Origin of the sequence: Stenotrophomonas sp. CFBP 13725 (assembly GCF_014841935.1) — a bacterium.
Lineage (GTDB): Bacteria > Pseudomonadota > Gammaproteobacteria > Xanthomonadales > Xanthomonadaceae > Stenotrophomonas.
This window is the reverse complement of record NZ_JACYUV010000001.1, coordinates 115,344-172,769: the sequence shown is the minus strand read 5'-3', so window position 1 is coordinate 172,769 and position 57,426 is coordinate 115,344. Positions and strand designations below refer to the sequence as shown.

At 67.1% G+C, this 57,426-nt stretch carries 53 protein-coding genes and 1 pseudogene (2 of these 54 running past the window's edge); 50 read left to right on the top strand and 4 right to left on the bottom strand.

What is annotated here, in order from left to right; genetic code table 11:
• The 49 genes and pseudogenes from fliD to IFT65_RS00475 all read left to right on the top strand — a co-directional run.
• Positions 1 to 52, top strand: partial view of a flagellar filament capping protein FliD gene (gene fliD, locus IFT65_RS00715; RefSeq protein ID WP_192079341.1) — the 3' portion only. Its footprint begins 1,295 nt before the window's first position; the window shows 52 of its 1,347 coding nt (coding positions 1,296-1,347); its start codon lies off the left edge, out of view; its stop codon occupies positions 50 to 52.
• A gap of 112 nt (positions 53 to 164) precedes the next feature.
• On the top strand, positions 165 to 584 hold the full coding sequence (gene fliS / locus IFT65_RS00710; RefSeq protein ID WP_188324105.1) for a flagellar export chaperone FliS: 420 nt from the start codon (positions 165 to 167) through the stop codon (positions 582 to 584).
• Positions 581 to 880: a hypothetical protein gene (locus IFT65_RS00705; RefSeq protein ID WP_188324106.1), complete on the top strand. Its 300-nt coding sequence runs from the start codon at positions 581 to 583 to the stop codon at positions 878 to 880. Before fliS ends, IFT65_RS00705 begins: the two co-directional genes overlap by 4 nt.
• The gene (locus IFT65_RS00700) at positions 877 to 1,455 is read left to right on the top strand and encodes a PilZ domain-containing protein (protein WP_188324107.1); all 579 of its coding nucleotides are present in this window, start codon (positions 877 to 879) and stop codon (positions 1,453 to 1,455) included. Before IFT65_RS00705 ends, IFT65_RS00700 begins: the two co-directional genes overlap by 4 nt.
• A 388-nt stretch (positions 1,456 to 1,843) precedes the next feature.
• On the top strand, positions 1,844 to 2,479 hold the full coding sequence (locus IFT65_RS00695; RefSeq protein WP_192079339.1) for a response regulator transcription factor: 636 nt from the start codon (positions 1,844 to 1,846) through the stop codon (positions 2,477 to 2,479).
• A gap of 250 nt (positions 2,480 to 2,729) precedes the next feature.
• A complete protein-coding gene (gene rpoN, locus IFT65_RS00690) occupies positions 2,730 to 4,139 on the top strand; it encodes an RNA polymerase factor sigma-54 (RefSeq protein WP_192079337.1) in 1,410 nt (469 codons plus the stop codon).
• 12 nt (positions 4,140 to 4,151) lie between these two features.
• Positions 4,152 to 4,526 (top strand): response regulator transcription factor, encoded by a 375-nt coding sequence (locus IFT65_RS00685; protein ID WP_188324109.1) that lies wholly within the window; start codon positions 4,152 to 4,154, stop codon positions 4,524 to 4,526.
• Position 4,527: 1 nt separating this feature from the next.
• On the top strand, positions 4,528 to 6,009 hold the full coding sequence (locus IFT65_RS00680) for a sigma-54 dependent transcriptional regulator (protein ID WP_192079335.1): 1,482 nt from the start codon (positions 4,528 to 4,530) through the stop codon (positions 6,007 to 6,009).
• A 324-nt stretch (positions 6,010 to 6,333) separates the two neighbouring features.
• The gene (locus tag IFT65_RS00675) at positions 6,334 to 6,771 is read left to right on the top strand and encodes a hypothetical protein (RefSeq protein WP_192079333.1); all 438 of its coding nucleotides are present in this window, start codon (positions 6,334 to 6,336) and stop codon (positions 6,769 to 6,771) included.
• 184 nt (positions 6,772 to 6,955) lie between these two features.
• A complete protein-coding gene (gene fliE / locus IFT65_RS00670; protein WP_188324112.1) occupies positions 6,956 to 7,318 on the top strand; it encodes a flagellar hook-basal body complex protein FliE in 363 nt (120 codons plus the stop codon).
• 12 nt (positions 7,319 to 7,330) lie between these two features.
• Positions 7,331 to 8,971, top strand: a complete 1,641-nt coding sequence (gene fliF, locus IFT65_RS00665; RefSeq protein WP_188324113.1) for a flagellar basal-body MS-ring/collar protein FliF — start codon at positions 7,331 to 7,333, stop codon at positions 8,969 to 8,971.
• A 7-nt stretch (positions 8,972 to 8,978) separates the two neighbouring features.
• Entirely contained in the window at positions 8,979 to 9,965 is a 987-nt protein-coding gene (fliG, locus tag IFT65_RS00660) for a flagellar motor switch protein FliG (RefSeq protein WP_188327283.1), read from the top strand.
• A complete protein-coding gene (locus IFT65_RS00655) occupies positions 9,962 to 10,591 on the top strand; it encodes a FliH/SctL family protein (RefSeq protein WP_192079331.1) in 630 nt (209 codons plus the stop codon). The genes fliG and IFT65_RS00655 overlap by 4 nt, the downstream gene beginning before the upstream one ends.
• Positions 10,588 to 11,973: a FliI/YscN family ATPase gene (locus tag IFT65_RS00650; protein WP_192079329.1), complete on the top strand. Its 1,386-nt coding sequence runs from the start codon at positions 10,588 to 10,590 to the stop codon at positions 11,971 to 11,973. The genes IFT65_RS00655 and IFT65_RS00650 overlap by 4 nt, the downstream gene beginning before the upstream one ends.
• Positions 11,970 to 12,428: a flagellar export protein FliJ gene (gene fliJ, locus IFT65_RS00645; RefSeq protein ID WP_188324115.1), complete on the top strand. Its 459-nt coding sequence runs from the start codon at positions 11,970 to 11,972 to the stop codon at positions 12,426 to 12,428. Before IFT65_RS00650 ends, fliJ begins: the two co-directional genes overlap by 4 nt.
• Positions 12,428 to 13,546, top strand: coding sequence for a flagellar hook-length control protein FliK (locus IFT65_RS00640; RefSeq protein WP_192079327.1), 1,119 nt, complete (start codon positions 12,428 to 12,430; stop codon positions 13,544 to 13,546). Before fliJ ends, IFT65_RS00640 begins: the two co-directional genes overlap by 1 nt.
• Positions 13,547 to 14,155: 609 nt before the next feature.
• Positions 14,156 to 14,677 carry a flagellar basal body-associated FliL family protein gene (locus tag IFT65_RS00635; protein WP_223202847.1) on the top strand — a complete coding sequence of 174 codons (522 nt, stop codon included), beginning with the start codon at positions 14,156 to 14,158 and terminating at the stop codon, positions 14,675 to 14,677.
• Positions 14,678 to 14,686: 9 nt separating this feature from the next.
• Positions 14,687 to 15,694 carry a flagellar motor switch protein FliM gene (fliM, locus tag IFT65_RS00630; RefSeq protein ID WP_188324117.1) on the top strand — a complete coding sequence of 336 codons (1,008 nt, stop codon included), beginning with the start codon at positions 14,687 to 14,689 and terminating at the stop codon, positions 15,692 to 15,694.
• Entirely contained in the window at positions 15,691 to 16,026 is a 336-nt protein-coding gene (gene fliN, locus IFT65_RS00625; RefSeq protein WP_188324118.1) for a flagellar motor switch protein FliN, read from the top strand. Before fliM ends, fliN begins: the two co-directional genes overlap by 4 nt.
• 2 nt (positions 16,027 to 16,028) lie before the next feature.
• On the top strand, positions 16,029 to 16,439 hold the full coding sequence (gene fliO, locus IFT65_RS00620) for a flagellar biosynthetic protein FliO (protein ID WP_192080064.1): 411 nt from the start codon (positions 16,029 to 16,031) through the stop codon (positions 16,437 to 16,439).
• Positions 16,440 to 16,518: 79 nt separating this feature from the next.
• Entirely contained in the window at positions 16,519 to 17,241 is a 723-nt protein-coding gene (gene fliP, locus IFT65_RS00615) for a flagellar type III secretion system pore protein FliP (protein WP_188327286.1), read from the top strand.
• 31 nt (positions 17,242 to 17,272) lie between these two features.
• Positions 17,273 to 17,542, top strand: a complete 270-nt coding sequence (locus tag IFT65_RS00610) for a flagellar biosynthetic protein FliQ (RefSeq protein ID WP_188324119.1) — start codon at positions 17,273 to 17,275, stop codon at positions 17,540 to 17,542.
• A 107-nt stretch (positions 17,543 to 17,649) separates the two neighbouring features.
• On the top strand, positions 17,650 to 18,441 hold the full coding sequence (fliR, locus tag IFT65_RS00605) for a flagellar biosynthetic protein FliR (protein ID WP_188324120.1): 792 nt from the start codon (positions 17,650 to 17,652) through the stop codon (positions 18,439 to 18,441).
• A 135-nt stretch (positions 18,442 to 18,576) separates the two neighbouring features.
• A complete protein-coding gene (locus tag IFT65_RS00600; RefSeq protein WP_192079323.1) occupies positions 18,577 to 20,682 on the top strand; it encodes an EAL domain-containing protein in 2,106 nt (701 codons plus the stop codon).
• Between the two features lie 133 nt (positions 20,683 to 20,815).
• A complete protein-coding gene (flhB, locus tag IFT65_RS00595; protein WP_188324122.1) occupies positions 20,816 to 21,961 on the top strand; it encodes a flagellar biosynthesis protein FlhB in 1,146 nt (381 codons plus the stop codon).
• Positions 21,958 to 24,060, top strand: coding sequence for a flagellar biosynthesis protein FlhA (gene flhA / locus IFT65_RS00590; protein ID WP_192079320.1), 2,103 nt, complete (start codon positions 21,958 to 21,960; stop codon positions 24,058 to 24,060). The genes flhB and flhA overlap by 4 nt, the downstream gene beginning before the upstream one ends.
• A gap of 150 nt (positions 24,061 to 24,210) precedes the next feature.
• Positions 24,211 to 26,079 carry a flagellar biosynthesis protein FlhF gene (flhF, locus tag IFT65_RS00585; protein WP_192079319.1) on the top strand — a complete coding sequence of 623 codons (1,869 nt, stop codon included), beginning with the start codon at positions 24,211 to 24,213 and terminating at the stop codon, positions 26,077 to 26,079.
• Positions 26,066 to 26,953, top strand: a complete 888-nt coding sequence (locus IFT65_RS00580; RefSeq protein ID WP_192079317.1) for a MinD/ParA family protein — start codon at positions 26,066 to 26,068, stop codon at positions 26,951 to 26,953. The genes flhF and IFT65_RS00580 overlap by 14 nt, the downstream gene beginning before the upstream one ends.
• Entirely contained in the window at positions 26,950 to 27,693 is a 744-nt protein-coding gene (locus IFT65_RS00575) for an RNA polymerase sigma factor FliA (RefSeq protein ID WP_188324125.1), read from the top strand. Before IFT65_RS00580 ends, IFT65_RS00575 begins: the two co-directional genes overlap by 4 nt.
• Before the next feature lie 21 nt (positions 27,694 to 27,714).
• Complete coding sequence (gene cheY, locus IFT65_RS00570) at positions 27,715 to 28,107, top strand: chemotaxis response regulator CheY (RefSeq protein ID WP_188324126.1); 393 nt, start codon at positions 27,715 to 27,717, stop codon at positions 28,105 to 28,107.
• Positions 28,107 to 28,739, top strand: coding sequence for a protein phosphatase CheZ (locus tag IFT65_RS00565; protein ID WP_192079315.1), 633 nt, complete (start codon positions 28,107 to 28,109; stop codon positions 28,737 to 28,739). Before cheY ends, IFT65_RS00565 begins: the two co-directional genes overlap by 1 nt.
• Before the next feature lie 2 nt (positions 28,740 to 28,741).
• On the top strand, positions 28,742 to 30,586 hold the full coding sequence (locus tag IFT65_RS00560; RefSeq protein ID WP_192079313.1) for a chemotaxis protein CheA: 1,845 nt from the start codon (positions 28,742 to 28,744) through the stop codon (positions 30,584 to 30,586).
• A 72-nt stretch (positions 30,587 to 30,658) separates the two neighbouring features.
• Complete coding sequence (locus IFT65_RS00555; protein WP_188324129.1) at positions 30,659 to 31,399, top strand: flagellar motor protein; 741 nt, start codon at positions 30,659 to 30,661, stop codon at positions 31,397 to 31,399.
• Position 31,400: 1 nt separating this feature from the next.
• Positions 31,401 to 32,393 carry a flagellar motor protein MotD gene (gene motD / locus IFT65_RS00550; RefSeq protein ID WP_192079311.1) on the top strand — a complete coding sequence of 331 codons (993 nt, stop codon included), beginning with the start codon at positions 31,401 to 31,403 and terminating at the stop codon, positions 32,391 to 32,393.
• A 4-nt stretch (positions 32,394 to 32,397) separates the two neighbouring features.
• Positions 32,398 to 33,180, top strand: coding sequence for a ParA family protein (locus tag IFT65_RS00545; RefSeq protein WP_188324131.1), 783 nt, complete (start codon positions 32,398 to 32,400; stop codon positions 33,178 to 33,180).
• Positions 33,177 to 34,217, top strand: a complete 1,041-nt coding sequence (locus IFT65_RS00540; protein ID WP_192079309.1) for a chemotaxis protein CheW — start codon at positions 33,177 to 33,179, stop codon at positions 34,215 to 34,217. The genes IFT65_RS00545 and IFT65_RS00540 overlap by 4 nt, the downstream gene beginning before the upstream one ends.
• Before the next feature lie 254 nt (positions 34,218 to 34,471).
• Positions 34,472 to 34,780 carry an STAS domain-containing protein gene (locus IFT65_RS00535; protein WP_188324133.1) on the top strand — a complete coding sequence of 103 codons (309 nt, stop codon included), beginning with the start codon at positions 34,472 to 34,474 and terminating at the stop codon, positions 34,778 to 34,780.
• Positions 34,777 to 35,142, top strand: a complete 366-nt coding sequence (locus tag IFT65_RS00530; RefSeq protein WP_192079307.1) for a response regulator — start codon at positions 34,777 to 34,779, stop codon at positions 35,140 to 35,142. Before IFT65_RS00535 ends, IFT65_RS00530 begins: the two co-directional genes overlap by 4 nt.
• A 46-nt stretch (positions 35,143 to 35,188) precedes the next feature.
• On the top strand, positions 35,189 to 37,174 hold the full coding sequence (locus IFT65_RS00525) for a chemotaxis protein CheA (protein ID WP_192079305.1): 1,986 nt from the start codon (positions 35,189 to 35,191) through the stop codon (positions 37,172 to 37,174).
• 711 nt (positions 37,175 to 37,885) lie between these two features.
• Positions 37,886 to 39,973: pseudogene (locus IFT65_RS00520) on the top strand (methyl-accepting chemotaxis protein); the annotation flags it as partial.
• A 448-nt stretch (positions 39,974 to 40,421) separates the two neighbouring features.
• Complete coding sequence (locus IFT65_RS00515) at positions 40,422 to 42,614, top strand: methyl-accepting chemotaxis protein (RefSeq protein WP_192079301.1); 2,193 nt, start codon at positions 40,422 to 40,424, stop codon at positions 42,612 to 42,614.
• A gap of 203 nt (positions 42,615 to 42,817) precedes the next feature.
• Positions 42,818 to 43,597 carry a flagellar brake protein gene (locus tag IFT65_RS00510; RefSeq protein WP_192079299.1) on the top strand — a complete coding sequence of 260 codons (780 nt, stop codon included), beginning with the start codon at positions 42,818 to 42,820 and terminating at the stop codon, positions 43,595 to 43,597.
• 324 nt (positions 43,598 to 43,921) lie between these two features.
• Positions 43,922 to 44,413 carry a chemotaxis protein CheW gene (locus IFT65_RS00505; protein ID WP_188324139.1) on the top strand — a complete coding sequence of 164 codons (492 nt, stop codon included), beginning with the start codon at positions 43,922 to 43,924 and terminating at the stop codon, positions 44,411 to 44,413.
• A gap of 128 nt (positions 44,414 to 44,541) precedes the next feature.
• Positions 44,542 to 44,922 (top strand): hypothetical protein, encoded by a 381-nt coding sequence (locus tag IFT65_RS00500; RefSeq protein WP_188324140.1) that lies wholly within the window; start codon positions 44,542 to 44,544, stop codon positions 44,920 to 44,922.
• Positions 44,923 to 45,018: 96 nt separating this feature from the next.
• Positions 45,019 to 47,373, top strand: a complete 2,355-nt coding sequence (locus IFT65_RS00495) for a methyl-accepting chemotaxis protein (RefSeq protein ID WP_192079297.1) — start codon at positions 45,019 to 45,021, stop codon at positions 47,371 to 47,373.
• Positions 47,374 to 47,892: 519 nt separating this feature from the next.
• Entirely contained in the window at positions 47,893 to 50,175 is a 2,283-nt protein-coding gene (locus IFT65_RS00490) for a methyl-accepting chemotaxis protein (protein ID WP_192079295.1), read from the top strand.
• A gap of 59 nt (positions 50,176 to 50,234) precedes the next feature.
• Entirely contained in the window at positions 50,235 to 51,101 is an 867-nt protein-coding gene (locus IFT65_RS00485) for a CheR family methyltransferase (RefSeq protein ID WP_188327287.1), read from the top strand.
• Positions 51,098 to 51,697, top strand: a complete 600-nt coding sequence (gene cheD / locus IFT65_RS00480; protein ID WP_188324143.1) for a chemoreceptor glutamine deamidase CheD — start codon at positions 51,098 to 51,100, stop codon at positions 51,695 to 51,697. Before IFT65_RS00485 ends, cheD begins: the two co-directional genes overlap by 4 nt.
• A complete protein-coding gene (locus IFT65_RS00475; RefSeq protein WP_192079293.1) occupies positions 51,694 to 52,767 on the top strand; it encodes a chemotaxis response regulator protein-glutamate methylesterase in 1,074 nt (357 codons plus the stop codon). The genes cheD and IFT65_RS00475 overlap by 4 nt, the downstream gene beginning before the upstream one ends.
• A 172-nt stretch (positions 52,768 to 52,939) precedes the next feature.
• Here IFT65_RS00475 and IFT65_RS00470 read toward each other — a convergent pair whose 3' ends face one another.
• The 4 genes from IFT65_RS00470 to IFT65_RS00455 form a co-directional block, all read right to left on the bottom strand.
• Positions 52,940 to 53,215 (bottom strand): hypothetical protein, encoded by a 276-nt coding sequence (locus tag IFT65_RS00470; protein WP_188324146.1) that lies wholly within the window; start codon positions 53,213 to 53,215, stop codon positions 52,940 to 52,942.
• Positions 53,216 to 53,706: 491 nt separating this feature from the next.
• Positions 53,707 to 56,298 (bottom strand): bifunctional aconitate hydratase 2/2-methylisocitrate dehydratase, encoded by a 2,592-nt coding sequence (gene acnB, locus IFT65_RS00465; RefSeq protein WP_192079292.1) that lies wholly within the window; start codon positions 56,296 to 56,298, stop codon positions 53,707 to 53,709.
• A 61-nt stretch (positions 56,299 to 56,359) separates the two neighbouring features.
• Positions 56,360 to 56,758 (bottom strand): type II toxin-antitoxin system VapC family toxin, encoded by a 399-nt coding sequence (locus tag IFT65_RS00460; RefSeq protein ID WP_188327288.1) that lies wholly within the window; start codon positions 56,756 to 56,758, stop codon positions 56,360 to 56,362.
• A gap of 7 nt (positions 56,759 to 56,765) precedes the next feature.
• Positions 56,766 to 56,990, bottom strand: coding sequence for an AbrB/MazE/SpoVT family DNA-binding domain-containing protein (locus IFT65_RS00455; protein ID WP_057687522.1), 225 nt, complete (start codon positions 56,988 to 56,990; stop codon positions 56,766 to 56,768).
• 230 nt (positions 56,991 to 57,220) lie between these two features.
• Between IFT65_RS00455 and acnA the strand changes: the two genes are divergently transcribed.
• Positions 57,221 to 57,426, top strand: partial view of an aconitate hydratase AcnA gene (gene acnA / locus IFT65_RS00450; RefSeq protein ID WP_192079291.1) — the beginning only. Its footprint extends 2,548 nt past the window's final position; 206 of the gene's 2,754 nt are visible here — the first part of the coding sequence; its start codon is at positions 57,221 to 57,223; its stop codon lies off the right edge, out of view.

The window sequence follows — 57,426 nt, the reverse complement described above, 5'->3', positions numbered from 1 at the left end:
GATGCAGAGCGCCAGCAACTCGCTGTCCCAGCAGTTCGCCAGCAACAGCTGATCCGCATCCCTCAAGTTCACCGGCCCCACCGCCGATACCATTGAAACACCGGTGCTGTCCCCCGCTCACCTGTTGGGAGCGCAGGCACGATGGCACCCCAGGAGACTGATACATGTACGCCACAAACCGGCAGTTCGCCGAGCAGTACCGCAAGGTCGGCGTCAGCACGTCCGTTGTCGATGCCGACCCGCACAAGCTCGTGGCGCTGCTGCTGTCCGGTGCCTGCGAACGCATCCGCACCGCCGAGGCCGCGCTGCAGCGCAACGACCAGGCACGCAAGGGCAAAGCGATCGGCGAGGCCTGCTCGATCGTGGGTCACCTGGACGGCTCGCTGGACCATGAAGCCGGCGGCGAGATCGCCGGCAACCTGTCGGCCCTGTACGAGTTCGTGATCGTGCGGCTCACCGAAGCCAACCTCAACAACGATCCTGTCGCACTGCAGGACGCGCTGGGGCTGATGGTTGAAATCGATTCGGCATGGAGCGCCATTCCTGCCGACCAGCGCCAGATCCGCGGCGCTGGCGCGCCATGAACATCGCCTCGCTGCAGCCACTGCACGCCGCGCTGGACACGCTGGAAGCAGCGTTGCCGGTGGGTGACCATGCCTACAGCGAGCGGCTGATGAGCGAACATCTGCAAGCGGTCGCCGGTCTGTCGATGGCCGTGGAGCGGCCTACCGACGAGGCCATCCACGCCCTGCTGGCCCACCAGGCCAAGGTGATGGGCCGCATGGTGCAGCTTCGCGACGAAGCGGCAGCGCATATCAACCAGGGCAAGCGCTCCCTTCGCGCCGCCCATGCCTACCTGAAGGCAGAATCGCTGGCATGAACGATCCCGCCGCGCCCCTGATCCACCATCCGGCCGAAAGCGAGCTGTTCGACGAGACGCTCAGCTGCGACGTCGACCTGCCCGCCGACTTCCTGCGTGGCAGCGGCGTGGTGCGTGCATCGGTTGCCGAACAGCTGCTGCGCAGCGTGGCACTGGTGGAAGACAGTCGGGCCGAAGACAAGGACGACCGCGGCGAGACCAACCTGGCCCAGCAGCGCATCGAAGCGAAGCTGGACCTGGTGCTGGTTCTGGTGGGCCGTCTGGTGCGTCAGCAGGGTGATGCCCTGCCCCTGCGCCCCCTGCGCTGGTCACGGCGCGGCATTCGCCTGCAGCTGGGTCCGCGCAGCGGGGCGGCCATCGGCAGCCAAGGCGTGGTCCGCCTGCAGCCCAGCGACTGGCTCCCTGATCATGTTGATCTGCCGGTCCAAGTGGTGGCAGAGGCGGCCAACGGCGCCGGCGGGCATTACCTGTGGCTGCGTTTCAGCGAACTGGGCGAAGGCCTGGAGTTGGCGTTGGAACGCCACCTGTTCCGGATGCACCGGCGACAGATCGCCGACGCCCGCCGTCACCGCTGATCGCACGCGCCCGGCGCCATAACCGCATCACGCACGAACCGACCCGGTAGCGCCGAGCCACGCTCGGCGAGCGCAGCGGCACGGTCCGTCACCCCGCACGCGGCCAGCATTCCGCCGAGCGCGGCTCGGCGCCACAACCGCACCCCGCACGAGACCCACCCGGTAGCGCCGAGCCACGCTCGGCGAGCGCAGCGGCGCCTTTCGTCACCCGCACGCGGTCAGCATTCCGCCGAGCACGGCTCGGCGCTACAACGGCACCCCGCTCGCGGCCAGCATGACAACGGCTCCATACCGTTCCGCGACGGCCGTCGCTATCCCGACCTGTCGCTATTGGCTGCCCGGCCCCGGTCCGTTAAGGTGGGCGCTCTCCTGCCCTTAGTTGCTGCCCTTGCGCGTTCTGATCGTCGACGACCACACCCTAGTTCGTGCTGGCTTGGGCCGGCTGCTGCAGGGATTCGCTGACGTGCACGTGGTGGCCGAGGCCAGCAACGCAGAACAGGCCCTGCAGCAGGCCCTGCAGCAGGCCCCCGACGTCGTACTGATGGATCTATCCCTGCCCGGTCGCAGCGGGTTGGAAGCACTCAGCGATATTCTGCTGCGGGCGCCTGGCTCACGCGTGGTGATGATGACCATGCACGACGACGCTGCCCACGTGCGCGATGCCCTCGACCGCGGCGCGGTAGGCTTCGTGGTCAAGGATGCGGCGCCGGCCGAACTGGAGCTGGCATTGCGCGCCGCCCATGCCGGACAGGTCTTCCTCAGCCCGCAGATCTCCGCGAAGATGCTCGCCCCGCTGCTCGGAGGCCGGGAAAAGCCGGTCGGCGTCGCTGCCCTCTCGCCGCGCCAGCGCGAGATCCTGCGTCGTATCGGCGCCGGCCAGAGCAACAAGGAAATGGCGGCCGACCTCGGCATCAGCGTGAAGACCGTCGAGACCCATCGCGCCCGGATGATGGAATCGCTGGGCTGCCGCCGCGCGAACGATCTGGTGCTGATGGCGGCCCGCCATCAGACCGACCTGGGCTGATCGCCGGCGTCGCTTTCCCGTCACCCCGACAGGATGAGCGTGCCCGAAGGCCCGACGCTGCGGTCGCTCGCAACGCACATTCAGGCACTTAGCCTCGATACGCGACGGAATTCGGTTGCGATGTAGGGGTTTTCCTGACGCAGCGTCAGGAGATGCACGAAGGCCCTAAGGAACGCCCCGATTACACCCCGTCGTGCCTACAAGCAAGATGTGTTCCATAACGCGCCGGGGATGGCGACGGGGAATGCAGATGAAAGCCGCACTCAATGTCCAGCTGGGCCAGAACCTCCACCTGACGCCGCAATTGCTGCAGTCGATCCGCCTGTTGCAGCTCAACGGCCTGCAGTTGGAGCAGGAAATCCAGCGCGCCCTGGAAAACAACCCGTTGCTGGAAATCGAAGAAGCCAGCGAATCGGCAGCGGATGGCCCCGCCGGACCGGAGGCCTCGCTGGAGACGGCGGCCTTCGACGAACTGCCCGACAGCGGCATGTGGGACGTGCCCGGCGCGAGCTGGCAGGACGGCGACGATGACCGCATGTCGCGCATCGCTGCCGGCCATTCCAGCGATCCCCAGCTGCGCGTGCTGCAATCATTGGCGCTGGAACTGGACGAGCGCGACTTGGCCGTTGCCGCCTTCTGGCTGGAGCATTGCGACGACGCCGGCTATCTGGGCGCGCCGCTGGCGCAACTGCACCTGCTGGCCAGCGCCCATCTGGACATCCCGGCCACGGAAGTGGAAGCGGTCCGCCAGCGCCTGCTGCACGGTGACCCGGCCGGCATGGCCGCGCAGGACCTGGCCGAGTGCCTGTTGGCACAGCTGGATGCGCTGCCGGGCACGGTCGCGGCCCGCCATCTGGCACGCCGCATCCTGCGCGGGCCGCTGGATCTGCTCGCCGTCCACGACTACGCCGCATTGGCCAACGCATGCGATGCCGACGTAGCGGACATCTGCGAGGCGGTTCGGCTGATCCTTTCCCTGCAGCCGCGCCCGGGCGACAGCCTGCTGCCGGAAAGCAATGCCACCGTGGTGCCGGATGTCAGTGCCTGGCACGCTGACGGACAGTGGCGCGTCGCCCTGAACACCCGTGGCAGCCGCCGCGTGAGTATCAACCGTGATTATGAACAGGCCTTGGCAGACTGCCCCGACGCCAGCCCGGCGATGCGCGAAATGCTGGCTGAAGCGCGCTGGCTGACCCGCGGGCTGTCGATGCGCCATGACACCCTGCTGCGCACGGCGCGGGTGATCGTGGAGCGCCAGGCCGCCTTCCTGACCCGTGGCGACGAGGCCATGGCACCGCTGACGCTGAAGGAAGTGGCTGATGCGATCGGCATGCACGAATCGACGATTTCGCGCATTACCACCGGAAAATACCTGCAGACCCCGCGCGGCACCTTCGAGTTGAAGCACTTCTTCGCAGTGCGCCTGGAAGGAGCCAGCGTGTCCGGCGCGGCCGTGAAAGCCATGGTGCGCCGCCTGATCGAGTCCGAACCGGCCGGCCGGCCGCTGGCCGATGAGGCGATCGCCGGGCTGCTGGCGCGACAAGGGGTGAACATCGCACGCCGGACCGTTGCAAAATACCGGGAACAACTGGACATCGCTCCGGCCCGCGAACGCCGCCGGCAGACCGTCCGGCAACCGCTGATGGCCCGGACGGGCTGAGGACGAACTGGAATGGACAACAAGCTGACCGTGTTGCTGGTGGATGACCACGAGGGTTTCATCAATGCCGCCATGCGCCACTTCCGCAAGGTGGAATGGCTGGCCGTGGTCGGCAGCGCCGGTAACGGCCTGGAAGCCATAGAACGTTCGGAAAGCCTGCGCCCGAAGGTCGTGCTGATGGACCTGGCCATGCCCGAGATGGGCGGACTGCAGGCCACGCGGCTGATCAAATCGCAGGATGACGCGCCGTACATCGTCATCGCCAGCCACTTCGACGATGCCGAACACCGCGAGCATGCCCTGCGCGCCGGTGCCGACAATTTCGTCAGCAAGCTGTCCTATATCCAGGAAGTCATGCCGATTCTGGAAGGGCTGAAGGAAAACTGAGATGAGCGAGTCACGGATCCTGCTGCTGGACAATGATGCCGTCCGCGCCGAGCACACCGTCGCCCTGCTGGAGTTCATGGATTTCAATCCGCGCTGGGTCGCCGACGCGGCGGATTTTTCCACGGGCCGTTACCGCCAGAACGACTGGATGGCGGTGATCGTCGGCGAGTTGGACGACAGTGATTCCAGTGCCTCGCTGTACCAGTGGCTGGGCCAGAGCAGCCTGCCGCCGCCGGTGCTGCTTATCGACGGGGATGCGCCCGCCTTCGCGCGACGCCATGGCCTGCACGAGGCCAATGTGTGGCCGCTGGAAGCGCCGCTGCGCCATGCCCAGATGGAAGCACTGCTGCGCCGCGCGAGCCTGAAGCGACTGGATGCCGAACACCAGGCCGGCACCGTGCAGGAACAGGGCCCCACCGGCACCGGGCCGGCGGTCATCGCGCTGCGGCAGATGATCGAGCAGGTCGCTGCGTTCGATACGACTGTGCTGGTACTGGGTGAGTCCGGCACCGGCAAGGAAGTGGTGTCGCGTGCGATCCACCAGCGTTCGCCGCGACGCGACGGCCCGTTCGTCGCGATCAACTGCGGCGCGATTCCGCCGGACCTGCTGGAAAGCGAACTGTTCGGTCACGAAAAAGGGGCGTTCACGGGCGCACTGAGCACCCGCAAAGGCCGCTTCGAAATGGCCGAGGGCGGCACGCTGCTGCTGGACGAAATCGGCGATATGAGCCTGCCGATGCAGGTCAAGCTGCTGCGCGTGCTGCAGGAACGCAGCTTCGAGCGCGTGGGCGGCAACGAAACGATCCGCTGCAACGTGCGCGTGATCGCGGCGACCCACCGCGACCTGGAAAGCCGCATTGCCGATGGCAAGTTCCGCGAGGACCTGTTCTATCGGCTCAATGTGTTTCCCATCGACGTACCGGCCCTGCGCGAGCGCCTGGAGGATCTGCCGACGCTGGCAGAAACCATCGCCGGCCAGCTGGCGCGGACCGGGCGCGGCGAAGTGCGCTTCGCCCCCGAAGCCCTGCAGGCGCTGACCGCCTATGCATGGCCAGGCAATGTGCGTGAGCTGACCAACCTGGTGGAGCGCCTGGCCGTGCTGCATCCGGGCGGCACCGTGCGCGTGCAGGACCTGCCGGTGCGCTACCGCGCCGACATCCCGACCGTGGCCACGCCGCCAGCGCCCGTCGCGGCGAATGCGCCGGAAGGTGAAGAGCGCCTGGACCTGCGCAGCTTCTCCTTCCATGCGCCTGGCCAGCACGCCCACGCGGCGCCGGCCGCCCCGGCCGCGTTGCCCGATGATGGCCTGGACCTGCGCAACCACATGGCCAACATCGAACTGGCGCTGATCCATGAAGCACTGGAACGGACCCAGGGCGTCGTCGCCCACGCCGCCCAGTTGCTCGGCCTGCGCCGTACCACGCTGGTGGAAAAGCTGCGCAAGTACGGCATCGAACGCGATCAGCCGGAAATGACCGGCTGACCCGTCCGCCGAGCACGGCTCGGCGCTACAACCGCAGCACGCAGGAACCGACCCGGTAGCGCCGAGCCACGCTCGGCGAGCGCAGCGGCGACGCGACCTGACCCGTCCGCCGAGCACGGCTCGGCGCTACAACGGCATCGCGCAAGAACCGACCCGGTAGCGCCGAGCCACGCTCGGCGAGCGCAGCGGCGCCTTCCCTCACCCGCTCGCGGCGGGCATCCGCCGAGCACGGCTCGGCGCTACAACGCGCACTTTGCACATTTCCTGAGAGCCACGGCGACCCCTCCGCCACACGCTGGGTACTCCGCTTCCTGGAGCCGCTCCATGCGCATCCTGCCTTCTGTCCTCGCCTCCTGCCTGCTGGTCCACGCTGCGGTCGCCGCCCCGCCCCAGCCGCCCGGCTGCAGCATGCCCAGCAGCATCGACAGCCGCCGCCTGACCAACCTCACCGATCCGCTGTGGCGACCGGACAACCCGAATGCGGGCCGCATGGTGCGGGTCGACTTCAGCGGTGGCCATTACCTGCTCACCGTACTCGGCACGCGCCTGCGCTATCAGGGCACGTACCACTACCAGCGGATCGCCGCCAACATCGCCGCGATCGACATGCACGAAGCGTTTGAAGCGGGCGACAGCCATTACCAGTTGCTGCTGACCTGCCAGACCGACCTGCAGGGCCGCTTCGTGTTCACCCAGTTCGACGGTCCCCTCCCACCGAAGCGTCGCCAGAATGGCGGCACGTGGACGCTGCAACCGCATTGACGGAACGGAGGCGGAAACCCGACGCCGGATTTCCGACGTCTCCCGGGGACAGCGCCTTCAGCGCGCACAGAAAGGCGCTGTCCTCCCTGCCCGGCAGACGTTCGGCAAACATTAACGGTTCCGGCACGGCGCTTGCATCGGCACCAGGGCAACTCCCTGTTCCCGTTCCATGGAATCGCGCCACATGAGCCACTCCGTCACCTCGATCCTTTCGCAGATCCGCAGCTTCCAGACGCAGGCTACCCAGCCGCTGTCCAGTCCGCTGTCGGAGATGCCGCGTACCAATGCGATCCCGGGCGGAACCGCCATCGGCGGCCCTGCGCCGACCAGCTTCAGCGATACCCTGCGTGGCGCATTGTCATCGGTGAACGAAGCACAGGCGAAGTCGGGTGGGCTGGCGCGTGATTTCGAACTGGGCGTGCCCGGTGCCGACCTGGCCAAGGTCATGATCGCCTCGCAGCAATCGCAGATCGCCTTCCGTGCCACCGTGGAAGTCCGCAACCGTCTCGTCCAGGCTTACCAGGACGTGATGAACATGCCGCTGTAAGGACCGCATCCCATGGCACTCACCCTTTCCAAGGAAGCACTGAACGGCGAGAAGGCCGGCCAGTGGTTTGATCGCCTGCAGAGCCTGCAGATCGCACGCCGCCTCGGCCTGATGGCCATGATCGCCGTCGCCGTCGCCGCCGGCCTGGCGGTGTTCTTCTGGTCGCAGAAGCCCGGCATGGTGCCGCTGTACACCGGCCTGGACCAGAAGGCCACCGCCGAAGCCACCGACCTGCTGCGCGCGGCGCAGATTCCCTTCGAGCTGGATGCGGCCACCGGCGGCATCACCGTGCCGGAGAAGAACCTGCACGATGCGCGGCTGAAGCTGGCCAGCTCCGGCCTGACCGACAACGGACGCCTCGGTTTCGAGCTGATGGAGCGCGATCCCGGCTTCGGCGTCAGCCAGTTCGTGGAAAGCGCCCGCTACCAGCATTCGCTGGAAACCGAGTTGTCGCGCACCATCAACACGCTGCGTCCGGTGCGCGATTCGCGCGTGCACCTGGCCATCCCCAAGCCCAGCGCCTTCACCCGCCAGCGCGATGTCGCCAGCGCGTCGGTGGTGCTGGAACTGCGCGGTGGCCAGCAGCTGGAGCGCGGTCAGGTCGACGCGATCGTGCATATGGTCGCCGCCAGCATCCCTGACCTCACCCCGGAACGCGTGACCGTGGTCGACCAGAGCGGGCGCATGCTGAGCGTGTCCGATCCGAACAGCGAAGCGGCCTTGAATGCGGCACAGTTCGAGCAGGTGCGCCGCCAGGAAACCTCGTTCAACCAGCGCATCCGTGAGCTGCTGGAGCCGATGACCGGCCCGGGGCGGGTCAAGCCGGAAGTCAGCGTGGCGATGGACTTTTCCACCACCGAGGAAGCCCGCGAGCTCTACAACGGCGAGCCGGCCAAGGTGCGCAGCGAGCAGACCAGCGAAAATTCCACCGCCGCAACCGGTCCGCAGGGCGTGCCGGGGGCTGCCAGCAATGCACCGCCGGGACAGCCCGCGCCTGCGGCGGCGACCGCAGCGCCGACCGAAACCTCGCGCAACGCCACCCGCAACTACGAACTGGACCGCACCCTGCAGCACACCCGCCAACCCGCCGGACGCATCGAGCGCGTGTCGGTGGCGGTATTGCTGGACAACGTCCCGCGTCCCGGTGCCAACGGCAAAGTGACCGAGCAGGCACTGTCGGCCGCCGAACTCACCCGCATCGAGGGCCTGGTGAAGCAGGCGGTCGGCTTCAATGCCGAGCGCGGCGACACGGTGTCAGTGATGAACGCGCCCTTCGTGCGTGAAGTCATTCCGGTGGAAGGTCCCAAGTGGTGGGAGCTGCCGTGGGTGCAGGATGGCCTGCGCCTGCTGCTGGGTGCGGTGGTCGTGCTGGCCCTGTTGTTCGGCGTGCTGCGTCCGGCACTGCGCGCGATCAGCGGCAACGGCCCGCGCCCGGCGCAGCTCGGACAGGATCCGCTGACCGCCGACGTGCAGTTGGTGGACGATGACATGGACCTGCCCGCGCTGGAGCGTGACCGCAGCAGCCTGGGCAGCGTACCGCTGGCCCTGCCGGTGGATTCCTATGAAGAGCGCCTGCGCATGGCACGCGAAGCAGTGAAAACCGATTCCAAGCGCGTCGCGCAGGTCGTCAAGGGGTGGGTGGCGCATGAATGAGGTGCCGATCAGCGGCGTACAGCGCGCGGCCATCCTGCTGCTTTCCCTGGGTGAGCAGGAAGCCGCCGACGTGCTGCGCCACATGGAGCCCAAGGAGGTGCAGAAGATCGGCATCGCCATGGCAACCATGAGCAATGTCACCCGCGAGCAGGTAGAAGGCGTGATGGACAGCTTCAACAACGAGCTGACCTCCAAGACCTCCCTCGGTGTCGGCTCGGACGACTACATCCGCAACATGCTGGTGCAGGCACTGGGCAGCGAGAAAGCAAGCAGCCTGATCGACCGCATCCTGCTCGGACGCAACACGACGGGCCTGGATGCGCTGAAGTGGATGGATCCGCGCGCGGTCGCCGACCTGGTGCGCAACGAACACCCGCAGATCATCGCCATCGTCATGGCCCACCTGGAAACCGACCAGGCCGCCGATGCGCTGAAGCTGCTGCCGGAGCGCACCCGCGTGGACGTACTGCTGCGCATCGCCACGCTGGACGGTATCCCGCCCAACGCGCTCAACGAGCTCAACGAAATCATGGAACGCCAGTTCTCCGGCAACCAGAACCTGAAGTCGTCGAACATCGGCGGCGTGCAGGTGGCGGCCAACATCCTGAACTTCATGGACAGCGGACAGGACCAGGTGATCCTGGGCGAGATCGCACGCGTGGATGCCTCGCTCAGCGGGCGCATCCAGGAAATGATGTTCGTCTTCGACGATCTGGTCGACCTGGATGATCGCGAGATGCAGCTGGTGCTGCGCGAAGTGAGTGGCGAACGGCTGGGCCTGGCCCTGCGCGGTGCGGACATCAAGGTGCGCGACAAGATCACCCGCAACATGTCCCAGCGCGCGGCGGAGATCCTGCTGGAAGACATGGAAGCGCGCGGTCCGGTACGCCTGTCCGACGTGGAAGGGGCGCAGCGCGAGATCCTTGCCATCGTCAAGCGCATGGCCGATGAAGGCACGGTCGCCCTCGGTGGCAGCGCGGAGGCCATGCTGTGAACACGGCCATCCGCTGGAATGCACCGGACCTGCTGGCCGATGCGCAGCCGCTGCTCGACGAGCACCTGCTGCAGGGCGAGCCGGAGCACGAACCGGAGCCGCTGCTGCAGCCCCCTACCCTGGAAGAAATCCAGGCCATCCAGGACAGCGCCGAGAAAGAAGGTTTCAGCCATGGACATGCCGAAGGCTTTGCCCAAGGCCAGGCCGAGGTGCGCCGCGTCGTCGCACAGATGGAGGGCATCCTGGACAACTTCAGCCGCCCCTTGGTGCGCTTGGAAAACGAAGCCGTCGCCGCGCTCGGCGAGCTGGCCGTGCGCATTGCCGGCAGCCTGGTCGGACGCGCGTACGAAGTGGATCCGGAGCTGCTGGCGCAACTGGTCGCAGAAGGCGTTGACGCCGTCGGTGGCAGCAGCCGCGAGGTGGAAGTGCGCCTGCATCCGGATGACATCGCCGCCCTCGCCCCCCTGCTCACCCTGTCACCGCAGCAGCGTCTGGTGCCCGACCCCGCGCTGGGCCGTGGCGACCTGCGCGTCCACGCGGAGAGCGTGCGCATCGACGGCACGCTGGAGGCGCGCCTGCGCGGTGCGCTGGACAAAGTGATGCGACAAGTAGGAGCCGGCGCATGAGCACGATCGATCTGCCGCTGCCGCCGGAATGGACCGGTGCACGCAACCTGCGCCTCGGTTCCCGCTTGGACGCGTTGAAATTCGACACGCTGCACGGGCGCGGACTCATCCGCGAGGGCGTACTGCGTCGCGCCGTGGGCCTGACCCTGGAAGCGGTCGGCTGCGAAGCGCCGCTGGGCGCCAGCTGCAAGGTGGAAGTGGACGGCGGCTGGGTGGACTCGGAAGTGGTCGGGTTCGCCGGCGACCGCACCTACCTGATGCCCAGCGCCGAACTGCACGGCCTGCTGCCCAACGCGCGGGTGGTGCCTTCGCTGCGCCGTGGCGGCGGCGTGGACGTGGGCGAAGGCCTGCTGGGGCGTGTCATCGACAGTGATGGCGTGCCGCTGGACGGAAAGGGCCCCATCCGCGCGGAGGGCTCGGTGGGCATGGCCGGCGTGTCGATGAACCCACTCGCCCGTGAACCGATCACCCAGCCGCTGGATGTCGGCGTGCGCGCGATCAACGCATTGCTGCCGATCGGCCGCGGCCAGCGCGTGGGCCTGTTCGCCGGCTCCGGCGTGGGTAAATCAACGCTGCTGGGCATGATGACCCGCTTCACCTCGGCGGACGTGATCGTGGTCGGCCTGATCGGTGAACGTGGCCGCGAAGTCCGTGATTTCGTCGAATCCACCCTGGGCGAAGAGGGCCTGCGCCGCGCGGTGGTCGTGGCTGCACCCGCCGACCGTCCGCCGCTGGCACGCCTGCATGGCGCCTACCGTGCTACGGCCATCGCCGAGTGGTACCGCGACCAGGGCCTGAACGTCTTGCTGCTGATGGATTCCCTGACCCGCTTCGCCCAGGCCCAGCGTGAGATCGGCCTGTCCGTTGGCGAACCGCCGACCACCCGCGGCTATCCGCCCTCGGTATTCGCCAAGCTGCCGGCACTGGTGGAACGGGCCGGCAACGGGGCCAAGGGCCGCGGCTCCATCACCGCGTTCTACACCGTGCTGACCGAAGGCGATGATCCGCAGGATCCGATCGCTGATGCCGCACGCGCCATCCTCGACGGTCATATCCTGCTCTCGCGGCGGGTGGCCGACAGCGGCCTGTACCCGGCAATCGACGTGGAATCATCGGTCAGCCGCGTGGTCACGGAAATCGCCGATGAAGCCTGGCGCCTGCGCATCCGCAAGTTGAAGCGGCTGGTCTCGGCGTATTCGTCCAATCGCGACCTGATCGCGATCGGCGCCTACCAGCGCGGCAACGATGCGGCGACGGACGAAGCGCTGGAGCGCTGGCCCGAGATCGTCGAGTTCCTCGGCCAGGACGTCGCCAAGGCGGCCGACCTTCCCCACAGCCAGGCCGCCCTCAAGCGCCTGGTGGAACCGGAGCACGCGGCATGATGCAATCAAAGCGTATCGATCCGCTGCTCAAGCGCGCGCAGGAAAAAGAAGACACCGTGGCGCGCGAGCTGGCAGACCGCCAGCGCACCCTGGACACGCATCTTTCGCGACTGGACGAACTGCGGCGCTATGCCGATGAGTACGCCAATGCGCAGATGGCCGCGACCAGCCCGGCACAACTGTTGAATCGTCGCGCCTTCCTGGACCGGCTGGACAGTGCGGTCACCCAGCAGACCCAGAACGTGGACAGCAACCGCGAGAAGGTGGAAGCCGAACGCGCGCGCCTGCTGCTTGCCAGCCGTGACAAGAAGGTGCTCGAGCAGCTGGCGGCCAGTTACCGCGCGCAGGAACAGCAGGTCGCCGAAAAGCGCACCCAGCGCGAGATGGACGATCTCGGCGCCCGGCGGTCCCGCCTGCAGCAGGTCGCAGACCCCGATTCCGGGGTGCAGTCGTGATGGCGTCAACGTTGGGGGGCAGCACCGCTGGAACCGCAGTGGCCGCTGCCGGCACGTCGGCGCGCGGCAATGCGCCCCGCGGCAAGGATGGCGCCGACGGTTTCGACCGCATGCTGCAGCAGGCGGACAGCCCTTCGCGTCCACCACGTTCCCGGCAGAACGCGAACGCCGACACGCCGTCCGACACCACCGCGACCCGCAAGGACCGCCCCTCCGCAGCACAGGACGGCGGCACCCGTGAGCCCAGCCCGGATGAGGTGGCAGACACCGAAGCCGCCGTCAGCCCGGCGGCCCAACCTGACGGTGTCGAGCACCGTGATGACGTGCCTGAGTGGCCACCTGCCGGCCTGGCCGGCCTGCTGCTGTCGATGCCGCCGCCCGCCACGGATGCGTCCGCCGCACTCACCAGCCCGTCGACCTCCACTGCCGCGCTGACATCCCCGGCCATGGCAGCGCCGGCACTGCCGCTGGCCGCCGCAGCCCCCTCCGCAGGATTTGCCGTCGCCGTGGACGCGGAAGCTGGCGATACCGAACTGCCTGCCGACCTGATGGATGCCCTGATGGCCGCGGGCGGCACGGACGAGGCCGCGTCCAGCGACGACACCGCTACCGCACCCGGCCTGCTGTTCGGCCTGTCCTCACTGCAGGCGATGCGCACCGGCAGCGAACCCGCCGTGGCGCGCATGAGCGATCCGAACCCGACGCCGGTGCTGGGCCAGGACGGCTTCGACGACGCCGTCAGTGCCAAGGTGGGTTGGCTGGCCGAACAGAAGATCGGCCACGCCCATATCCGTATCAGTCCCGATGACATGGGGGCGATCGACGTGCGCCTGCAGATGGACGGCGACAAGGTCCACGCCAGTTTCAGCAGTCCGCATGTAGAAGTCCGCCACGCGCTCGAAAGCAGCCTGCCGCGGCTGCGCGAACTGCTGGGTGAGCAGGGTTTCCAGCTGGCCCACGCCGATGTCGGTCATCAGCCGCAGGGTGAGCCGGGCCAGGGTGATCAGCGGAGCAGCTTCACCGGCGAAGGACGCGATGCCGAGCGCGGCGCCGCAGAGGTCACGCTTTCCAGCGCCCAGTTGATCCGCCAGCGGGGCCTGCTCGACGTCCACGCGTGACGGATTACCGCCGCCAGTAATCCGTCGCGGCGAACGGCGAACGGCTGAGCCCCTCGTGGTGGGTCGGGTAGAGCTCTCTCCGTTGGGCCGGGCGGGAGGGGTTGGTGGGGGACGGGTACACGTCATCGCATTCGCGCTGCCGCTCCCACGATTTGCTGCGCAAACCATGGGCCCCCTTCACCAGCACCCACACCCCGCCGCTGTCGCGGCCGCCCCTGACTCAGGGGCTCCCTCCACCCGATGGGTCAACGAGGCCTGCGGTAGCGCCGAGCCGTGCTCGGCGGAATGTTCCCGCCAACGGCCCGCTGCGCTCGCCGACCATGGGTCGGCGCTACCGCTCTTCATTTTCTCTTTTACGTGGCGGGACGCGCGCGCGGACTGTCAGGGCCGGGCGGGAGGGATTGGTGGGGGCGTTGAGCGCCAAGGATGGCGCGAAACGAGGCCCGCATGGATGCAGTTTTTGCCGTCCCCCACCAACCCCTCCCGCCCGGCCCCCTCCCAGGACACCGCTTCCAGCGACCCACCACGAGACCCCCAGCCGCTCGCTACCAACCACCTCCCGGCACAGGCCTTGCATGTCACCGCAGGCAACCTCCAGGAGCTTCACACGTGGCCGCAGCTGCAGACAAAACCAAGAAATCCGCCGACAAGGACAAGGCCGCCCCGTCGCGTCGTCCCATGCTGGTCATCGCCCTGATCGCCGTCGTTGCCGCCGCGGCCGCGGGCGGTGGCGTGTGGTATTTCACCCAGTCCGCGCACGGCGATGCCGGTGCACCGGCAGCCAAGGCCAAGCCCAAGGCGCCGCCCGCACCCGCCCAGTACTTCGGCCTTGAGCCGCCCTTCGTGGTCAACCTCAACGGCCCGGTCGATGGCCCCCGCTACCTGCAGGTGGAAGTACAGCTGATGACCCGCGACGCCACCTCGCTGGACGCCATCCGCACCCATTCCCCGGCGCTCCGCGCCCGCCTGCTGATGCTGTTCTCGCAGGTCACCCCGGACCAGATCGCCGATCGGGCCGGCAAAGAGAAGCTGCAGGCCGACTCGTTGGCTGAGGTGCAGAAAGTGCTGATGGCGGAAACCGGCAAGAAGTGCGCCGATGACCTGCTGTTCACCAGTTTCGTCACCCAGTAAGGGCCGGCCATGAATGACCTGCTGTCCCAGGACGAGATCGATGCCCTGCTGCATGGCGTCGACAGCGGCGCGGTGGAAACCGATGTCGATGCCTCCGTGCCCGGCGAAGCGCGCTCGTACGATTTCGCCAGCCAGGACCGCATCATCCGCGGTCGCATGCCCACGCTGGAGATGGTCCATGAGCGCTTCGCCCGCCTGTGGCGCATCGGCCTGTTCAACCTGATCCGCCGTTCGGCCGAGCTGTCGGTGCGCGGCATCGAGCTGATCAAGTTCAACGACTACATGCATTCGCTATACGTGCCCACCAACCTCAACCTGATCCGCTTCAAGCCGCTGCGCGGCACCGGCCTGATCGTGTTCGAGCCGACCCTGGTGTTCGCCATCGTCGACAATTTCTTCGGCGGGGATGGGCGCTACCCCACCCGCATCGAGGGCCGCGAGTTCACCGCCACGGAAATGCGGGTCATCCACCTGCTGCTGAAGCAGACCTTCGCCGATCTGCGCGAGGCGTGGGCGCCGGTGATGGACGTGGAGTTCGAGTACCTCAATTCCGAGATCAACCCGCACTTCGCCAACATCGTCACCCCGCGCGAATACGTCGTGGTGTGCCGCCTGCATGTCGAACTCGACGGAGGCGGCGGCGACATCCACGTCACCCTGCCCTACTCGATGCTGGAACCCATCCGCGAACTGCTCGATGCCGGTATCCAGAGCGACCGCAACGACCGCGACGAGAGCTGGGGCAAGACCCTGCGCGAGCAGCTCAACGTGGCCGAGGTCAACCTGTCCAGCGTGCTCGCGACCAAGCGCATGAGCCTGCGCGAGCTGACCCGCTTGAAGGTCGGCGACATCCTGCCGATCGACCTGCCCAACGAGGTGCCGGTCTGCGTGGAAGGCATCCCGGTGTTCACCGGCCAGTTCGGCGTGGCCAATGGCATGAACGCTGTAAAGATCACCGCAACCCATCCGCCGGGCACCCGCCAGCGTGCGCCAGCTACCCAGGAAGACCCGCAATGAACGAAACCGAGCGCCAAGAAGCCATCGCTGCCCAGTTCGAGGCCCTGCAGGCCGAGGACACCGGCGGTGCCGATCTCAACCTGGACGTGATCCTGGACGTGCCGGTGACGCTGTCACTGGAAGTCGGGCGTGCGCGCCTGCCGATCCGCAACCTGCTGCAGCTCAACCAGGGCTCGGTGGTGGAACTGGAACGCGGTGCCGGCGAGTCACTGGACGTACTGGTCAACGGCACGCTGATCGCACATGGCGAAGTGGTCGTCATCAATGACCGCTTCGGCGTGCGCCTGACCGATGTGGTCAGCCCCAGCGAACGGATCCGGAGACTGCGTTGAGCCTGCACCTGCTCATCGCCACCGGTCAGGCGGCAGCAAAGGTCGCCGCGCCCGCGGTAGGCCAGCATGCGCCCTCCACGCCCGGTCTGTTCGGTGCCGTGCTGGCGCTGCTGCTGGTGCTGGCGCTGGTGGTCGGCCTGGGCTGGCTGCTCAAGCGCATGCCGGGCAGCAGCTTCCGCCAGGCCGAGGGCCTGAAGATGGTGGCCAGCATCGCCGTGGGCGCCAAGGAGCGCGTGGTGGTGCTGGAGATCAACGGTGAGCAGATGCTGCTGGGCGTGACCGCTGGCGGCATCAGCAAGCTGCACACGCTGAGCGAACCGCTCCCGCCGCCGACGCCGATGCGCGTGCCGGACTTGAAGAACCTCCCCAATTTCGCCCAGTTGCTGCAGCAGCGGCTGCGCAAGGACTCCTGAAATGCGTTCGATCTCTCTGCCGCGCGCAGGCCATCGGCCCGCAGCCACCCGCTGGCTCCCTTGGCTGGCGTTGCTGGTGATGTTGCTGCTGCCCGCGCTGGCCTTCGCCGTGCCGGGTGCGCCGGCCACGCCGCTGCCCGACGTGAATGTCGGCCGCATCGGTGGGCAACCGGTCAGCCTGCCGCTGCAGACCCTGCTGCTGATGACCGCGATCACCCTGATCCCGTCGATGCTGCTGGTGCTCACCGCGTTCACCCGCATCATCGTCGTGCTGGCCCTCCTGCGGCAGGCGCTGGGCACCGGCCAGACGCCGTCCAACCAGGTCATGCTCGGCCTTGCCCTGTTCCTGACCGCGATGATCATGTTGCCGACCTGGGACAAGGCCTGGAGTACCGGCATGGCCCCTTACCTGGACGGGCAGATTGATTTCCAGTCCGCCTGGACGCTGACCACGCAGCCACTGCGCGCCTTCATGCTGGCGCAGATCCGCGAAACCGACCTGATGACCTTTGCCGGCATCGCCGGCCATGGCACCTATGCCAGTCCAGACGCGGTGCCCTTCCCGGTGCTGGTGGCGTCCTTCGTCACCAGCGAGCTGAAGACCGCCTTCGAAATCGGCTTCCTGATCTTCATCCCCTTCGTGATCATCGATCTGGTCGTGGCCAGCGTACTGATGTCGATGGGCATGATGATGCTGTCGCCCATGCTGGTGTCGGCGCCTTTCAAGATCCTGTTGTTCGTGCTGGTCGATGGCTGGGTGCTGACCGTCGGCACACTGGCCGCCAGCTTCAATCCTTCCTGAGTCGCCCGGCCCCTCTTCCACTGGAATTCCGATGTCTCCCGAACTTGCCCTGACCGAACTGCGCGGCGGCCTGATCGCTACCCTATGGGTGGCCGGCCCCCTGTTGCTTACCGTGCTGGTGGTGGGCGTGGTGGTGGGCATCGTGCAGGCCGCCACCCAGCTCAACGAGCCGACCATCGCGTTCGTCGCCAAGGCGGCGGCGCTGACGGCCGTCCTGTTCGCGCTGGGCAGCCTGCTGCTGGGACATATGGTGGAGTTCACCATCCTGCTGTTCCAGCGCATTCCCCATCTGATCGGCTAGGTCGTGCGCTTCGTCCCACCCTGCATCGGTACCCGATGGGCGCACGCACCCTTCGTCGTCCGCCTGGACGGCTGCAACAGGGGCCGGATCCCGCTGGAGGGCGGCTGATGGATCCTGCGACCCAGATGGCGACCGACGGCCTGCAGGCCTTCGGCATGATCGGCGATACGCTGTGGACCCTGCTGCGGCTGGGCGCCATGATCATGGCAATGCCGCTGATCGGTACCCGCGCGGTGCCGTCCCGCATCAAACTGCTGCTGTCGGCGACGCTGTCGATTGCACTGGCGCCGATCCTTCCGCCCGTCCCCAGCTGGGTGGGATTCGATGCGGCTACCGTACTGACCATCTTCCGCGAACTGGTGATCGGGATAACGATCGGCTTCATGCTGCGGCTGGTATTCGAGGCCGGCGCGTTGGCTGGCGAGCTGATCGCCCAAGGCACCGGCCTGTCCTTCGCGCAGATGGCCGACCCGATGCGCGGGGGCAGCTCGGGCGTCATCGGGCAATGGTTCTACCTGATGTTCGGCCTGCTGTTCTTCACCGCCAACGGCCATCTGGCGTTGATCTCGCTGCTGGTGGACAGCTATCGCGCATTGCCGATCGGCACCACCCTGCCCGATCCGCAGGCACTGACCACCTTGGCCCCTACCTTCCTGCTGACCGTGCTGCGTGGCGGCGTCGGCCTGGCGTTGCCGCTGATCGTGGCGATGCTGGCGGTCAACCTGGCCTTCGGCGCACTCGCCCGTGCAGCCCCGGCGCTCAATCCGATCCAGCTCGGCCTGCCGGTATCGCTGCTGTTGGGGCTGGCCCTGCTGGCCGTGCTGGCGGGCGAGATGGGCCCACCCGTGCAGCGCCTGTTCGATGCCGCCTTTGATGCGGCCGGTGCCGTGGTCCGCTGATCGCAGCATGCAAGGCAGCTCACTGACAGCAGGCAGGGATACCACCGCGTATGTATCCACGCCATTTAGCGGTAGATTCATCGGGAAGATGCGCTGACCTGCACGAGCCAGCGCAAGTCGAACAGGAGATCGACGATGCTGCAGGGCCGCTACGAGATTTCGTTGGTCATGTTGTCCCTGCTGGTCGCTGCGCTGGCATCGTTTACCGCACTGGCCATGGCATCACGCGCTGCGCGCAGCGACGGCGCGTCGGCGATGTGGGCCTGGCGGCTCGGCGGCGGCTGCGCCATGGGCCTTGGCATCTGGTCGATGCACTTCATCGGCATGCTGGCCTTCGCGCTGCCCATTGCGGTGGCCTATGACCGCACCCTGACCTCCGCGTCGCTGGCGATCGCCATCGGATCATCCGTGTTCGCCCTCTGGCTGGTCACCCGGCCCACCCTGCCGCACGGACGGCTGGCCGGTGGCGCAGTGCTGATGGGCACCGGCATTGCCAGCATGCACTACGTCGGCATGCTGGCCATGCGGATGCAGCCGCCCATCCAGTGGCACTTCGGCTGGGTCGTCGCCTCGCTGCTGGTGGCTGTCGCGGCAAGCTGGAGCGCCCTGTTCATCGTGTTCCGTCTGCACCGCTCACAAGCGCGCCTGTCGGCACGCCTGGCCGCATCGGTCATGCTCGGCGCCGGCATTGGCGGCATGCACTACACCGGCATGGCCGCAGCGCGGTTTCCGCAGGACAGCGTCTGCGGCGCACTGGCTGGCGGCAGCCTGCCCAGCGACATCCTGGCGCTGCTGGTCGTGCTGGTTACCGGGCTGATACTGGGAGGGGCGTTGTTGTTGGCCTGGATGGAGCAACGCCTGCAGACCCACCTGCTGCGCGTACGCAACGCTTCACTCAGCCACAGCCTGGATGATGCACACGCCGAACTGACACGGGCTGCGTTGCACGACCCCCTCACCCGCCTGCCCAATCGCAGGCTGTTGCAGCAGCACATCGAGCAATCGCTCAGCGAGGTGGCCACATCGGGCAAGCGCTTCGCTGTGGTGTTCATCGATCTGGACGGGTTCAAGCACGTCAACGACGTCTACGGGCACCAGACCGGCGATGCGCTGCTGATTGCAGTCAGCGAGCGGCTTGGCCGCCTGCTGCGTCCGCGCGACCTGCTTGCACGCCTGGGCGGGGATGAGTTCGTGCTGGTGGCCGACCTGGACGCAGGGCAGGACATGACCCTGCTTGCGCAGCACATGCTGCAGGCGCTGAACGTCCACGATCTGGTCGCCGGCCACGAGTTGCGGGTTAGCGCGAGCATCGGCATCGCCCTGTGCCCCGACCACGCGATGTCCGAGCGACAGCTGATGGCCTGCGCCGACGCTGCGATGTACCAGGCCAAGCAGCGGGGTCGCAACCGCTATGTGGTCTACATCGAGGGGATGGATTCCGGTGCCGCTGCGCAAGCGGCGCTGCAGGCCGAGCTTCGCGCCGCCATCGACGGCCACCAGCTGCTGCTGCATTACCAACCGAAGCTGCGGGTAGAAGACGGGGACGTCTGCGGTGCCGAAGCCCTGGTCCGCTGGCAGCATCCGCAGCGCGGCCTGATCGCCCCCGACCAGTTCATCGGCCTGGCCGAACGCAGCGGCCTGATCGGCGCGCTGGGGCGCTGGGCGCTGGATGAAGCGTGCAGGCAGCTGCGCCAGTGGCATTGCCTTGGCCAGGACGACTGGACGATATCAGTGAACCTGTCGCCGCTGCAGTTCACCGCGCCCGGCCTGCTGCAGGATGTGGCCAGTGCGTTGGCACGTCATCAGCTGCCCGCGCGCCAGCTCATCCTTGAAATCACCGAGAGCACGGTGATGCGCGATACGACGACCAGCACCGACCTGTTGCAGGGGCTGTCGGCGCTGGGAGTGGGCATCTCCATCGACGACTTCGGCACCGGCTATTCCAGCCTGTTCTACCTCAAGCGCTTGCCCGCCACGGAACTGAAGATCGACCACGCCTTCGTGCGCGACCTGGCCAACAGCCGCGAGGACGTGGTCATCGTGTCGTCCATCATCGCGCTGGGCCGCGCCCTGCACATGGACGTGGTGGCCGAAGGCGTGGAAACCATCGCCCAGCGGCGCTGCCTGGAGCAGCTGGGATGCACCTCCCTGCAGGGCTATCTGCTGGGGCGTCCGGTCGAGGCCGCACGTTTCCTGCAGTTGCACGGTGAGCGAAGGCCGCAGGTCGATCCGACCCCGTAGCGCCGAGCCACGCTCGGCGGATACCCGCATCGTCCGGGCCCGCTGCGCTCGCCGACCCCGGGTCGGCGCTACCGGTGATCGGCAACGGCACGGATCTTGCAGCCTGCCGGGCACCCCCCTGGATCTGCGCGCGATGTCCGAGAACGAAGACGGCGGCGAAAAAACCGAACAGCCAACTGAAAAACGACTGCGCGAGGCCCGCGAACAGGGCAATACGCCGCGCTCGCGCGAGTTGGCCACCGCTGCGGTATTCGGCGGGGGCGTGCTGGCGGTGATGGCCACCGGCGGGCAGCTGGCCAGCGGCGGCATCGACTGGATGAAACAGGCGCTGACCCCCGACCTCTCGCTGCGCCAGCACCCGATGGAGCTGTTCGGGCATGTCGGCGATCTGTTCCTGCGCCTGCTGCTGGTCACCGCACCGCTGTTGATCGTCTGCCTGCTGGCCAGCTTCCTGGCCCCGGTGGTGATGGGTGGCCTGCGCTGGTCCGGCAAGGCGATGATGCCCGACTTCACCCGCATGAATCCCGCCTCCGGCCTCAAACGCCTGTATGGCCCCGAAGCGGTCGCCGAGTTCGTCAAATCCCTGCTGCGCGTGCTGTTCGTCGGCACCGCCGCCACCATCGTGATGATGGGGGGCATGGACCTGCTGCGTGGCCTGCTGCACCAGCCGTTGGAGACCGCCATCGTGCGCGGCCTCGGCTTCACCCTGAAGCTGCTGCTGGCCACGGCGGTGGCGATGCTGCTGCTGGCTTTCATCGATGCGCCATATCAGCGCTGGAACTGGCTGCGCAAGCTGAAGATGACCCGTGAAGAACTGCGCCGCGAGATGAAGGAAAGCGAAGGCAGCCCGGAAGTGAAGGGGCGCATCCGCCAGCTGCAGCACGAAATGTCCAACCGCCGGATGATGGAAGCGGTACCCACCGCCGACGTGGTGCTGGTCAATCCGACCCATTACGCCGTAGCGCTGAAGTACGAAGGCGGCAAGATGGGCGCGCCCAAGGTGGTCGCGCTGGGGGTGGATGAAACCGCCCAGCACATCCGCAAGATCGCCGAGGGCAACAAGGTGGCCATCGTCTCGGCGCCGCCTTTGGCACGGGCCTTGTATCGGGAAGGGGAACTCGGAAAGGAAATCCCCGTGAGACTGTATTCGGCCGTTGCCCAGGTGCTCTCCTACGTCTACCAGCTGCGCAGCTGGCGCACCGGCCCCATGCCCAGCCAGCCGTACGTGGACGTGGCCGAATACGCGCCGGGCACCGCGCCTGACGGGGCGCCGCGATGAGCGCCCAGCCCGGCACCTTCAATACCCGCAGCATCCTGGCCATGATCCGCCAGGGGCTCGGCGCGCCGCTGATCGTCATGGCCCTGCTGGCCATGGTGGTCGTACCGCTGGCCGCCCCCGTGCTGGATGCGCTGTTCACCTTCAACATCGCCATCTCGATGATGGTGCTGCTGGCGGTGGTGTATGTGAAGCGTCCGCTGGACTTCACCATCTTCCCGATCGTGCTGCTGGTCACCACGATGCTGCGGCTGGCACTGAACGTCGCCTCCACCCGCGTGATCCTGCTCAACGGCCAGAACGGCCACGAGGCCGCCGGCAAGGTGATCGCCGCCTTCGGCGAGTTCGTCATCGGCGGCAACTACGCCGTCGGCATCGTGGTCTTCGCGATCCTGACCATCATCAATTTCGTGGTGATCACCAAAGGTGCAGGCCGCGTTTCCGAAGTGACCGCGCGCTTCATCCTCGACTCGATGCCCGGCAAGCAGATGGCCATCGATGCCGACCTCAATGCCGGATTGTTGACGCGTGAAGAGGCCAAGGCCCGGCGCGAGGAGGTCCGCGAGGAAGCAGACTTCTACGGTGCGATGGACGGTGCCAGCAAGTTCATCCGCGGCGACGCCATCGCCGGCATCCTGATCCTCTTCATCAACATGATCGGCGGCCTGGCCGTCGGCATGCTCCAGCACAACATGGCCTTCGGCGACGCAGCGGCCACCTACACCCTGCTGTCCATCGGTGACGGCCTGGTGGCGCAGCTGCCGGCGCTGCTGGTGTCCAGTGCGGTGGCGATGCTGGTCACCCGCGCCTCGCGCTCGCAGGACATGAGCCAGGCCATGATGGGCCAGGTGTTCGGCCAGTACCGTGCGCTGGCCATCACCGCCGGCATCATCGGCGTGGTCGGCCTGGTCCCGGGCATGCCGAACGTCGCCTTCCTGACGCTGGCGGCGATCCTGGGCTTCATGGCCTGGAAGATATGGAAAAAGAGCCAACTGGCCGAGACGCAGGCCAACGCCGCGCCGACTGCCCAGCCGATGGACGCGCTGGGTCGCCCCGCCGCGCCCGCACCCAGCGCCGAACTGACCTGGGACGAACTGCGTCCGGTCGACCCGCTGGGCCTGGAAGTGGGCTACCGGCTGATCCCGCTGGTCGATGCCGCACAGGGCGGCGAACTGATGGCCCGCATCAAGGGCGTGCGTCGCAAGCTGACGCAGGACATCGGCTTCCTGATTCCCTCGGTGCATATCCGCGACAACCTGGAACTGCCCGCCACCGCCTACCGCCTGCTGATCCACGGCGTGCCGGTCGCCACGGCGGAAATCCATCCTGACCGCGAACTGGCGCTGGACCCGGGCAGTGCCTTGGGCCAGCTGGACGGCATCGCCGGCAAGGACCCGGCCTTCGGCCTGGATGCCACGTGGATCCAGCCGCATCAGCGCGCCCATGCGGAATCGATGGGCTACACCGTGGTGGACCCGGCCACCGTGGTCGCCACCCACCTGTCCCACCTGATCCGCGAGCATGCGCCGGAGCTGCTGGGTCATGAGGAAGTGCAACAGCTGCTGGCCAACCTGGCCAAGAGCGCCCCGAAGCTGGTCGAAGACCTGACCCCGAAGGCCGTGCCGCTGTCGGTGGTGGTACGCGTGCTGCAGAACCTGTTGATCGAGCGCATCCCGGTACGGCAGCTGCGCAAGATTGCCGAGTCGCTGGTGGAAACCGCCCCGTCCAGCCAGGACCCGACCGTGCTCACCGCGGCAGTGCGCAACACGCTGGGCCGTTTCATCGTGCAGGAGATCGCCGGCATGTCCGCCGAGCTGCCGGTGTTCACCCTCAACCCGCAATTGGAACGCGTCTTGCAGGAGTCCACGCAGGGTAACGGCGCTGCGCTGGAACCCGGACTCGCCGAACGGCTGCACCAGAGTCTTGCCGACTGTGTCAGCAAGCAGGAAGCCCGCAACGAGCCCGCCGTGGTGCTGGTACCGGGCCCGGTCCGTGCCGCGCTGGCACGCCTGGTCCGTCACAGCGTTCCATCGCTGTCGGTGCTGGCGTACAGCGAGGTGCCGGAAGACAAGCGGCTGAAGCTGGTCGGCACGATCAGCTGACCGCAGGCCTCCACCGGCGCCGGGAAACCGGCAGCAGCGCCGCCGCCACCGTAGTGATCCAACCATTTTCCAAGGGGACCCCGCACCGTGCAGACCACCGAACAATCGCGATCCCCTGCCACCGAACCGACTCCGTCCCGGTACCCCAGCATGAAAATCAAACGCTTCGTCGCCGCCGACATGCGATCGGCCATGAACCTGGTCCGCAAGGAACATGGACCGGATGCGGTCATCCTGTCCAACCGGCGGATCGAGGAAGGCGTCGAAATCGTGGCGGCCGCACATTACGACGAGAGCGTGGTGCAGCGTGCACTGGAAACCGCCCGCAAGGACAGTGCGCCCGTGCAGGCAGCCGCACCGGCGCCGCGTCCGCGCACCGCCGCCGACGCGATGATCGCCGCGATGACCCGTCGCCGCGAGCCGGTCGCCGAGATCGAACCGGTGGCGGCGACCACGTCGGCCGTTGCGGCCCTGGCACGCGCAGCGGTGGGCGCGACGGGTCGCACGTTGAACAGCAGCGATGAAATCGTCATGCAGCGCGGCAGCGAAGGATTCGCGGCGACCCTGGCCCGTGCCGCCGGCGGTGCACTGCATCGCGAAGCGCCGCAGCGTGTCAACGAACCGGCGCTGCCGGAGCAGATCTTTGCCCCGTTCGAACACGCACAGCCCGAACCGCGCCAGCAGGCCAGCGCACCGCGCCCACTGCCGCCGCTGCCGCGCGCGTGGGTGGAAGATGAAGCCTTCGCCATCGAGCCGCCGGTCGTTACCGCGCCGGTCATCCGCCCCCCGACCGTGCTGCCGCCGCCGCTGCCGATGGCCTTCGCTGCGCAGATGCCGATGATCGGTAGCGCCGAGCCACGCTCTGCGGACACCCTCCCGGTGCCGCAGACCCACGCCGCCCCGGACACCCTCTCGACGCCGCAGCCCCCGGCCGCCCCGGACATCTCCGCGGCCCCGCAGCCGCCTGCCGCCCTGGACACCTTCCCGGCGCCGACCTCCGGTAGCGCCGAGCCACGCTCGGCGGAAACCTTGCCGGCCCTGCAGGTCGCCGAGGCCGTACAACCGGCGCGCCCGATCGTCGCCCCGCCGACCCTCACCGTCATCGCCCGCGACGACGAAGAGATGCGCCACCTGCGCAACGAAGTGGCCGGCATGCGCCAGGTGATCGAGCGCGAAATGCACCGCTTCACCGATGAGCGCCTGCGCGGCAATCCAGTGCGCGCCGCCGCGCTGGACCTGATGGACGAATATGGCTTCGATGCCGGTATCGCCCGCGACGTGGTGCTGCAGATCCCGCTGGAGACCGAGGCCCACCGCGGTCGCGGCCTGATGCTGGGCCTGCTCTCGCGCAAGCTGCCGATCTCGCCGGTCGACCCGCTGGAGGCAGGCGGTGTGATCGCGCTGGTCGGCCCCACCGGTGCCGGCAAGACCACCACCATCGCCAAGCTTGCCTCGCGCTTTGCCGAAAGCCACGCCCCGCGCGATGTCGCCCTGGTCACCACTGATACCACCCGCATCGGCGCCCGCGAGCAGCTGTACGGCTTCGGCCGCCAGCTCGGCATCGCCGTGCACGAGGCCAGCAGCGGCACCGACCTGGATCAGTTGCTGGAACGCCTGAAGGACTACAAGCTGGTGCTGATCGACACCGCAGGCGTCGGCCCGCGCGACCGCACCCTGGCCTCGCAGCTGCAGTGGCTGCGCGCCGCGCCGAAGGTCAGCACCCTGCTGGTGCTGCCGGCCAACACCAGCTTCGGCGACATGGACGAAGTGGTGCGCCGCTTCAGCGCCGCCAACCTGCAGGGCGTCGTGCTGAGCAAGCTGGACGAGACCGGTCGCTTCGGTACGGCCCTGTCGGTCGCCGTCGACCACCGCCTGCCGATCACCTGGGTGACCGATGGCCAGGACGTTCCTGAAGACCTGCACCGGGCCAGTGCGGCCAATCTTGTACTTCGCCTTGAAGATTTGCGCCGCGCGGCCGATATGCCCTGCAACCCGGAGTTGAACCATGCCGTCGCGTGAATACGCCAAGCTGACCACGACCTTCCCGTTGTCGGCCACCCGCAGCCAGCCGCTGGGCCCGGTCCGCACCATCGCCGTCACCGGCGGCAAGGGCGGCGTGGGCAAGACGAACGTTTCGGCCAACATGGCCGTGGCGCTCGCTGGCATGGGCAAACGCACGCTGCTGCTGGATGCCGACCTCGGCCTGGCCAACATCGACGTGATCCTCGGCCTGAAGCCGGAGTTCACCCTGGCCGACCTGATCGCCGGGCGCTGCACGCTGGAAGAAGTGATCATCGAGGGACCCAACGGCGTGCTGGTGGTTCCGGCTGCATCCGGTCGGCGACACATGGCCGAGCTGGCACCGGCCGAGCACATCGGCCTGGTCAACGTGTTCTCCGAGCTGGAGCGCGATCTGGACGTGATGGTGGTCGACACGGCCGCCGGCATCACCGACGGCGTGCTGACCTTCTGCCAGGCCGCGCAGGACACCGTGGTGGTGGTCTGCGATGAGCCGGCCTCGATCACCGATGCCTACGCGCTGATCAAGGTGTTGTCGCGCGAACGCGGCGTGGATCGCATCCAGGTGGTGGCCAACATGGTGCGCGACCCCAACGAAGGGCGCGTGCTGTATGAAAAGCTCAGCCGGGTCTGCGAGAAATTCCTCGCCGATGTCTCGCTGAACTACCTCGGCTGCGTGCCGCAGGATGACTGGCTGCGCATGTCCGTGCAGCGCCAGCAGCCGGTGGTGAAAGCCTACCCGTCCAGCCCGTCGGCGCTGGCGATCAACGAAATCGCCCGCCGCACCGCCCGCTGGCAGGCACCGACCGAGCCGCGCGGTGGCGTGGAGTTCTTCCTCGAACGCATCCTCAAGCAGCGGGGGGTGGTGGCATGAAAGGCGCCGCTCAATACCGCGAGGTGCAGCGCACCGCCGCCACCGAGTGCATCGCGCAGCATTCGGACCTGGTGCGGCGCATCGCCCACCACCTGGCCGCGCGACTGCCCGCCAGCGTCGAGATCGATGACCTGATCCAGGCCGGCATGATGGGCCTGATGGAAGCGTCGCGCAGCTACGACGCCGACCAGGGGGCCTCGTTTGAAACCTATGCCTCGATCCGCATCCGCGGTTCGATGATCGATGAGATCCGGCGCGGCGACTGGGTGCCGCGCTCGGTGCACCGCCGCGCCCGCGATGCCGCCTCGACCATCCGTCGCCTGGAGCAGACCACGGGTCGCGCCGCATCGGCCACCGAAGTGGCCGCGGCGATGGACATCCCGCTGCCGGAATACCTACGGCTGATGGAAGATGCCTCGCGTGGCCAGGTGCTGAGCCTGGAATCGCGCATCGAAGACCAGGGCGAGCTGGATACCGTCGCCCAAGGCGGACCCACCCCGCAGCAGGTGCTGGAGCGCAGCCAGTTCGGCAGCGAGCTGGGCAAGGCCATCGGCCACCTGCCCGAGCGCGAACAGCTGGTGCTGTCGCTGTACTACGAACAGGAATTGAACCTTAAAGAGATCGGCGCAGTGCTCGGTGTGAGCGAGTCGCGGGTCTGCCAGATCCATGGCCAGGCGGTATTGCGCCTGCGTGGCCGACTGAAAGCCTTCGAGGCCGTTGACGCGGGCCTGGAAGCATAAGTACCCAAGAGGAATGAAGCTTTGAACAAGAACATGCGCATCCTGATCGTCGACGATTTCTCGACCATGCGTCGCATCGTCAAGAACCTGCTGGGCGACCTGGGCTTCAGCAACACCGCCGAGGCCGAGGATGGGCATGCCGCGCTGGCGTTGCTGCAGAGCCAGTCCTTCGACTTCGTGGTGACCGACTGGAACATGCCGGTCATGACCGGTATCGAGCTGCTGAAGGCCATCCGTGCCGACGCCAAGCTGAAGACCCTGCCGGTACTGATGGTGACCGCCGAAGCCAAGCGCGAGCAGATCATCGAAGCGGCACAGGCCGGCGTGAACGGCTACATCATCAAGCCCTTCACCGCACAGACGCTGCAGGAAAAACTGGGCAAGATCTTCGAACGCCTGGCGGCGAGCGCTTGATGGACGTCGCCATGGACAAGGCGTGGCTGGTCCAACGCCTGCAGGAAGCATTGGCCGCACTGGAAGCCGGAGATGAAGCCGGCTGGCGTGTGCAGATCGACGCGCTGGCGGCGGCACGCACCCAGCCGATGATGGCCGGCCTGTCACGATTGGCCCGCGAGCTGGGCCAGGCGCTGGGAGAACTGCCCACCGTCGGTCATGACGCCGATGCTGAAGAGCTCGACGATGCGTGCGCGCGGCTGGACCACGTGGTCACGATGACCGAACAAGCCACCCACCGCACCTTGGACCTGACCGAGGAATGCCGTGCCCTGACCGCCCGCCTGGGCGAGGAGGCGCTGCCCGCACTGGAGCAGCAGCAGGCACTCGAGCGTATCCGCCACAACCTGACCGAGATCGCGCTGACCCAGAGTTACCAGGACCTGACCGGCCAGATCATCCGCCGTGTGGTGGGCATCGTGCGCCGCGTACATGAAGGCTTCGGTGCCTTGGGCCTGCCGCCGGAACTGCAGGCATCGCGCCAGCAGGGCCGCACTGAGCCGGCGCTGGCCGGACCGGCCGTGGCCGGTGTGGATCGCCATGCGGTGTCCCAGCTGGACGCCGACGACCTGCTGTCCGACCTGGGGCTCTGAGCATGAGTGGAATCGCCGACGACATCGCTGCGGACTTCATCATCGAGGCGCAGGAAATCCTGGATCGTCTCGGCGAGCAGCTGGTCACCCTGGAGCAGGACCCGCAGGACAGCCCCCAGCTCAATGCGGTGTTCCGGGGATACCACACGCTGAAAGGCGGTGCCGGCTTCCTCGGCATCCACGCCATGGTGGAGCTGTGCCACGCCGCCGAGGAAACCCTCGGCCTGGCGCGCTCCGGACAGGCCACGCTGCAGCCGCATCACTTCGATGCCGGCCAACAATCGCTGGACTATCTGCAGGCGATGCTGGATGCGGTGTCGGCCGGCGAAGAACCGGGCCATGCCCCGCCGGACCTGATCGCCCAGTTCGATGTCGGCGTGGCCCCCTCGCCTGCCGCGTCGGCCGCGCTGGCCGGCAACGACGCCGGTTCGGAAATGATCAGCGACGATGAGTTCGAGGCCCTGCTCGACCAGTTGCATGGCGGCGCCGCGCCCACGGCGGTCGCACCCAAGGCCGACGATGGCATGATCAGCGAGGACGAGTTCGAGGCCTTGCTGGATCAGCTGCATGGCGGCGCTGTGCCGGGCAGTACACTCGCGCAGCAGGCGCCCGTTGCACAGGCGGCCCCGCCGCCGAAGCGCCCTGCCGCCGCGCCCACGCCCGCGCCCAAGCCCGCCAAGCCGCTGGCCGAGGCCGAACACACCGTGCGCGTGGACACCAAGCGCCTGGATGCCATCGTCAACCTGATCGGCGAACTGGTGCTGTCGCGCAACCGCCTGAAGACCCTGCGCGTGCGTTTGCGCGACGAAGAGCTTGATCGCGCCGTGTCCACGCTGGACATCGCGACCGCGCGTCTGCAGTCGGCGGTCATGCGCACCCGCATGCAGCCGGTGGGCAAGGTCTTCTCGCGTTTCCCGAAAGTGGCGCGCGATGTCGCGCGCTCGCTGAACAAGGAAGTTGAACTGGAACTGTTCGGCGCCGAAACCGAACTGGACCGCAACCTGGTCGAGGCACTGGCCGATCCGCTCGTGCATCTGGTGCGCAATGCCATCGACCACGGCGTGGAGATGCCCGACCTGCGTGAAGCGCAGGGCAAGCCCCGCAGCGGCCACGTGCGCTTGTCCGCGCAGCAGGAAGGCGACTACGTCAGCATCGAAGTGCAGGACGACGGCGCCGGCATCGACCCGGAGAAACTGCGTGCCAAGGCGCGCGAGAAGGGCCTGATCGATCCGGAGGCCGCTGCCCGCCTGAGCAGCGAAGAGTGCCTGCACCTGGTGTTCCTGCCGGGCTTCTCGACCAAGGCCGAGGTCACCGACATCTCCGGCCGCGGCGTGGGCATGGACGTGGTGCAGTCGCGCATCCGCGAACTCAGCGGACAGATCCAGATCCAGTCCGAACTGGGCCGCGGCAGCCGCTTCATGATCCGCGTGCCGCTTACCCTGGCCATTCTGCCGACCCTGCTGGTGCAGGCCGGCGAGGATGTGTACGCCCTGCCGCTGGCACGCGTGCTGGAGGTGCTGCATGCACCGGCCACGTCCCTCGGCTGGTTCGATGGACGCGCCGTGCTTGATCGCCTGTCGCACACCCTGGCCCTGGTGGACCTGCGCCACTGGCTGGACGTGGAACCGGCACCGTCGCACCTGCTGACCATCGTCGTGCTGCAGGCGGGCGAGACCCGCTTCGGCCTGGTCGTGGACCAGGTGCGGGGCCGCGAAGAGGTCGTCATCAAACCGCTGCCCAAGGCCCTGCGTGGGCTGCGTGGTTATGCCGGCGCGACCCTGATCGGCGACGGACGCATGGCCCTGATCCTGGATGTGGACGGCCTTCGCAGCCCGCACGACGGATGAAAACTGTGACGCCGGTCGGCCACTGCCTGGCCACCACCTCAAGTCACCCCGCTACAGGCCGATAACCGATCCATGGACAGACTCAGCCTCATCGGACTCTTCCTCGCCTTGGCATCTCTGGTGGGGGGCAGCATCCTCAAGGGCGCCGGCCTGGCGTCGTTGTGGTCGCCTGCCGCGTTCGTCATCGTCATCGTCGGCACCCTTGCCTCGATCCTGCTGCATACCGCGCCGGCAGTGTTCAAGCACGCCTTCAAGATCGTGCGTTGGGTCATCCGCCCGCCGCAGAGCGACCGCCGCCAGCTGATCACGCAGATCGTGGAATGGAGCAACATCGCGCGCCGCCAGGGCTTGCTGGGCCTGGAGGCGCAGGTCGACGCGCAGAGCGATCCGTTCCTGCGCAAGGGGCTGCAGTTGCTGGTGGATGGCGTGGAGCCGGAAACCATCCGGCACATGCTGGAGATCGAACTGAGCAGCCAGGAACACAAAGACCTGGCCGCGTCGAAGGTATTCGAAGCCATGGGCATCTATGCCCCGACGCTGGGCATCATCGGCGCGGTGCTGGGCTTGATCGCCGTGATGAAGAACCTTGCCGACCCCAGCAAGCTGGGACACGGCATCGCGGCGGCCTTCACCGCCACCATCTACGGCATCGCCTCGGCCAACCTGCTGTTCCTGCCGGTGTCCGCCAAGCTGAAGAGCGTGATCGCCCACACCACGCGCGATCGCGAGATGGCCATCGAAGGCATCATCTCGATCGCCCACGGCGAGAACCCGCGCAACATCGAAACCAACCTGAGCGGATTCCTGCACTGACATGGCCCGCCGCCGTCACCACGAAGAGCATGCCAACCATGAGGCCTGGGCGATTCCGTACGCCGACCTGATGACGCTGCTGCTTGCCTTCTTCGTGGTGATGTATGCCATCTCCACGGTCAACGAAGGCAAGTACCGGGTGGTCGCCAGTGCCTTGAGCAGCGCCTTCGGGTCTGCGCCACGCACCATCAACCCGGTGCAGGTAGGCAGTCACCAGGTAAAGGGCGGCGGCTGGGACACCCCGTCGGTGATCAACGCCGGCAGCCGCGTCGGTCCCTCGGCACCGGCCCCGGCCAACGACCCTACCCTGCTGCCCTCGATGGCATCGCAGATGCGCTCGCCCATCTCGTTCCGCGACCAGGAGCAGCTGAAGCAGGCCGAAAAACAGCTGGATGGCATCGCCGACCGACTCACCGCCGCGCTCACACCGCTGATCGACCGCGGCATGATCACCGTGCGCCGTACCGAGCTGTGGATCGAAGTAGAGATCAACAGCGACATCCTGTTCCCCACCGGCGCATCGATGCTCGATGTGCACGCACGCGACACGCTCGCCAAGCTGGCCGAGGTGCTGCGTGACGTGCCCAACAGCGTGCGCGTGGAAGGCCACACCGACAACATCCCTATCGCCACGGCCCAGTTCCCGTCGAACTGGGAACTGTCGGCGGCCCGTGCGGCAAGCGTGGTGCATCTGTTCGCCGATCAGGGGCTGCAGCCCGCCCGGTTGGCGATGGTCGGCTACGGCGAGTTCCGCCCCCGCGAAGACAACACCAGTGCGGACGGCCGCAACCGCAACCGCCGCGTGATGGTGATCATCCTGGCCGATACCAGCCACGGCGTGGATCCCATCAGCCAGCGCCTCAACGCCTCCAGCAACACCGACGCGCCGGTGATCGCCCCTATTGCCTTACCCCCCCTCCCGCAGGCGCCCCGCGCGCCCGCCCCGGCCGGCAGCCCCATCGGCGCCGCCGTCACCCCCGCCATGAAGGAGTAGACCGATGCGCATCTGGGCAATCGCCAACCAGAAGGGCGGAGTCGGCAAGACCACCACCACCCTCGCCCTCGGACGCCAACTGGCCGGACTGGGCCATCGCGTGCTGCTGATCGATCTCGATCCGCATGCATCGCTGACCCGCTCGTTCGGCATTCCGCTGGATCCACCGCCGGCGGGCGTACTGGATCTGTTCGCCACCCCGCCGGTGGAGCTGTCCGTGCTCAGCCACCCCAGCGCCATTCCCGGCCTGGACCACGTCTGCGCGCAGGCCGCACTGGCCACGCTGGAACGGCGCAGCGCCAACCAGCCGGGCCTGGGCCTGTCGCTGCAGAACGCGTTGGCCCGCCACAAAGGCCGTCACGATTACATCCTGCTGGACTGCGCACCCACGCTGGGCTTGCTGATGATCAACGCACTGGCAGCCGCTGATCGCCTGATCATTCCCACCCAGGCCGAGCCGTTAGCCCTGCACGGTCTGGATGGCATGGTCCGCACCGGCGAGATGGTGGAGCGCTCGCGCCGCCGTCCGCTGCCGATGTCGATCCTGCCTACCCTGTTCGATCGACGCACCCGCGCCGGCAACGAGACGCTGCGGCAGATGCAGGACCGCCACCTCACGCGGGTCTGGGATGACGCGATTCCGGTCGACACCCGCATGAGCAGCGCTGCCACCCTGATGACGCCGGTGGAAGGCGATGACTACCCCGGGCGCGGGCTCGCGGCCTATCGGCGTGCGCTGGAGTGGATCCTGACCGACGATGCGCGCGCGCTGGAGCAGGCCGCATGAACAACGAACAGGTGCTGGACGACTATCTGGAGCAGTTGCTGGGTGACGCGGTGGCATCGGCCGACGCGCCTGCGGCTGCCGCTGCGCAGGTGCTCGCCCCTGCAGTGCCGGGTGACGCGGACGACGCGCGCGAGCCCACTTGGGATGATCTGCCGCATGAGGTCGTCTACGAAACCGGCGCCCCCGCCGTCGTGGACGATGAAGAAGCCGCTCTGCAGGCTGCCTTCGATGCCACCCTGGACGCGATGAACCACGCCAGCGCCGCGACGCCGCCCGAACGCCCGCCGACCTGGGATGACCTGCCCGACGAGGTGATCTACGAAACCGGCGAGGACCTCGCGGCCGTGCTGGCCAACGCGGACAGCCCGTCGCTGGAAGCCGCCTTCGCCGCCGCTGCCGACCCGACCGCGGCAGACACGGTGATCCTGGCAGCGCCCGCCGCGCCGATCGCCGCCGCCGCGGTTGCCCGCGCCCCCGCGCCCCCGCGCATTCCGAACCGCCCGTCCAACCTGCCGCCGCCGGCGAGCGCAGCCGGCGCGCCCAGCACGTGGCAGGAACTGCAGGAACAGGCCCGTGAGAACGGACATGCGTCCTCACCCCAGCGCCGCGCCGCCGAGCGCAGCTCGCGCTGGCTGCGCCTGCGCTGTGGCAGCCAGGCCTACGCGCTGGAGCTGCTGAAGGTGCAGGAGGTAGTGCTGCCGGTGCCGTTGCTGTCGCTGCGCGGCACCGCCCCGGCCATACTGGGCATCATGAACCTGCGTGGGCAGGTGGTACCGGTGATGGACCTGGGCATCCACCTGGGTGGCGCACCGGCGGGCGAAGATGCGCTGACCCGCATCGTGGTGCTGGAGGAGAACGGCGACATCATGGGCCTGCGGGTCACCGCGGTCGAGGATGTGACCAACCTCAGCGACTCGCAGATCGAGCCCCCGGACACCGCGCGTATCTGCCGGATCAGCAACGACATCTTCCGTGGCGTCGCCCGCGTAAGCGCCCAGCCGATGATCCTGCTCGACGCCACGCGCCTGCTCAACTGATCGCAGCCAGCCGGCCTCTGACGCGGCCGGTGATCCGGGTGCTGCGGCCGCTGGAGCGCGTGGCGGTGGGGATGGCGGTGCGCTTGGTGGTGCGCCTGATGGTGCGCTCGGCGGTGCGCTTGGTGGGTGCGCCTGGTAGAGCTGACTTCAGTCGGCTGCTTTTCCCGCCCTTGCCCATAAACAAAAAAACCCATCCCTAAAGCTTTCCCGGAAATTGCCGCTATGAAGTCTGGAACCGTTTGTCCGGAGCAACAATGAGCACAGTGGACCTGGGTGAAGATCTCGGCATCGAGAGCAGCACCGAGCTGAAGAACCGCCTGGCCCCGCTGCTGGCCGAGGCCGCGCCCGTGGTGCTTGACGCCAGTCGGGTCAGCCGCATCCACACCGCAGCGGTGCAGGTGCTGTGCGCGTTCGTGCACGACCGCCGCAGTGCGGGCCGGCCGACACAGTTCAGCGGATGCACCGCAACCTTTTCCGACGCCGCGCGACTGCTCGGCGTCAGCCAGGCCCTCGGCCTGGATGTACCCCATGACAACCTGAATTCTGTGGAGAACGCGGCATGAGCGCACGTATCTTGGTGGTGGATGACTCGGCGTCGATGCGCCAGATGGTCTCCTTCGCCCTCACCTCGGCCGGCTTTGCCGTCGAAGAAGCCGAGGATGGCGCCGTCGCACTCAACCGCGCCAAGGGACAGCGCTTCAACGCCGTGGTGACCGACGTCAACATGCCCAACATGGATGGCATCTCGCTGATCCGCGAGCTGCGCCAGTTGGCTGAGTACAAGTTCACCCCGATGCTGATGCTGACCACCGAGTCAGCGGCAGACAAGAAATCCGAAGGCAAGGCGGCCGGTGCGACCGGCTGGCTGGTGAAGCCGTTCAATCCCGAACAGCTGATCGCCACCGTGCAGAAAGTCCTGGGCTGATCGCCCTCGCCGCCCCCGTCCCCCGCGCCCCTGGAACACACCTGACATGAGCATGGACCTGCAACGATTCCACGCCACCTTCTTCGAGGAAAGCCGCGAAGGGCTGGATGCGATGGAAGCTGGACTGCTGACCCTGGAATCCGGCCAGCACGATGCAGAGATCATCAATTCGGTGTTCCGGGCCGCGCACTCGATCAAGGGCGGCGCCGGCACCTTCGGCTTCGATGCCATCGCCGCGCTGACCCATGTGCTGGAAACGCTGCTGGACGAGCTGCGTGCCGGCAAGCGCGCGCTGGAAGCCAACGCTGTCGACGCCATGCTGGCATCGGTGGACGTGCTGCGCGCCCTGCAGCGCGAAGCCGAACACGGCGTGCAGGCCGACCCGGCCGTGGTCGCCGCGATGAAGGCGCGCCTGGAAGGCATTCTGTCCGGGCAGGCGCCCGCCGCCGCCGCGAGTGCGCCCGCTGCCGCCGTTGAAGCCGAGCCGGAAGCCTGGCAGATCGGCTTTACGCCGGCGCCGTCGATGTTCATGAGCGGCAACGATCCGCTGCGGATCATCCGCGAGCTGGAGCACCTCGGCCCGCTGCAGGTGCAGGCCCGCATGGAACGCCTGCCCGGCTTCGAGCAGTTGGATCCGTTCGAAGCGCACCTGGCATGGGACCTCGGCCTGATCGGCAAGATCAAGCGCAGCCAGATCGAAGACACCTTCGCCTGGGTGGTCGATGACTGCGAACTGGACATCCGTCCGGTCGTGCCGCCCAGCCTGGCCCTCGATCCGGTGGTCGAGGTCGCCCCGCAGGCGGCCGCTGCACCGATCGCAGCAGCCACCCCCGGCGCGGCGCCGGCCGCACCGCCGGCCGAGGCAGAGACCTCGATCCGGGTGAGCGTGGACAAGGTCGACGCCCTGATCAATCTGGTGGGCGAACTCGTCATCACCCAGGCCATGCTCAAGCAGGTCTCCAACCACATCGACCCGGCCCACGCCGAGCGCCTGTTCGCCGGCCTGGACCTGCTGGAGCGCAACACGCGTGACCTGCAGGAAGCGGTCATCGGCGTGCGCATGCTGCCGGTGGATGCGGTGTTCCGCCGCTTCCCGCGTCTGGTCCGCGACCTCTCCACGCGATTGGGCAAGCAGGTGCGCCTGAAGACGATCGGCGAAGGCACCGAACTGGACAAGGGCCTGATCGAAAAGATCGCCGATCCCCTGGTCCACCTGGTGCGCAACTCCATCGACCACGGCTTGGAAATGCCGGAGTTCCGCCGCAATGCGGGCAAGGACGAAACCGGCACGATCACGTTGGCGGCATCACACCAGGGCGGCCACATCGTCATTGAAGTCAGCGACGACGGCCACGGCCTGAACCGCGAACGCATCCTGGCGAAGGCGGCCGAGCGCGGCCTTGCCGTGCCGGACAACCCCACCGATTCGCAGGTCTGGGACCTGATCTTCCAGCCCGGTTTCTCCACGGCAGATGCCGTGACCGACCTGTCCGGCCGCGGTGTGGGCATGGACGTGGTCCGTCGCAACATCCAGGCGCTGGGCGGTGAGGTGCAGATCGAAAGCCGCGCCGGTTTCGGGACGCGCACGCTGATCCGCCTGCCGCTGACCCTCGCCATCCTCGACGGCATGACCGTTTCGGTGGCGGGCGAAACCTTGATCCTGCCGCTGGCCTATGTACTGGAAGCATTGCAGCCGCAAGCCAGCGACATCCGCACCATGGCCGGCGAAGGCCGCGTGCTGCGCGTGCGCGGCGAGTACCTGCCCATCCTGTCGTTGAGCGAGTACTACGGCTACGGCCAGCGTCACAGCGATGAGTCGCTGGTGGTGGTGGTGGAAGGCGATGGCCAGAAGATCGCGCTGGAAGTGGACGAACTGGTCGGCCAGCAGCAGGTTGTCGTGAAGAACATCGAGAACAACTACCGCCGCATCGGCGGCGTGTCCGGCGCCACCATCCTCGGCGATGGCCGCGTGGCCCTGATCGTCGACATCGGCGGCCTGGTCCGCTCGCTGCGGGTGCCGCAGGCGGCCTGAGCCGCGCTGCACTGACGTCTGGTAGCGCCGAGCCACGCTCGGCGGCTTCTCCGCCCACGATCACGACGCCTGATACACGCCGCGCTGCGCTGACGTCCGGTAGCGCCGAGCCATGCTCGGCGGCTTTTCTGCCCACAATCACGACGCCTGATACAGGCCGCGCTGCGCGCTCGCCGAGCGTGGCTCGGCGCTACCCGCAAATCCTGCGCTGACCTCCGGTAGCGCCGAGCCATGCTCGGCGGCTTTTCTGCCCGCAATCATGACGCCTGATACAGGCCGCGCTGCGCGCTCGCCGAGCGTGGCTCGGCGCTACCCGCAAATCCTGCGCTGACCTCCGGTAGCGCCGAGCCACGCTCGGCGGCTTTTCCGCCCGCGATCATGACGCCTGATACAGGCCGCGCTGCGCGCTCGCCGAGCATGGCTCGGCGCTACCCGCAAATCCTGCGCTGACCTCCGGTAGCGCCGAGCCATGCTCGGCGGCTTCTCCGCCCACGATCACGACGCCTGATACGCGCCGCGCTGCGCGCTCGCCGAGCGTGGCTCCGGCGCTACCGGGCATTGCGGCTGACGAACAGATCGCGCTACAGATCCCCGCGGCGATGCCGCTATCTGTGTAGACGGCGTGATGATGCCCCCTCCATTGCGGGCCGTTTTCCTGAAAAGTTCCCACGGCCCTGCCGCGGGCGCATCGTCCTGCCCTGGAGCACCCCCATGAAGTGGTTCCGCGATCTCCCCATTGCCCGCAAGCTGGCCGTGGGATTCACCCTGACCACCCTGATGACGCTCGTGCTGGGCGTGTTCGCCCTGCTGCGCCTGTCTGAAGCCAACACCCAGCTGCGCGGCATGGCCACCGACGCCATTCCCTCCGTGCAGCATCTGGGCGAGGTGCGTTCGCAGCTCGGCGAGTTCCGCACCTACGAAATGGCCCAGCTGACCATGCTGGACAAGCCGGAGAAGGTTGCCGACTACAACACCCGCATGGACGCTACCGCCAAGGTCGTGCGTGAGGAACTGGACGCGTATGCCGTGCTGAAGGCCGACGCGCAGGAGCGCGCGCTGTTCGACAAGGTCAAGGCAGGCGTCGATGCGTATTTCGCCGCAAACGTACAGCTGCGTGCGGCAGGCGCAAGCGGTGATGCGGTGCTGGCCCAGCAGGTGTCCGACGAGCAGTCGCGCCCCCTGCGTCGCAAACTGTTTGAAGACCTCAAGGCACTGAGCGCCTACAGCGGCACCGTCATGGACGCCGGCATCGCGCGCGCCAATGCCACTCACCGCAACAGCATGGTCGCCATCATCGCGGCGATGGTGCTGCTCTCGCTGGTCGCCGCAGCACTGGCCGTCACTATCTCGCGCGTCATCACCGTGCCACTGGGCAAAGCCGTGCAGGCCATCCAGGCGGTTGCACGCGGTGACCTGAGTGTCAGCACGCCGGCCACCAGCAACGACGAAGCCGGCCGCATGCTGACCGCAACCGCCGAAATGACCGCCACCCTGCGCCGTTTCTCCGGCCAGACCCAGCAGATGGTGGAAATGCATGCGGGCCCGGACATCAACCACCGCATCCCGGAAGATTTCCCGGGTGTGTACGGTGAGCTGGCGCACGGCATCAACACCGTGATCTTCGAGCACCTTGATTCCATCCGCGATGCAATCGACGTGCTCAACCAGTACGCCGCCGGCAACCTGGCGCCGGATGCACGACGCCTGCCCGGTACCCGCGCGATCCTGCACGAATCGATGGATGCTGCAAAAGCCAGCCTGATGGCCATCAATACGCAGATCCAGCAGCTGGCCTCCGCGGCGGCGGCTGGTGACTTCAGCCAGCGCGGCGACGCGTCCCGCTTCGAGCATGACTTCAAGCTCATGATCGAGCAGCTGAACACCATGATGCACGTGGCCGACGGCAACCTGTCGCAGCTCTCGCAGCTGCTGCAGGCGATCGCCGCCGGCGACCTGACCGCGCGCATGGACGGCGAGTTCCACGGTGTATTCGCGCTGATGCGCGATGATGCCAACACCACGGTCAGCCAGTTGACCGGCATCGTGTCGCGCATCCAGGTGTCGGCGCAGAGCATCCGCGGTGCAGCCAGTGAAATCGCGGCGGGCAACAACGATCTGTCGCGCCGTACCGAACAGCAGGCCGCCAATCTGGAAGAAACGGCGGCGTCGATGGAGGAACTGACCTCCACCGTGCGCCAGAACGCCGAGCACGCGCGCCAGGCCAATCAGCTTGCCATCGGCGCCGCCGGTGTCGCGTCGCAGGGCGGCGAAGTGGTGGGTCAGGTCGTCAGCACCATGAGCGCGATCGAGGCGTCTTCCAAGAAGATCGCCGAGATCATTTCGGTGATCGACGGCATCGCGTTCCAGACCAACATCCTGGCATTGAACGCTGCGGTCGAAGCGGCCCGCGCCGGTGACCAGGGCCGCGGCTTCGCCGTGGTGGCCAGCGAAGTGCGCACGTTGGCACAGCGCTCAGCCGCTGCCGCGAAAGAGATCAAGGGCCTGATCGACGAATCCGTCGACAAGGTGGCCGATGGCTCTGCACTGGTGCATCGGGCCGGCGCCACCATGGGCGAGATCGTCGCCTCGGTACAGCGCGTGACCGACATCATGGCCGAGATTTCCGCCGCCTCGCAGGAGCAGTCTGCCGGCATCGAACAGGTCAACCAGACCGTGGTGCAGATGGATGAAACCACCCAGCAGAATGCCGCGCTGGTGGAAGAAGCCACTGCCGCCGCACGCTCGATGGAAGAACAGGCCATGCAGCTGACCGATGCGGCATCGCAGTTCCGTATCGCGGGCGGTGCCGCCAGCACCCCGGCCGCCGCGGCCCCCGTGGTGCCATCGAAAGCCAAACCATCGGCAGCCCGTACGACGGCCCGCAAGCCTGCGCCGGTCATCCGCCAGCCCGTCCTGGCGGGCGAAGGGGACTGGCAGGAGTTCTGATCACCCCGGGTCGCGCTCCCTGCCGCGTCCCGGTGTTGGATCCCCCTCGCGCGCGGGAGGGATCCAACCACACTCATCCGATGCAAGGAGTGCCATGGACGCACCTGCCGAACCGGTAGCCACTGCCCGCCGACGCCCACTGAGGGCGCTCGCGGGCCTTCTGCTGTTGGCCAGCTGGATCGGCTGGGCCGTCCCTGCCCTCTGGCACCAGAACAGCACATCCCCTGCTCCGCTGTGTGTCGCCTTCAACGACCGCCGCTGAGTGTCTACACCGCAGTCCATGCCAAAAGGAGCATTGCGCATGTCCGCACCCTCCCGCACCGCCGAGTCGTTCGTCGGTCACGAAAAACTTCCCTTCCTGCAGGTCCTCGGCGCAGACGCCGACCGGCTGTTCCTCGGCCTCACCGCCGTACTCGCTCTGGTCTCGATGGGCCTGGCCCTGCGTGCAGGCATCTGGATGCCTTCCCTGGCGATCAGCCTGCCTACGGCGCTGGTGGTCGCCGCACAGGTCCAGCTGCTGCCTGGCACGCGGCTGTCGCGCTGCACGGTGGCGCTGGGCTGGATGGTGCTTGCCGCCACCTTGATCCACCAGACCAACGGACTGCTTGAAACCCACTTCACGGTCATCGTCTTGATCGCGCTGCTGCTGTATTACCGCGACTGGCTGCCGTTGGTGGTTGCGGCGGCGGCGATCGCGATCCACCACGTTGCATTCTTCTGGCTGCAGCAGCGGGGCCTGCCCTACCCGGTCTTCAGCGCCGGCAGCGGCATCGGCGTGCTGGTGCTGCATGCCAGCTACGTCGTGGTGGAGACCGGGCTGCTGTCGGTGATGGCGATCCAGATGCGTCGCCAGTTGGTACTGCTTGGCCATGACCCACGCCAGCTGGCCGTGCTGGCCCGTGGCGTGGCGGCCGATCAGCCTCTGCCCACCGGCATCCATGCAGGCCAGTTCCCGGCAGACTCGCTGGCGAGCGCCTTGGTGCAGACGAGCACGCAGCTGCTGCAGCGTCGTGAGCGCGAACAAGCGGTGCTGGGCGAAACGCTGCGCATCCGCTCCGCCCTGGAGGATGTCACCACCAACGTGATGATTGCCGACCGCGAGCGCAACATCGTGTTCGTCAACCGTCCCCTGCAGAAAATGCTGGCCGCTGCCGAAGCCGACCTGCGCCGCGACCTGCCGCAGTTCAGCGCAGCCGACCTGCTCGGCCGCAACATCGATATCTTCCATCGCAACCCGGCCCACCAGGCCACGCTGCTGGACACGCTGACCACCACCTACCGCGCGCAGATCCGCGTGGGCGGGCGCGTGCTGCAGCTCATCGTCAACCCCATCATCAATGGCGAGGGAGAGCGCCAGGGCTTCGTGGTCGAATGGGCTGATCGCACCGTGGAAGTGCAGGTGGAAGAAGAGCTCGGCCGCATCGTGCAGGCGGCGGCCGACGGTGATTTCAGTGGCAGGGTGGCCTGCGCAGGGAAGACCGGCTTCTTCCTGCAGCTGGCACAGCATCTCAATGCCCTGCTGGACGCGAATGCCACCAGCATCGAGCAGATATCCGCCCTGCTGTCATCGCTGTCGCGGGGCGATCTCACGGTGCGCATGGAGGGCGACTTCCACGGCGTCTTCGCCCGCATCCGCGATGATGCCAATGCCACCGTCGACCAGCTGACCGGCATCGTCGGCAGCATCAAGGATGCGTCGAGCCACATCAACCACACCGCATCCGGTCTCGCGCAGGGCAATGAGCACCTTGCCAGCCGCACGGAGCAGCAGGCCGCCAGCCTGGAAGAGACCGCGGCGACGATGGAAGAACTGACCGCTGCAGTGCGGCAGAATGCCGAGCATGCGCATACCGCCAACCGCGTCGCCAGCGGCGCCGCGGACGTGGCGGCTGCCGGTGGCGCGGTCGTCGGCAATGTGGTGACCACCATGACCGACATCGAGCGCGCGTCACGACGCATTGCTGAAATCATCTCAGTCATCGACGGCATTTCCTTCCAGACCAACATCCTGGCGCTGAACGCCGCGGTCGAAGCCGCGCGTGCCGGTGAGCAAGGCCGTGGCTTTGCTGTCGTGGCCTCGGAAGTACGCGTGCTCGCACAGCGTTCGGCAGACGCCGCCAAGCAGATCAAGGGCCTGATCGAAGACTCAGTGGACAAGGTGACTGAGGGGACCACCCTGGTGCAGCGCGCCGGGGCGACCATGGACGAGATCATGCAGTCGGTGCAGCAGGTCAACCAGATCATGGGCGAGATCGCGGCGGCATCGCAGGAGCAGAGCGCGGGCATCGAACAGGTCAACCAGAGCATCAGCCACATGGATGCGTCCACCCGGCAGAACGGTGCTCTGGTGGAGGCATCCACCGAGGCCACCCATGCGATGAGCGAACAGGCCGCGCGCCTGGCCGAAGCCGTGGCACGTTTCCGCCTGCAGGCCGACGACGGTGAAACCGCCGTGATGCGGCGGCTGCGTGAGCTCGCCGGGCACGCGCCCTGAGGGACGTGACGGCCGCTGGGTAGTGACGGCCGCTGGCCGTCAGCTCCTTGCCGCTGCGCTCGCCGAGCGTGGCTCGGCGCTACCGGACGTGTCCGCGTAACACGCCGGCGTCGCGGGCTTCAGGAAAGCACGGCTTTGCCGATATGCTGAAAGACGCACCGTGCCGCACGTCACGGTTTTTCCCGCTCTCGAACGCAGAACCGATGTCCGCAGGCAGCCACGACGACGCACAGGAACACCCTACCGCGCATGACGACAGCGCCGATGAGCGTTTCCTCGTGCGCAATCCGCTGCAGGTGCGGCAACTGCTCCGACAGCTGATCGAGCACCGATCGCTGATCAACGCGCACATTGGTGGACGCGACCAGAGCTTCCCCACCGCCGTACTGGAAATCGACGAGGACGAAGCGCAGCTGATGCTCGATGGCAGTCCGCAGGAGGCGTCGAACCGCGCCGCCGAGGCCGCCGGCTATCTGTTGTGCTTCGCCCAGCTGGATCGCGTGCTGGTGCGCTTCCGCGTGGATATCGTGCAGCGGGAGCAGAACGGCCGCCATATCGCCTTCCGCGCCAGCCTGCCGGACGAGATGGTGCACCTGCAGCGTCGCGAGATGTACCGGCTGGAGACACCGATCACGGATTCACCCCACCTGCTGCTGCCTGCGGCCGATGGCCGGCCTGAGCCACTGTCGATGCGCGTGCTGGATATCAGCGGCGGTGGACTGGCGGTGGCCCTGCCCGCCGAGTACAACGTCTTCGGCATGCAGAAGCGCTACGACGCCGTGCTGTCCGTGCCGGATGGTCCGGACCTGCAGATCAGCCTGATCGCCTGCAACGAGCGTGTGCAGAAGCTGCCCAGCGGCGTCGAAGTGAACCGCGTCGGCCTGCGCTTCGACCGCCTGCCGCGCGGCGGCGACAGCACCATCCAGCGCTACATCTTCCGCATCGACCGCCAGCGCAGCGCCCGCAAGAACGGCGAATCGTAGCCGGCGGACTGACACCCCGGTAGAGCCGGCTTCAGCCGGCTGCTTGCTGGCACCCCGGTAGAGCCGGCTTCAGCCGGCTGCTTGCTCGCACCCCGGTAGAGCCGGCTTCAGCCGGCTGCTTGCTGGCACCCCGGTAGAGCCGGCTTCAGCCGGCTGCATGTCCTGTTGGCGGTGCCGACTGAAGTCGGCATTACCGGTCGGCGTTACCGATCGGCCCTACGGGCCGGCACTACGGGCCGCCGTTGCAGGTCAGCGCTAAAGTCGTGGCAGCAGCAGCCGATACCGAGCCTGAGACCGCGAATCACGGCACCCAGGACACCCTCGATGAACGACAAGAACCAGGCCCACGCCGATACCGGCGGCGAGTTCCTCAGCTTCACCCTCGGCGACGAGCACTACGGCGTGGACATCCTCAAGGTGCAGGAAATCCGCGGCTATGACGCGGTGACCCGCGTGCCGGACGCACCGGATTACATCAAGGGCGTCATCAACCTGCGCGGCACCATCGTGCCGGTCATCGACCTGCGCCTGAAGCTGCGCCTGGAAAATGCCCGCTACGACGCCTTCACCGTGATGATCGTGCTGAACGTGGAAGACCGCGTAGTCGGCATCGTGGTGGACAGCGTGTCCGATGTGATCCCGCTGGCCGCAGAACAGATCCGCCCGACCCCCGAATTCGGCGCCGCCGTCGATACCCGCTTCATCTCGGGCATCGGCACTCAGGACGACCGCATGCTGATCCTGCTGGACATCGAAACCCTGCTCGACAGCGCTGACATGGGTCAGCCCGCTGCGCTGGAAGAAGTGGCTGCCTGATCGTTACCGATCAAAACAAAATCCTTCAGTTCCACCTGCAACGGCCGATAGGGGAGTCAGGACCGCCCGCGATGGAACGCGCCAGGCCGGCCACCCGATCACCATTCTTCTTACTGGAGTACCCGTCGATGAAGTCCCTGCTCGCTTTTGCGTCTGCCACCCTGCTGGCCGCCACCGCCCTCACCGCCTCCGCGCAGTCGGCCATGATTCCGCCGGAAATGGCAGCCCGCCAGGTCGGCAAGGACGGCATGGTCTGCGGCAAGGTGGAAAAGGCCCGCTTCGCTGAAGGCTCGGAAGGGTCGCCGACCTTCCTGTACATGGGCGGTGCGTTCCCGCGCCACACCTTCTCCGCGCGCATCGCCGGCGCCAACCGCGGCAAGTTCAGCTTCCCGCTGGAAACCCTGGAAGGCAAGACCGTCTGCGTGATCGGCAAGATCGAGCGTGATGCCTCGCGTGCTGAAATCGAAGTCAGCTCGCCGGCTGGCCTGAAGCTGGCCGACATCAAGTAATACCGGCCTGTCCTGCCACGCCGGCCCGTCCGGCGTGGCTGCTGCACCCGGACCATGGTGGTCCGGACGCGTCCGCCTTTGGAGAGTGCAACGCCCATGCCCTGGATCAACAACCTCAAACTGATGCCCAAGCTGATGGCCACCTTTGGTGTCCTCCTGCTGGTGATGCTGCTTCAGGGCATCGTGGCCTACCGTGGCCTGGACTCGCTCAACGACGTGACGACGACGCTGGCCGGCAAGCGGATGGAAAGCATCCGCATGGCCGGCGAAATGCGTGGCATGCTCGGCGAGTACCGCAACTCTTCCTACCAGCAGCTGATCCGTGCCAGCGATGACGTCAAGGCCGAAGCACGCACGCGTGCCGCAGACCTGCGCAAGCAGCTGGACACCTCCATCAAGGCCTACCCGGGCCTGGTCGATGGGGCGCAGCAGAAGGCGCTGTTCGACACCTTCGTCAAGGACTGGAACCAGACCCTGACCTCCTATGATTCGGTCAGCGAGATGCTGGAACTGCAGCTGCCCGACGACGCCATCGATACCTTCGTCGGTGAAACGCGCACCCTGCACCGCAAGTCGTCGGATGCGCTGGAAGCGCTGATCGCCGAAGACAACCGCCTTGCCCGCGCTGCGCGCGACGAGGCCACCTCGACCTACGCTACCTCGTCCATGCTGATGCTGATCGCCCTGCTGGGCGGCGCGGCACTCGGCCTGGTGCTGGTGTATCTGTTTGCCCGCTCCCTGGTGGGCAGTGTCCGCGGCGCGGTCAGCGTTGCCAACGAAGTCGCCAGCGGCAAGCTGGACGGCCACATCGACACCTCGCGTTCGGATGAAGTCGGCGACCTGATGCAGGCCATGCAGCGCATGCAGCGCGACCTGCGCGAGCGTATCGAACGCGACGAAGCCATCGCCAGCGAGAACCTGCGCATCCGCACCGCGCTGGATTACAGCTCTACCGGTGTGTTCCTCAGCGATGCGAACCAGCAGATCGTGTACGCCAACAGCGCGCTCCAGCAGTCGCTCGTCGAGCATGCCGACGAACTGCGCAAGGACCTGCCGGGCTTCGACCCCGAAGCACCGCTGGTCGGCCGCCCGGTTGCCGAGCTGGAACACGGTGGCCAGGCCGATGCGGCCGTGATGGCCGAGCTGGCCAAGACCGGCGTCGCCCGCCGCGAAGTGCAGTACGGCCAGGCGCAGTTCGCCCAGGTCATCACCACCATCCGCAACGAAGACGGCGACACCGTCGGCCATGTGACCGAATGGCGCGACCGGACCCCGGAAGCTGCCGTGGAAGCGGAAGTCGCGCAGGTCATCGCCCGTGCCGCCGCAGGCGACCTCACCGGCCGTGTCGGCAGCGAAGGCAAGGACGGCTTCTTCCTGCAGCTGGCCAATCAGATCAATGGCCTGCTCAATGCGAATGCCAGCAGCATCGAGCAGATCTCGCAGCTGCTTGCCGCCCTGTCACGCGGCGACCTGACCGCCCGCATGCAGGGCGACTACCAGGGCGTGTTCGCCCAGATGCGCGACGACGCCAACGCCACCGCCGAACAGCTCAGTGGCATCGTCACCCGCATCAAGCACTCCAGCCGCGCCATCAACTCGGCCGCCGGTGAGATCGCCAGCGGCAACAGCGATCTGTCGCGCCGTACCGAGCAGCAGGCCGCGAACCTGGAAGAAACCGCCGCATCGATGGAGGAACTGACCTCCACCGTTCGTCAGAACGCCGAGCACGCACGCCAGGCCAACCAGCTCGCCATCGGCGCCGCCGGTGTCGCCTCGCAGGGCGGCGAAGTGGTCGGCCAGGTGGTCACCACCATGTCGGCCATCCAGACCTCCTCCAAGAAGATTGCTGAAATCATCTCGGTCATCGACGGCATCGCGTTCCAGACCAACATCCTGGCGCTGAATGCCGCGGTGGAAGCCGCCCGTGCCGGTGAACAGGGCCGTGGCTTCGCCGTGGTCGCCAGCGAAGTGCGCACCCTGGCCCAGCGCTCCGCCGCTGCCGCCAAGGAAATCAAGGGCCTGATCGACGACTCGGTCGGCAAGGTCGCCGATGGCTCCGCCCTGGTCAACAAGGCCGGTGCCACCATGAGTGAAATCGTCGCCTCGGTGCAGCGCGTGACCGACATCATGTCCGAGATCTCCGCCGCCTCGCAGGAACAGTCTGCCGGCATCGAACAGGTGAACCAGACCGTCGTGCAGATGGATGAAACCACCCAGCAGAACGCCGCGCTGGTGGAAGAAGCCACCGCCGCCGCGCGGGCCATGGAAGAACAGGCCGGCCACCTGAGTGAAGCCGTTTCGGTGTTCACCCTGGATGAGTCGGACGTGCAGCACGAGGCCCCGGCCGCCGTCCGTCCGCGCGCCGCCGCCTCCGCCGCTCCGACAGTGCGTCGTCCCACCACACGCCAGCCCGCCGCCGAGCTGGCCGAAGGGGACTGGGCAGAGTTCTGATCCGACGACACCTTCGGATGAGGCCGGGCCATGTGCCCGGCCTTTTTTTATCCCGCCGCCCGCGATCCCCGGTAGCGCCGAGCCATGCTCGGCGAGCGCAGCGGCAAAGCATGGACGGCCAGCGGGCGTGAGAACCGCGTGCGTCACGCGAACGGCAGCCGACTGAAGTCGGCTCTACCGGGGATCGCACGCGCGGGGAATGTTGGGCGCGGGGCAGCGTTGGTAGCGCCGAGCCACGCTCGGCGAGCGCACCGCGCGGCCCCCATCAGGCATCGCGTTGCCGGCAGGACGTAACCGCCGAGCCCGGCGCGGCACGACCCACCCCGCCACCGCGCAGGACCCCCGGGTAGCGCCGAGCCACGCTCGGCGAGCGCACCGCGCGGCCGCCGTCAGGCATCGCGATGCCGGCAGGAAGTTACCGCCGGGCGCGGCGCGGCCAAAGCACTCAATTGTCCGCCGCAGCGGCCGATAACGTGGTTGACGCAGTACCGCGTCCCCTTCCCTGTTCTGGCCTCCTCCATGACGCTCAAGCAACGCTGGCATCGCTACTTCGACAACCTTCCGGTCCGCCGCAAGCTCAACCTGTTGACCGTGCTGATCGCCATCGGCGTCGTCGCGCTGTCCATCGTGGCGGCGCGCATGCAGTACCTGGACCTGACCGAGACACGCAAGGAATCGCTTGCCGTCCAGGTCGAGCTTGCCGAGGGCGTGCTGACCCATTACCAGCGTCTGTCCGCCAAGGGTGAGCTGACCGAAGAAGCCGCCAAGGCCGCCGCGCTGCAGGCGATCGACGCCATGCGCGCACAGAACGATGCCTACTACTACAACGTGCTGGACACGAACTACGTGCTGCTGATGCACCCGTTCAAGCCCGAACGTGTCGGCAGCGTGCAGAAGGATTACAAATCAGTCGACGGAGTGCCGCTGTACTACCTGCAGGTGGGCATGGCGCGCATCGGCGGCGGCTACACCTATTACCAGACCAACAAGCCCGGCGCCGAGAAGCCCATCGACAAGGTCACCTACGCGCACATGTTCGCGCCGTGGCAGTGGGTGGTCACCAGTGGCGTCTACATGGACGACGTGCAGGCGCAGGCATGGACCTTCACCCTGATCATGGCCCTGACCGGCGGCCTCGTCGTGCTGCTGGTGCTGGCGCTGAGCTGGGTGATCGGCAGCCGCATCGCCACCCCGCTGCGCAAGGCGACCCTGGTGGCCGAAGGCATTGCCGCCGGCAAGTTGGACAACACCATCGGCGACCAGCCGCACGATGAAACCGGCCGCCTGCTGCACAGCATGTCGCGCATGCAGGATCAGCTGCACGCGGTAATCGGCGGACAGCGGGAGATGGCCCGCCGCCACGAATCAGGCGAGCTGTCCTACCGTATCGACGCCAGCACCGTGCCTGGCGAGTACGGGCAGATGGTGCGCGACACCAACACCCTCGTCGGCAACCACGTGCAGACCCTGCACGATGTGCTGGGCGTGGTGCAGCAGTACGCCGTTGGCGACCTGCGTACCGATATTGCCCGCTATCCGGGTGAGAAGGCGGCGATCACCACGACCGTGGACGCCGTAAAGGCCAACCTCGCCCGTATCAACGCCGAGATCAAGCGCTTGGCTGGTGCGGCGGCGGCCGGTGATTTCAGCCAGCGCGGCGATGCGGCCTCGTTCGAGCACGACTTCCGTGCCATGGTCGAAAACCTCAACGCCATGACCGCCGTCAGCGATGACAACCTGGGCAAGCTGTCGCACCTGCTGTCCGCCATCGCCGAAGGCGACCTGACCGCCCGCATGCACGGCGAGTTCCAAGGCGTCTTCGCGCGGATGCGCGACGATGCCAATGCCACGGTGATCCAGCTGACCCAGATCGTCGGCCAGATCCAGGGTGCCACCAGCAGCATCACCTTGGCCGCCGGTGAAATCGCCAGCGGCAACAGCGATCTGTCGCGCCGTACCGAACAGCAGGCCGCCAACCTGGAAGAAACCGCTGCCTCGATGGAGGAACTGACCTCCACCGTGCGCCAGAACGCCGAGCACGCACGCCAGGCCAACCAGCTGGCCATCGGTGCGGCGTCCGTCGCCTCGCAGGGTGGCGACGTCGTGGGCCAGGTGGTCACCACCATGTCAGCCATCCAGACCTCGTCCAAGAAAATCGCCGAGATCATCACCGTCATCGACGGCATCGCCTTCCAGACCAACATCCTGGCGCTGAACGCTGCGGTGGAAGCAGCGCGTGCGGGTGAACAAGGCCGCGGTTTCGCCGTGGTCGCCAGCGAAGTGCGCACCCTCGCCCAGCGCTCCGCTGCGGCGGCCAAGGAGATCAAGGGCCTGATCGATGACTCGGTCACCAACGTGGCCGACGGCTCGGCACTGGTGAACAAGGCCGGTGCCACCATGGGCGAGATCGTCGCTTCGGTGCAGCGCGTCACCGACATCATGGCCGAGATCTCCGCGGCATCGCAGGAGCAGTCCGCCGGCATCGAACAGGTCAACCAGACCGTGGTGCAGATGGACGAAACCACCCAGCAGAATGCCGCGCTGGTCGAAGAAGCCACCGCCGCCGCGCGGGCCATGGAAGAACAGGCCACCCAGCTCGCCGATGCCGTGGCGATCTTCCGTCTGGACAACCAGGTCAACGCCGCGGTGCGCGCCGTTGCCGAGCGCATCGAGCGTCCGGCGCAACGCGCATCCACCCCGACAACCCCCGCACCCCGCGCGGCCGCCCGTCCGCCGGCCCGCGCGCCTGCGACGCCGCGTGCGCTGTCGACCCCTGACGATGGCAACTGGCAGGAATTCTGATCCGTCCGGCGTGGGCTTGTCCCGCGCCACCGTCCCCGCTCTGGACACACCCTGTGACCCTGCCCGCCTCCCCGATCATCCGCAGTGACAACCGCGAGTTCGACTTCGCCGACCGCGATTTCCGCCGTGTCTGCGAACTCATCCACCAGCGGGCCGGCATCGCGCTGGCCCCCGCCAAGCGCGACATGGTCTACGGCCGGTTGTCGCGGCGCCTGCGTGCGCTCGGCCTGCGCAGCTTCCAGCAGTACCTGGACCTGCTGGAAAACGGCGGCGATGACGAATGGCAGGCGTTCACCAACGCATTGACCACCAACCTCACCGCCTTCTTCCGCGAGCCGCATCACTTCGAGAAACTGCGCGAAGAGCTGATGGCACGTGCCGCCACGGCGACCAGCGCCAATCCGCTGCTGCTGTGGTCCTGCGCGGCGTCCACTGGCGAAGAGCCCTACTCCATCGCCATCACTGCCTGTGAAGCCTTTGGCACGCTGAAGCCGCCGGTACGCATCGTGGCCACCGACGTGGATACGCAGGTGTTGGCCACCGCAGCACGCGGCGTGTACGCGATCGATCGCGTGTCCGGGCTGGAGCCCGACCTGCGCCGCCGCTACTTCCAGCGCGGGACGGGCCCCAATGATGGCCAGTGCCGCGTCGTGCCCGCGTTGCGCGATCTGATCGACTACCGCCCGCTGAACCTGCTGGCGCCACGTTTCGACATCGGCGGGCCGTTCACCGCGCTGTTCTGCCGCAACGTGATGATCTACTTCGACAAGCCCACCCAGCGCGACATCCTGGGCCGGCTGGTCAAGCATCTGGCCGATGACGGGATGCTGTACACCGGTCACTCGGAGAACTATCTGCACGCTGCCGACCTGATCCAGCCCTGCGGCCGCACCTTGTACCGCCGCGCACCGGGGGCCCCGGTATGAGTGCCGCCGCACTGCGCGAAGACGATGTCATGCGGTACTACGACAGCCGTTTCAAGGTGACCGCGGCCAAGCTGCTGCCCACCCAGTACCTGGTGGTGGACGATGACACCGCACTGACCACCATCCTCGGTTCCTGCGTGGCCGCCTGCCTGCGCGACCCGGTTCTGCGCATCGGCGGCATGAACCACTTCCTGCTGCCGGAAGGCAATGTCGGCGACGGCGCGCCCGCGCGCTACGGCAGCTACGCCATGGAACTGCTGATCAACGACCTGCTCAAGCGCGGCGCCAACCGCAAGCGCCTGGAGGCCAAAGTGTTCGGTGGCGCCAACGTGTTGAAAGGCTTCACCAGCAATCCGGTCGGCACCCGCAACGCCGAATTCGTGCGCCAGTACCTGCAGGCGGAACACATCCCGATCATTGCCGAAGACCTGTGCGGCATCCATCCGCGCAAGATCTGGTTCTTCGCCGATAGCGGGCGCGTCGTGGTGAACCGCCTGCCGCATGCGCACGAGGCCGAAGTGGCGGCAACCGAATCGGCGGTGCGTGCCCGTCTGTCCAAGGCACCGGTCACCGGTGGTGTGGAGCTGTTCGAATGAGCCTGGAACAACCGTGCCGCGTCTTGATCGTGGACGACTCTGCCGTGGTCCGGCAGATACTGACTGAGATCCTGGCCAGCGATCCGGGCATCGAAGTGGTGGGCACCGCGGCCGATCCGCTGCTGGCGCGCGAGAAGATCAAGCGGCTGGCGCCGGACGTGATCACGCTGGACGTGGAAATGCCGCGCATGGACGGCCTGGCCTTCCTGGAGAACCTGATGCGTCTGCACCCGCTGCCGGTGGTGATGATTTCATCGCTGACCGAACGCGGCGCGGACACCACGCTGCAGGCCTTGGCGCTGGGCGCAGTGGATTTCGTGTCCAAACCGAAACTCGACGTGACCCGCGGGCTGCAGGGGTATGCGGATGAAATCATCGAGAAGGTGAAGACCGCCTCGCGCTCGCGGGTACGCGCATTGGTGCGTGCACCGGTGGCGCCGAAACTCACGTTGGCGTCCACGGGCACGCCCACCGCACCGCGGCCGTCACAGTTCCGCACCACGGACCGGCTGATCGCCATCGGCGCCTCCGCCGGCGGCACCGAGGCACTGCGCGTGGTGCTGGAAGGCCTGCCCGCCGATGCCCCGGCCGTGGTGATGACCCAGCACCTGCCGGCCACGTTCAGCACCGCATTCGCCGAACGGCTGGACCGCCACTCGGCCATGGCCGTGCGCGAGGCCACCGACGGCGAAGCGGTACTGCCGGGCCACGCCTACCTGCCGCCGGGCGGCAAGCACCTGCGGGTGATCCGCGACGGTGCCCGCTGGCGCTGCCGCATCGACGACGGCCCGCCCGTGAACCGGCACAAGCCGGCGGTGGACGTGCTGTTCCAGTCGGTGGCACAGAGTGCCGGCGCCAATGCGATCGGGGTGATCCTGACCGGCATGGGCGACGACGGCGCACGTGGCCTGCTGCAACTGCGCCGGGCCGGCGCGCCGACACTGGTGCAGGACGAAGCCACGTCCGTGGTCTGGGGCATGCCGGGCGCAGCGTTCAAGCTCGGCGCGGCCGAAGAGCAGCTGCCGCTGGAGAAGATCGCCGAACGCCTGCTGGCGCTGTCGCGCGCGTAATCCGGTGGCGCCGATCCATGGTCGGCGGCTGTTTGCGGATGCGCCCGGACACATTCCCGGCTGCGGAAAGGTAGTGACGGCCGCAGGCCGTCCGCGCCCTGGTAGCGCCGACCCATGGTCGGCGGTTCTTTGCTGATGCACCCGGACAGCTTCCGCCGAGCATGGCTCGGCGCTACCGGACCTGCACCTGCAGTTGCCAGCCTAGCGACTGCAGCACGCGCAGCACGGTGGACAACGGCAACCCGCGGGCATTGCGGAACTGCCGCCGGAACGTGCCGTTGCTCATGCCACAGCTGCGCGCCACGCCGCTGATTCCGCGCTGCTCTGCCATCAGCAGCAGCGCCGCCACCAGGCAGTCGCCATCCACAGGATGTGCATGCAGCCGGGCGTTGAGCTCATCGGCGATGGCGGATTCTGCTTCCTGCGTCGTGGGAGATGCGGTATTCAACGTTGGACCTCACATGCATGGAGGCCGCCTGCGCAGATGCGCAAGGCGGCGGGCGATGCGGGTTGCCGTACCGGAACACACTCTCAAAACCGGTGGATCAAAGGATCCCCACGCATCACCCGCCATATGACCGGCAGAGCAATGCATGCTCTGCGTTTCCCAAGGGAATCAACAGAGCTGTTTGAGAGTGTTTTCCAGGACGGCAATCCCGACGGGTGCGATGGCGCACCAGCACGTCCAGCGTGACCACACGACGACGCACCGTACATGGGCGGAGTTGCAATCGAGCCGCTCGGTGCATAGTTGGAATGATGGGCGTTGCGTCAGTGTCACGGGGTAGCGGGAAAGAGCAGCCGACTGAAGTCGGCTCTACCGTCGGCTCTACCGCCGCCCCCCGGCCCCCGGCCCCGCTCTGCATGCAATAAAAAACCCCCGGCTTGCACCGGGGGTTCTGTATCAGCAGGCGCCGACCGACGTCGGCACTACCGCAATCAGGCAGCGACCGACTTGCCGGCTTCCTGATACTCCTCGATCTGATCGAAGTTCATGTAACGGTAGATCTCCGCGCCGCTGGCTTCCAGCACGCCCACGTCCGCCATGTACTCTTCCTTGGTCGGAATACGGCCCAGGCGCGAGCAGATCGCCGCCAGTTCCGCCGAACCCAGGTACACGTTCGAGTTGCGGCCCAGACGGTTCGGGAAGTTGCGGGTCGAGGTCGAGAACACCGTCGCGCCCTCACGCACCTGCGCCTGGTTGCCCATGCACAGCGAGCAGCCCGGCATTTCCATGCGCGCACCGGCGCTGCCAAAGGTGCCGTAGTGGCCCTCGCGGGTCAGCTCGGACGCGTCCATCTTGGTCGGCGGGGCCACCCACAGCTTGGTCGGAATGTCACGCTTGCCTTCCAGCAGCTTGGCGGCCGCGCGGAAGTGACCGATATTGGTCATGCACGAACCGATGAACACTTCGTCGATCTTGGCACCGGCCACTTCGGACAGCGTCTTGACGTCGTCCGGGTCGTTCGGGCACGCCACGATCGGCTCGTGGATGTCGGCCAGGTCGATCTCGATCACCGCGGCGTACTCGGCATCGGCGTCCGGCGCCAGCAGCTGCGGATCGGCCAGCCAGGCTTCCATCTTGTCGATGCGACGCTGCAGCGAACGCGGGTCCTGGTATCCCTCGGTGATCATCCACTTCAGCAGGGTGATGTTGCTGGTCAGGTACTCAATGATCGGCGCCTTGTCCAGGTGCACCGAGCAACCGGCCGCCGAACGCTCGGCCGAGGCATCGGACAGTTCGAACGCCTGCTCGACCTTCAGGTCCGGCAGACCTTCGATTTCCAGGATGCGACCGGAGAAGATGTTCTTCTTGCCGGCCTTGGCTACGGTCAGCAGACCCGACTTGATCGCGTACAACGGGATCGCGTTGACCAGATCGCGCAGGGTCACGCCCGGCTGCATCTTGCCCTTGAAGCGCACCAGCACCGATTCCGGCATGTCCAGCGGCATCACGCCGGTGGCAGCGGCGAATGCGACCAGGCCCGAACCGGCCGGGAACGAAATGCCCACCGGGAAACGGGTGTGCGAGTCGCCGCCGGTGCCGACGGTGTCGGGCAGCAGCATGCGGTTGAGCCAGCTGTGGATCACGCCATCGCCCGGACGCAGCGAGATGCCACCGCGGGTGGAGATGAACTCCGGCAGGGTGTGGTGGGTCTTGACGTCGACCGGCTTCGGATAGGCCGCGGTGTGGCAGAACGACTGCATCACCAGGTCGGCGGAGAAGCCCAGGCAGGCCAGGTCCTTCAGCTCGTCACGGGTCATCGGACCGGTGGTGTCCTGCGAACCCACCGAGGTCATCTTCGGTTCGCAGTAGGTGCCCGGGCGCATGCCCTGGCCTTCCGGCAGACCGCACGCGCGACCGACCATCTTCTGCGCCAGCGAGAACCCCTTGCCGGTGTCGGCCGGCTGCACCGGCAGGCGGAACAGATCGGTGACCGGCATGCCCAGCGCTTCGCGCGCCTTGGCGGTCAGGCCACGACCGACGATCAGCGGGATGCGGCCACCGGCGCGCACTTCGTCGAACAGCACGTCCGACTTCACCTGGAACTCAGCGATCACTTCGCCGTTCTTCAGCGCCTTGCCGTCGTACGGGCGCAGCTCGATGACATCACCGTGCTCCATCTGCGTGACGTCCAGCTCGATCGGCAGCGCGCCGGCATCTTCCATGGTGTTGTAGAAGATCGGGGCGATCTTCGACCCCAGGCAGACACCGCCGAAGCGCTTGTTCGGGATGAACGGAATGTCTTCACCGGTGAACCACAGCACGCTGTTGGTGGCCGACTTGCGCGAGGAACCGGTACCCACCACGTCGCCCACGTAGGCGACCAGGTGGCCCTTGTCCTTCAGCGACAGGATTTCCTGGATCGGACCGCGCTTGCCGTCTTCTTCCGGCACGAAGGCCGCATCGGGACGCTTGTTCTTCAGCATCGCCAGGGCGTGCAGCGGGATGTCCGGGCGCGTGGTCGCATCCGGTGCCGGCGACAGGTCGTCGGTATTGGTTTCGCCCGGCACCTTGAACACGGTCAGGGTCATGCTCTGCGCGACTTCGGGACGGCTGGTGAACCATTCGGCGTCGGCCCAGCTCTGCAGCACGGACTTCGCGTTGGCATTGCCGGCGTTGGCCTTTTCCTGCACGTCGTGGAAGGCATCGAACACCAGCAGCGTGTTCTTCAGCGCCGTGGCGGCGATGCCACCGACCGCGGTGTCGTCCAGCAGCTGGACCAGCGGGGCGACGTTGTAACCGCCGAGCATGGTGCCCAGCAGTTCGGTGGCGCGCTCGCGGCTGATCAGCGGATTCTGCTCGCTGCCAAAGGCGATGGCCGCCAGGTACGACGCCTTGACCTTGGCGGCGTCATCAACGCCGGCCGGCACGCGGTGGGTCAGCAGCTCGACCAGGAATTCGGCTTCGCCAGCGGGCGGATTCTTCAACAGTTCAATGACATCGGCCGTCTGCTGCGCGGTCAGCGGCAGGGGCGGGATGCCAAGCGCAGCGCGCTCGGCGACGTGGTGGCGGTAGGCTTCCAACATGACAACTCCCGGGGTAATGCGGTGAATACAACGAATGGATGAAGCGGTAAAACGGTTTCGCTCAGGCCTGCGGCACGATCAGCTTCAGGCCCTTGAAGTAATCTCGGTAAAACGTGTCGTTCCAGGTGATCAGGCCATCGCACTGCAGCAGGGCGTGGGCGCCGACCATGAAGCCATCCAGGCTGCGGCGCTCGTTGCCGCGCTGCCGATGACGGCGCTGCATTTCGCCGGCGCGCAGGGCGGACTTGGCTTCCAGCGCATTGAAATGGACACCCATCTCTTCCAGCGCCTCCAGCACTTCGGCACCGCCACGCAGCGCGGCGCAGACCTCGGCCAGCGTCGCCCCGCAGACCACCACACGGCCACCGACCAGGCTCTGGCGGAGGCAGGCCTCTACGGCATCGGCCTGCGCGCCGTTGCTGAGCAGCTCGATCAGCACCGGCGAATCCACGGCGATCATGGCGGGCTTACTGTTCGTCACGGACGGCCTTCACCGCAGCGTCGGTGCTGTCAAAGCCATCCAGCGCGAACTTGCCACGGGCACGCGAGATGGCATCGTCCACGCTCTTGCGCAGGATGATCCGGCCGCCCTCCAGCTCCACGGTGAGCTGGGTGCCCTTGGTCAGGCCCAGCGCATCGCGGACCGCCTTCGGCAAGGTGATCTGTCCGCGTTCAGCTACGGTGGCTTCCATGGGTAGGCCCTCTTCGGTATGCATGAATTATACATACTTTTCAAAAAGGGGACGGAGGGGATTAAGTCGTTTATGGCCCCCGCTGGGCTGAAAACGACTTAATCCCCTCCGTCCCCTTTTTGGCCGTGATGACATCGGCGCTACATCTGAATGTGTAAGCTTCTGCGCTGAGCAAGCAGGCGCGCCTGGTGCGCGGCCGTTGCAAGCCATTCGCAAAGGAGTCATCTGCAATGAGTGATTCGTTCTCCACCCGCAGCCAGCTGGACGTCGGCGGCAAGCGCTACGATTACTTCAGCCTGCCCGCGCTGGGCCAGCGCTTCGACATCTCCCACCTGCCCTACTCCATGAAGATCCTGCTGGAGAACCTGCTCCGGCATGAGGACGGTGGGGTCACCGTCGGCAAGGATCACATCGAAGCGGTCGCCAAGTGGGATCC

What these genes read in the sequence shown, in the direction of transcription:
- IFT65_RS00580 (WP_192079317.1), top strand. Translation starts at nt 26,066, where the DNA reads ATGCCGTCGCGTGAATACGCCAAGCTGACCACGACCTTCCCGTTGTCG.
- IFT65_RS00510 (WP_192079299.1), top strand. Translation starts at nt 42,818, where the DNA reads ATGTCCGCAGGCAGCCACGACGACGCACAGGAACACCCTACCGCGCAT.
- fliP (WP_188327286.1), top strand. Translation starts at nt 16,519, where the DNA reads ATGTTGCTGCTGCCCGCGCTGGCCTTCGCCGTGCCGGGTGCGCCGGCC.
- IFT65_RS00505 (WP_188324139.1), top strand. Translation starts at nt 43,922, where the DNA reads ATGAACGACAAGAACCAGGCCCACGCCGATACCGGCGGCGAGTTCCTC.
- IFT65_RS00500 (WP_188324140.1), top strand. Translation starts at nt 44,542, where the DNA reads ATGAAGTCCCTGCTCGCTTTTGCGTCTGCCACCCTGCTGGCCGCCACC.
- fliF (WP_188324113.1), top strand. Translation starts at nt 7,331, where the DNA reads ATGGCACTCACCCTTTCCAAGGAAGCACTGAACGGCGAGAAGGCCGGC.
- fliS (WP_188324105.1), top strand. Translation starts at nt 165, where the DNA reads ATGTACGCCACAAACCGGCAGTTCGCCGAGCAGTACCGCAAGGTCGGC.
- IFT65_RS00490 (WP_192079295.1), top strand. Translation starts at nt 47,893, where the DNA reads ATGACGCTCAAGCAACGCTGGCATCGCTACTTCGACAACCTTCCGGTC.
- IFT65_RS00610 (WP_188324119.1), top strand. Translation starts at nt 17,273, where the DNA reads ATGTCTCCCGAACTTGCCCTGACCGAACTGCGCGGCGGCCTGATCGCT.
- flhB (WP_188324122.1), top strand. Translation starts at nt 20,816, where the DNA reads ATGTCCGAGAACGAAGACGGCGGCGAAAAAACCGAACAGCCAACTGAA.
- IFT65_RS00555 (WP_188324129.1), top strand. Translation starts at nt 30,659, where the DNA reads ATGGACAGACTCAGCCTCATCGGACTCTTCCTCGCCTTGGCATCTCTG.
- IFT65_RS00525 (WP_192079305.1), top strand. Translation starts at nt 35,189, where the DNA reads ATGAGCATGGACCTGCAACGATTCCACGCCACCTTCTTCGAGGAAAGC.
- fliN (WP_188324118.1), top strand. Translation starts at nt 15,691, where the DNA reads ATGAACGAAACCGAGCGCCAAGAAGCCATCGCTGCCCAGTTCGAGGCC.
- fliM (WP_188324117.1), top strand. Translation starts at nt 14,687, where the DNA reads ATGAATGACCTGCTGTCCCAGGACGAGATCGATGCCCTGCTGCATGGC.
- IFT65_RS00530 (WP_192079307.1), top strand. Translation starts at nt 34,777, where the DNA reads ATGAGCGCACGTATCTTGGTGGTGGATGACTCGGCGTCGATGCGCCAG.
- rpoN (WP_192079337.1), top strand. Translation starts at nt 2,730, where the DNA reads ATGAAAGCCGCACTCAATGTCCAGCTGGGCCAGAACCTCCACCTGACG.
- IFT65_RS00575 (WP_188324125.1), top strand. Translation starts at nt 26,950, where the DNA reads ATGAAAGGCGCCGCTCAATACCGCGAGGTGCAGCGCACCGCCGCCACC.
- IFT65_RS00515 (WP_192079301.1), top strand. Translation starts at nt 40,422, where the DNA reads ATGTCCGCACCCTCCCGCACCGCCGAGTCGTTCGTCGGTCACGAAAAA.
- IFT65_RS00495 (WP_192079297.1), top strand. Translation starts at nt 45,019, where the DNA reads ATGCCCTGGATCAACAACCTCAAACTGATGCCCAAGCTGATGGCCACC.
- acnB (WP_192079292.1), bottom strand. Translation starts at nt 56,298, where the DNA reads ATGTTGGAAGCCTACCGCCACCACGTCGCCGAGCGCGCTGCGCTTGGC.
- IFT65_RS00650 (WP_192079329.1), top strand. Translation starts at nt 10,588, where the DNA reads ATGAGCACGATCGATCTGCCGCTGCCGCCGGAATGGACCGGTGCACGC.
- motD (WP_192079311.1), top strand. Translation starts at nt 31,401, where the DNA reads ATGGCCCGCCGCCGTCACCACGAAGAGCATGCCAACCATGAGGCCTGG.
- IFT65_RS00640 (WP_192079327.1), top strand. Translation starts at nt 12,428, where the DNA reads ATGGCGTCAACGTTGGGGGGCAGCACCGCTGGAACCGCAGTGGCCGCT.
- IFT65_RS00565 (WP_192079315.1), top strand. Translation starts at nt 28,107, where the DNA reads ATGGACGTCGCCATGGACAAGGCGTGGCTGGTCCAACGCCTGCAGGAA.
- IFT65_RS00685 (WP_188324109.1), top strand. Translation starts at nt 4,152, where the DNA reads ATGGACAACAAGCTGACCGTGTTGCTGGTGGATGACCACGAGGGTTTC.
- IFT65_RS00600 (WP_192079323.1), top strand. Translation starts at nt 18,577, where the DNA reads ATGCTGCAGGGCCGCTACGAGATTTCGTTGGTCATGTTGTCCCTGCTG.
- IFT65_RS00705 (WP_188324106.1), top strand. Translation starts at nt 581, where the DNA reads ATGAACATCGCCTCGCTGCAGCCACTGCACGCCGCGCTGGACACGCTG.
- flhA (WP_192079320.1), top strand. Translation starts at nt 21,958, where the DNA reads ATGAGCGCCCAGCCCGGCACCTTCAATACCCGCAGCATCCTGGCCATG.
- fliR (WP_188324120.1), top strand. Translation starts at nt 17,650, where the DNA reads ATGGATCCTGCGACCCAGATGGCGACCGACGGCCTGCAGGCCTTCGGC.
- fliE (WP_188324112.1), top strand. Translation starts at nt 6,956, where the DNA reads ATGAGCCACTCCGTCACCTCGATCCTTTCGCAGATCCGCAGCTTCCAG.
- IFT65_RS00535 (WP_188324133.1), top strand. Translation starts at nt 34,472, where the DNA reads ATGAGCACAGTGGACCTGGGTGAAGATCTCGGCATCGAGAGCAGCACC.
- IFT65_RS00455 (WP_057687522.1), bottom strand. Translation starts at nt 56,990, where the DNA reads ATGGAAGCCACCGTAGCTGAACGCGGACAGATCACCTTGCCGAAGGCG.
- IFT65_RS00475 (WP_192079293.1), top strand. Translation starts at nt 51,694, where the DNA reads ATGAGCCTGGAACAACCGTGCCGCGTCTTGATCGTGGACGACTCTGCC.
- IFT65_RS00675 (WP_192079333.1), top strand. Translation starts at nt 6,334, where the DNA reads ATGCGCATCCTGCCTTCTGTCCTCGCCTCCTGCCTGCTGGTCCACGCT.
- cheD (WP_188324143.1), top strand. Translation starts at nt 51,098, where the DNA reads ATGAGTGCCGCCGCACTGCGCGAAGACGATGTCATGCGGTACTACGAC.
- IFT65_RS00545 (WP_188324131.1), top strand. Translation starts at nt 32,398, where the DNA reads ATGCGCATCTGGGCAATCGCCAACCAGAAGGGCGGAGTCGGCAAGACC.
- fliJ (WP_188324115.1), top strand. Translation starts at nt 11,970, where the DNA reads ATGATGCAATCAAAGCGTATCGATCCGCTGCTCAAGCGCGCGCAGGAA.
- IFT65_RS00700 (WP_188324107.1), top strand. Translation starts at nt 877, where the DNA reads ATGAACGATCCCGCCGCGCCCCTGATCCACCATCCGGCCGAAAGCGAG.
- IFT65_RS00680 (WP_192079335.1), top strand. Translation starts at nt 4,528, where the DNA reads ATGAGCGAGTCACGGATCCTGCTGCTGGACAATGATGCCGTCCGCGCC.
- IFT65_RS00540 (WP_192079309.1), top strand. Translation starts at nt 33,177, where the DNA reads ATGAACAACGAACAGGTGCTGGACGACTATCTGGAGCAGTTGCTGGGT.
- flhF (WP_192079319.1), top strand. Translation starts at nt 24,211, where the DNA reads ATGAAAATCAAACGCTTCGTCGCCGCCGACATGCGATCGGCCATGAAC.
- IFT65_RS00460 (WP_188327288.1), bottom strand. Translation starts at nt 56,758, where the DNA reads ATGATCGCCGTGGATTCGCCGGTGCTGATCGAGCTGCTCAGCAACGGC.
- IFT65_RS00560 (WP_192079313.1), top strand. Translation starts at nt 28,742, where the DNA reads ATGAGTGGAATCGCCGACGACATCGCTGCGGACTTCATCATCGAGGCG.